The sequence below is a fragment of the Vibrio sp. R12-SG2-ISO1 genome (assembly GCF_059834045.1).
Genome location: NZ_JCBDGO010000026.1, coordinates 1 through 57671, shown reverse-complemented (window position 1 = coordinate 57671; position 57671 = coordinate 1). Strand labels below are relative to the sequence as shown.

Genomic DNA, 57671 nt, shown 5'->3' with positions numbered 1-57671 from the left:
GAGGATAAGCTGCGTGTCTTTGTCTCGTTGGCGGTGGCGTCATACATCTCGACCAACAAACCCGCAGAGCTGTATAACTTGTCGTTGCAGCGCGCGCAATTCTGCTTACTGATGTCGTATGACAACCCGTTCCAGCCTTATCGCGATCAAGCCTTCTTAATTGGTTTATTCTCAGTTTTGGATGCGCTGCTGGACTTACCGCTTGAGGATCTGGTGAGTCAGTTGCCACTCAATCGGGCGATTAAATTGGCCCTATTGGAGCGCCAAGGCCCTTACGGCGACTTATTGCAGCTCGAAGAGTGCTACGAACGCTGCGATTGGCACGGTATGCAGCAAGTGTGTAAAAAACTCAACCTCAGCGTGGATGACGTCATGCCGCGTATCAACGAAGCGCAGCGCTGGAGCCAAGACGTTAACCGTCTAGTGTAAAGCGCCTAATGTCAGGCGCCTAGTGCCAGGCGCGTCCATTGACAGCGCGCGACCTTGTTTGAAACTTTTATGACATCGCCACTCTCCCTCTTGATCTTCCTCTCCTGATAGATAAATATATTCGCATATCCATATATGAGAATGTAGACAATGTTACCTCACCAATTCTTCAAGTTGTTGTCGGACGAGACTCGCGTTCGTTGCTTAATGCTGATCGTGCGCGAAGAGTGTTTGTGTGTCGGTGAGTTAACCGAGGCGCTGCAAGAGAGCCAACCGAAAATTTCTCGTCATCTTGCGTTGCTACGCTCAAACGGCATTTTGGTCGATGTACGTCAGGGCCAGTGGGTCTTTTATCGACTGGCCGCCGATTTGCCGGGATGGATGAACAAATTGATCGATGATCTGGTGGCTTCAAACTGCTTAAAGACGCAGTACCAACAAGATCAGCAAAGGTTACACGCGATTCAGGCTCGCCCTGTGTGCTGTGTGTAGCGGTCTAAATGAATGATGAAACAGATTGCCAATTGAGAGAGAGTGCAACATGACAATTAAAGTAGGGATTAACGGATTTGGTCGTATCGGCCGTTTGGCGCTGCGCGCTGCGTTTGATTGGGATGAGTTAGAATTTGTTCAAATCAACGATGTGGCGGGCGATACTGCGACGTTAGCGCACTTGCTAGAGTTCGACTCCGTGCAAGGCCGTTGGCACCATGAAGTGGGCGTTGAGGGCGATAGCATGATCATCAAGGGTCAGCGTATCAAGACCACTCAATCGCGCGACATCGATGCCGTTGATTGGTCAGGATGTGATGTCGTGATTGAATCAACGGGCGTGCATCGCAAAACGTCATTTTTGAACCAATACCTTGCGCAAGGCGTGAAGCGTGTTGTGGTCTCTGCGCCTGTCAAAGAAGAGGGTGTGGCGAACATCGTGGTGGGCGTGAACGATCATATTTTCGACCCTGAGGTCCATCAAATAGTGACGGCAGCGTCATGTACCACCAACTGTATTGCCCCAGTGGTGAAAGTCATTCATGAAAAACTGGGTATTGAGCAATCTTCGTTCACGACCATTCATGATTTGACCAACACGCAAACCATTTTGGATGCGCCGCATAAAGATTTACGCCGCGCGCGCGCGTGTGGGATGAGCCTAATCCCAACCACTACCGGATCGGCGAAAGCGATCGTCGAAATCTTCCCAGAGTTAGAAGGCAAGATTAACGGTCACGCCGTACGTGTGCCACTGGCCAACGCCTCGCTCACCGACATTATTTTCGATGTCAGCCGAGAGACCACCGCTGAAGAAGTGAATGCGCTACTTAAAGAAGCGTCACAAGGCGAATTACAAGGCATTTTGGGCTTTGAAGAGCGTCCACTGGTGTCAATCGACTACAAGGGTGACCAACGCTCAACCATCGTAGATGCACTCTCGACTATGGTCGTTGGTGGCCGCATGGTCAAAATCTACGCTTGGTATGACAATGAAATGGGTTACGCCACTCGCACTGCTGAGTTGGTACGCAAAGTCGGTTTGGCATAAGGAGGATTGATCATGACACACCCAACATGGCAACTGGATTTAGAACAAGGTGCGTTGGTGCTGACGCCGTGTCCAGGTACAAAAGACGCAGACCTTGATGCCTCGCTTGAACAGCTCAAAGCACAAGGTGTTGAAGCGATCGTCACTGCGCTCGACGATGCGGAATTAGCCAGTAAAGATGTCGCGGCGTTGGGCGAAAAAACCCAAGCGCTCGGTATGCAGTGGTTTCAAATTGAAATAGAAGACGACTGCGCCCCTGGCAGTGAATTTGCGGCTAAGTGGCAACTCGCCAGCCCAACGCTGCACCGTATTGTCGATAATGGCGGCAAAGTAGCGATGCACTGCATGGGCGGTTCGGGTCGTACCGGTCTATTCGCTGCCCATCTGTTGCTGGAAAAAAACTGGCCACTAGAGACCATCATTAAAGAAGTGCAGGCGCTGCGCCCGGGCGCATTCACTAAGCCTGTGCAAGTGGATTACATTCAATCCGTAGCTGGCTAACAGTCGCTGGCTAACAACCGAAGAGCGCTTTTGGACTATGGCAACTCAAAAGCGCTCAAGCATCGCGATAGGTGAATTATGTTCGCTAACCTGAGCAAAAGCGTCCGCCAATACATGTTGGTCACGTTTAATTACTGGAATTTCACCATCACCGATGGCGCACTGCGTATGTTGGTGGTGCTTTACTTTCATGATCTGGGCTACAGCACGCTCGAAATTGCCTCATTATTCTTGTTTTACGAGTTCTTTGGCGTTGTCACCAACTTGGTCGGCGGCTGGCTCGGTGCGCGTTTGGGCCTCAACAAGACCATGAATCTAGGGCTGGCGCTGCAAATCGGCGCGTTATTAATGTTGGCAGTGCCGAACGTTTGGCTGACCATCCCTTGGGTGATGGCGGCGCAGGCGTTATCGGGTATTGCTAAAGATCTGAACAAGATGAGCGCGAAAAGTTCGATCAAAACGTTAGTGCCGGATGAGCAGCAAGGTGCGCTGTATAAATGGGTCGCGATTTTAACCGGCTCCAAAAATGCCCTTAAAGGGGCGGGCTTTTTTATCGGTGGTTTACTGCTTTCGCTGGTGGGCTTTAAGTCTGCAGTATTGCTGATGGCAGGCGTGCTGACCTTGGTCTTTATTGGTAGTGTGCTGAGCTTAGACAGTGGTATGGGCAAAGCCAAAAACAAACCCAAGTTTACGCAGATTTTCTCTAAATCTGAGTCCATCAACATCCTCTCGGCAGCGCGCCTATTCTTGTTTGGCGCTCGTGATGTGTGGTTTGTGGTCGCCTTACCTATCTACCTAGGTTCTGTTTTTGGTTGGCAGCATTTGTGGGTGGGGGGATTTCTCGCTGCCTGGACCATCGCTTACGGCATAGTGCAAGGCTTGGCGCCGAAGATCACCGGCAAAGCTCAGGGCCGCGTGCCTGATGGTCATGCGGCGTTAGTCTGGGCGGGAGCATTAGCCGTCGTGACGGCGGCTATCGCCTATGCCGTCCAGATCGGTTGGCAACCGGAATGGGTGATTGTTGGTGGCTTAATGGTGTTTGGCGCGATATTCGCGGTCAACTCGTCACTGCACTCTTACCTGATTGTCAGTTATGCCAAGGGCGATGGTGTTTCACTGGATGTGGGCTTCTACTATATGGCCAATGCGATGGGGCGTTTGATCGGCACCATTCTTTCTGGCTGGGTATTTCAGGTGGCGGGCTTGGCGGCCTGCTTGTGGGTGTCGTTTGCGTTTTTGGCTCTAACGACGCTGATCTCATTGAAATTACCAAAAGTGAAACAGCCTGCCATTGCTTAATCGCTTGGTAGGAGTCTTCACAAAGCGCTGACGAAGTTTTCCCTTTTGTCAGCGCTTTTCTTGTTATAGTCGAGAGATCCCAGACAAGAGATCCATCCTATGCGCCAACGAGTCCTCTTTTTTGATTTGCTTCGCTGTGTTGCGGCTGTCGCTGTGATTGCCATTCATGTGCTCGCTCCTTACCGGCACGAATTGGGCGTTATCCCTTTTGAGCAATGGTGGACAGCGGTGACAGTCAACGGCGTGACGCGCTGGGCCGTTCCTGTGTTCATTTTGATCAGTGGCGCCTTGATGCTGAGCGATACTCGCCCGTTTGATTTGCGCTATTACGTTCAGCGCCGTTTGGGTAAGGTGCTGATTCCGTTTGTCGTATGGTCGATTTTTTATGCCTATCTTTCAGGGTGGAGCGCGCAAGGTTTTGATGCGCAGACGGTCAAAGCGGTCTTGCTAGGTAGCGCCCAGCATGAAACTTACTATCACCTTGGCTTCTTCTATTACTTTATTCCGCTCTATTTTGTCATTCCTGTTTTTCAGTATGTGGTGAAGCAGTATGGCGATGGCGCGTTGTGGGCGTATGTCGCCATCTGGCTGCTTACCACGACCTTATATCTATTTCGAATTGATGGGCCATGGAGCCACGAGCTTTGGCTCTATAGTGGGTACTTACCTCTTGGCTACTTGCTCTATCAAAGAGTACCGCTCAACCGAACCTTGTTAGGGGTGAGCATGCTGCTTGGTGGTGTGGCCTTGTGGGTGACGGTGCACATGGTGGTGACGTACAGTGTTGCGTCGGGCGAATACACGGTCGGTCGCTGGCTCTCCTATAAAACCCTCAATGTGGTGTTGGCTGCCAGTATGGTGTTCATGCTGTGTCGAGGGCTGGGAGAACGCTTATCACCGCAGGTGGCAAAAGGGGTAGGCGTGGTGAGCAAGCACAGTTTGGGGATCTACTTGTTGCATCCTATTTTTTTGTGGCCAATGAAAGAGTACGGTTGGTATCAAGGCCATCCTGCCTGGGTGATCCCATTGTGGATATTGCTTAGCGGCGCGGGCGCACTGCTCATGAGTCATTGCCTTTCTCTATCGAGTAAAACGCGCTGGCTACTCCCCTAACGCTGGCGTGCGAAGTGAAGAAAGGTGTCGCCCTGATAGGTCAGGGTGCCTTTGTCCCCTGGGTTTAGTGCGTGGTAGTAGTGGACGCCGACTTGAAATTCTCGCTTAGGCCCAAGCCGACCTTTTTGCACATAAATCCAGTATTCCAAATCATCTTCGCCGGGGGCGGCATGCTCAACCGGCACACTCTGTTTATCGAGTATCGTGACCTGCGCGCTCTGCTCCTGCGAGCCTTCGCCTTGCATGTGTTGGCGATAAAAGCGAACAAACAGTGCGCCGCTGATCAGCACAAACAGCACAATCGCGACAAATAGAGTAATAGGCATACTACGGGCTCCTCAGAAGTACCGCGTTAGTGTAATCCGCTTCAGGCGGGGATGTCAGATCCAGCCCACATATCTTAGTGACGTTTCAGTGGATTTCTCACATTTCTCGAGCGATATCACAGGCGGTGATGCCGTGTCCGTTCATGTTAGTTACTTGTTGATTCCTTTACACAAATTTACTCGAAACTGTGAAAAATTTGCCAAAACTGGATAGCGCATTGATTGAATTCTCCCTAAACTAACGGAGACGGAGGGAAATTATGTCTGATATTGAGAGTGTCATTACGAGAACTCGTAAAATCGAGAAGCTCCTTCGGACACAATATCACGCAGAGGGGAAAGGCTTGCATCAGCTTGTTACAAGTTGCGAAGAGCGTTTACCTCATGATGTGATTGGCAAGCTGCGTTATATCGCGACGATTCGGAACAAAGTGGTACACGAATACGATTACCAGCTTGAAGACCCAGCGAGTTTTCTCAACACGTGTGATGAGTGTGAAAAAGAACTGATCCCGCGAAGCAGTCGGTTTATTTGGCGAACGGCGATTGTGCTGATGACCATGGCGACCTTAGCGGCGCTGTTCTTCTATTATGCACATTGGGATGTTTTAACTAAGCACCTTGGTTAAAAGGCCATTAATCGATGTTTTGTGATTTGCGGATAAACAGCGCAGGTGTCGATAAGGTCGCCATAGATAGGTGGTAAAACAGGCAAAAACAAAAAAGGGACGCTACGGCGTCCCTTTTTTGTTTTTTACAATTCAGACTAGTACAACATCGGCAGTGTCATTAGGCCAACAACAACCGCGATCATTACAAGTCCTTGTTTTTGTGAAGAAGTAATCATAACACTGCTCCTTAATAGTGATGCTTAACTCTATGCCTTTTAGAATAGCAATAGTTTTGGGGGTTTATCAAGCTATTTCATCCCTATAGAGAAAAATCGCCGTTAATTTTCTGTTAAAACTGCTGATTTTTGCCTGTTTTTATCCGTTGAATGTTTGTTTTTTGTGTTGGTTTTTATTTGTTCTCGTGTGTGACTTTTTATTTTAACTTGTTGTATTTTAATCCTTTTATTCTTGTGTATTTGTTCTGTTTTTCTGGTTTTTGTGTTTTATGGGGCTTATTTTTGGCTGGTGGAATTATTTTGGTTAAAGTCGTAGTTTTGTCGTTATGATTATCATTTTTTGTCGTGAATGAGAGGGTGAAGGGTGGCAGCGCACAGTCTAGAAAAGAGATAATTTGTAAAGACGGTTTTTTGTATTCCAAGATTTTCGTTTAAGTTATTAATATAGTTGGATTTATTTCTGTTTTTCTTCTCTGTTCTCTTGGTTTTTGCTTGGAAATGATCGTTTCATTGTTACATCACTCAATAGGGGCTGAGTTCGTCTATTTTTCAGATTGTTCCTACAAGCTGGCGTTTGGCATTGCTTGGTTGCGTTAAGCTTGAGCGCCTTGCAGAGAAAATCGTTGAGAAGCCTAATCAAGATCGAAGTTTTGATGGCGCGATCTGGACATCCGCTATCCCCCGCCTACACTGGCACCTCAGTTTAAAAGAGGTGAACACATGTGGAGCTGGCTGTCGGTCGCATTATCGAGCTTTATTAGTATCTCTGCCGATGAAAGCAATAACCCTAGACAAGCGGCATTGTTTAAAACAATGTCGTTGTTGATGTTGGTCGTCTTATTATGGAGTGATGGCGGCGCTACGCCAGTCATTGCTGGATGGATTACGTTGGGCCTTCTGGTTTCCGTCGCGGCAGATAGTCTCTATTTGCTCGGCCGGTGGCCAAAGTGGTGTTTTGCTGCGTTTATTGCCGCCCAACTTTGCTATAGCACATCATTTTGGTTACAGCTCTCGGGAGAGATGGTGTGGTGGTTACCGGCCATGCTGCTTGCTATCGGGATTGTTTCCTTCTTCCTTTTGTTACCGAAATTGGACCAACTGATTTTCCCGGTTGTTGTCATGGGCAGCGTGTTATTGCAGCTCAACTGGGCGGCGGGTGAAGTGTGGTTGTCTCAGCACTCGCTCTCCTCAGCGCTGGGTTTTGTTGGGACGCTCGTGCTGACGGTCTCCGCGGCGCTGCTTGCCCTGCATGATTATCGTCATCCAGTGAAAGGGGGGCGTTACCTGATTTCGGGCAGTTATATTTTGGCTCACTCTCTGATTACTGCGGCGATGATCCTCTAGCGTCAACGGGCTGTAACATTGAGGTTACCGCTTTACTGCCAATTTGATCGCGACATTGTTATACTTCGCCGACTTTTTATTTGGAGGTGAGTCATGGACATTTTATCTGCCGCGACCATGCTGTTTTTGATCATGGATCCGCTGGGCAATTTGCCGATTGTATTGTCGATTCTTAAGCACTTAGAGCCGAAACGTCGTCGTCGCGTCCTGATTCGTGAATTGCTGTTCGCGTTAGCGATTTTGCTGCTGTTCCTGTTTGCCGGTAAGGGCATCATGAACTTCCTTCACGTGCAGCCAGAAACCTTGAGTATCTCCGGCGGTATTATCCTCTTTATCATCGCAATCAAGATGATCTTCCCTAGTGCGGGTAGCATTACTGGCTTGGCGGCAGGGGAAGAGCCGTTTATTGTTCCGATGGCCATCCCTATGATTGCTGGCCCATCGGTGATCGCGGCGATTTTGCTGCTCTCTAGCCAACACCCTGACAAACTGCTGCAACTGTCGGGAGCGGTGATGCTCGCTTGGGGCGCGACCTTCTTTATCTTGATGTTCTATAACTTCTTCCACCGAATTTTGGGTGAGCGCGGTTTGAAAGCCGTTGAACGCCTGATGGGGCTGTTGCTGATCATGATTTCAACTCAGATGTTCTTAGATGGTGTTAAAGGCTATCTGGGGTAACTCGCGCAACATTAAGACGACTTCGCTGTAACGACACACGCCGCCCATTGGGCGGCGTGTGTCGTTAAAGAAGATGATATCTGAAAACGCTATCAGGAGTTTTGCATGTATTTTTGACGAATATGCAGTAAGGCAAACACGCCAAAAAAGAGAAAAGACCACTTCTCCCAAGCGCTGAGGTTGTAGGGCTTAGCGAACGCGCGAATAAAAATCGCAGATTGGATCCCGTGCATGATCAGCATAAAGGCAAACATCGCGTACAGGGCATAAGCGGTGTTGCCTGGGAAGGGGGCGATGAGGTTCCACACCAGCACCAACCACACTAGGCTAAATAGGGCTTTTCCGGCCAGAATAAATAGCGGCATCGATCTCGTCCTTTTGTTCTCTGCTTGTTAGTTCTCGGTGTGCTGTCGCTCATACAGACGGTAACACACTTGACCGGCCACCTTTTCGCGGTGCAGGTGCCAATGAGCTGGAATGCAATCGAGCACCAACTCCTTCTCTGTTTCAATATAGATCATCGCATCGTCGGCCAACCAACCGTTTTGTTCAAGCAGGGTCACCACTTCATTCAACAAACCTTGGCGAAACGGCGGATCGATGAAGACAACATGGTGCGGTGTGCCGGGTTGGCGAAGGTACGCCAAGCTGTCGCCGTTGTGCACTTTGAGAGTGTCAGCCTTTAGCGCTTCAGCGTTCGCTTTCAGCTGCTTGAAAGCGGTAGGGTTGAGTTCAATCAGTGTCACCTCATCCGCCTGACGAGAAGCCGCCTCAAACCCTAAGCTGCCAGAGCCTGCGAACAGATCCAGACATTTGGCTCTTGGCACGTCGCGCGCGATCCAGTTAAACAAGGTTTCCTTGACGCGATCGGTGGTGGGGCGCAACCCTTGGGCATCGTGGACAGGCAGCTTTCGCCCGCGCCAAATACCGCCAATGATACGAACAAAGCCTGTGGATGGCTTATTTTGTGATGTGTTTTGCTGGCGACGTCTTACCATAGATTTTTTGACCGCTAATAAAGTGATACTATATCCAGTCGCTCAAGCAATGAGCGCGGTAATATAGCCCAATTTTCAGTAAGGACAGAGTGTAACGCATCATCTGAATGCAGGGAAAGCGTCACTCGGTCGTTAGCGTGCATTTATACAGGGTATGCAGCCTGTAATGCACGCGAAGTTAATAGTTACTATCTAGGAATGCTCCAGATGTCGGAAAAAAAGAAGCGCGGTTTACTCTCTTGGTTAGGTTTTGGTGACGAAGAGCAGACACAAGCCGAGAGCCGTGAATCAGCACAACAACAAGAAGCGCAGCCTGTCGAGTCGCCCGCCCAAGAGACACAACCTGATGCCGAGGTGTCGCCAGAGCCTCGTGAGTCAGCCAATGAGCCAGTCAGTGAGGCAGATGTCGCCCCTGAGGTTGACGTTACACCTGAGGTGGTGGCCCCTCGTGTGGTTGAACAAGAGAAACCGACCGAGAGCTTTTTCGCACGTTTAAAGCGTAGCCTTGCACGCACCAAAGCCAACATCGGTGCGGGCTTTTTTGGTTTGTTCAAAGGTAAGCAGATTGATGACGAGCTATTTGAAGAGCTTGAAGAGCAGCTCTTGATTGCTGATGTCGGCATGGATACCACAGTCAAAATCATTGATTCATTGACAGAAAAAGCCACTCGTCAGCAATTAAAAGATGGCGAAGCGTTGTACGATCTGCTGAAAGACGAAATGGCGGATATCTTGGCCAAAGTCGAGCAGCCATTGGTGGTGGACAGCAGTAAAACGCCGTACGTGATTTTGATGGTCGGCGTGAATGGCGTTGGTAAAACCACGACGATCGGCAAATTGGCCAAGCAGTTCCAAGCACAAGGCAAGAGTGTCATGCTGGCCGCTGGGGATACCTTCCGTGCTGCAGCCGTTGAGCAGCTGCAAGTATGGGGGGAGCGCAATAGCGTGCCCGTGGTCGCGCAGCACACCGGCGCAGACAGCGCCTCGGTCATCTATGATGCGATTGAATCTGCCAAAGCGAAAGGCGTGGATGTCGTCATTGCCGACACCGCAGGTCGCTTGCAAAACAAAGCCAACTTGATGGAAGAGCTGCGCAAAATTGTGCGTGTCATGAAGAAAATCGATGATTCAGCGCCGCATGAAATTATGCTCACCCTAGATGCCGGTACTGGGCAAAACGCGATCAGCCAAGCCAAGCTATTTAGCGATGTGGCGCCATTAACCGGCATCACGCTGACTAAGTTGGATGGCACGGCCAAAGGTGGCGTTATTTTTGCGCTTGCGGATCAGTTCCAAATCCCGATTCGTTACATCGGTGTCGGGGAAGGCATTGACGATTTGCGCCCATTTGAAACACAAGAATTTATCAACGCACTGTTTAGCCGCGAAGATTAAGCTGACTGAGACCTGTGAGAGGACGTTCGGGTGATAAAATTTCAGCAAGTGAGTAAGGCGTACCGAGGCGGTCGTCAAGCGCTGCAAAAAGTAGACTTTCATTTGCGCCGAGGGGAGATGGCCTTTTTAGGTGGCCACTCCGGTGCAGGGAAAAGCACACTGTTAAAATTGATTTGTGCCATTGAACGTCCAACGGATGGAAAAATCAGTTTCAATGAGCATGACATCACTCGAATTCCAAGCAAAGACATTCCATTTTTACGCCGCAACATTGGCATTGTGTTTCAAGATCATCGTTTATTGATGGATCGCAGTGTCTTCGACAATGTGGCCTTGCCGATGCGTATTGAATCCATCTCGGAAAACGAAATTAAGCGCCGCGTCTCGGCGGCCTTAGACAAAACGGGATTACTGGATAAAGCCAAGTGCCTGCCGAGTCAACTCTCTGGTGGTGAGCAGCAGCGCGTCGGGATTGCTCGAGCCGTGGTCAATCGTCCGACGTTATTACTGGCGGATGAGCCGACCGGCAACCTCGACCCTGATCTCTCCAACCGAGTGGTGCGACTTTTTGAAGAGTTCAATCGTGCAGGCGTCACCATATTGCTTGCCACTCACGACGTCGGGCTGGTCAACACTCGGCCGCAATATCGCCATTTGGAACTGAATCAAGGTTTTTTGAGTGAGGTCGAAGATTATGGCCGCGAATAAGCGAGTGAAGACAAAGCAAGGCCGCGCGAGCCAGAATCGAGTCCAGCGTGATGGCTTTTTGTCGGTGCACTTTAAGCAGGCGCGGTTAGCGTTTGCGGCGCTCTGGTTTCGACCACTGGCCAACTTTTTGACCCTAGCGGTGATCTCCATGGCGCTTACCATGCCCTCCGCGCTCTATTTGCTCGGTAAAAACATTGCCGCAGCCTCTAGTGACGTGACCAGCCCTTCGCAAGTGAGTGCTTACATTAAGCAGCAGACGCCAGAGCCGAAGGTGATGGTGCTGAAAGATCAGTTAGAGAGCCGAACTGAAGTCGCCAAAGTCGATTACATCTCGCCGCAGCAAGGCCTAGAAGACTTTAGCCAGTACTCTGGCTTTGAACAGGCGATCTCATTGCTCGATAACTACGCGCTGCCGGGCGTGCTTATTATTACCCCAAGCAGTGACGACCAAGCGATGATCAAACGCCTTGCGGCTGAGGTTGCAGAGCAAGAAGACATCGCCGATGTGCGTTTGGACGAAGATTGGCTGACAAAGCTCGATGCGATTAAGACACTGGTCACCGGGATCATCATTACGCTGTCTGTACTGATGCTCTGCTCCGTGTTTTTGATTGTTGGTAACACGCTGCGTTTCAATGTGTTGGCAAATAAAGAAGAGATCCAAACCATGAAGTTGATTGGTGCGACAGACAGCTTTATTTTGCGTCCTTATCTCTACTCGGGGATGTGGTTTGGTTTACTCGGCGCATTGAGCGCATGGATCCTGACGGCCATCATTACCATCGTCCTTAATCACAGCGTAGAGCAATTAGCGCTGCTCTATGACAGCCGTTTTCGTCTTATCGGGCTCAGTTGGGATGAGTCGCTTTTACTGATCATGCTTGGCATCTTTCTAGGCTGCTTGGCGGCGAAAGTGTCGGCGCGGCGCCACTTAAAAGAAATTGAACCTGTTTAACAGGGCGTGGTCATAATAATGAAAAAAGTATACGGTAGCGTATACTTTCTATTGTGCCTGAGCGTGCTTTATGCATAATGGCAAATCCCAGCTTGAAACTTGTTCATTTTGAGTTCAAGATTGTTGGGTTAAATTACACTCCAGATCAGAGATTGATGAGGATTTGAATGACTAACCAAGCGTATCCAATGGCGGTAGTAACTCAAGATAGCTTAGACAGCTACATCCGCTCCGTAAACAGCTACCCAATGCTGACCGCGGACGAAGAGCGTGAACTTGCCGAACGACTACACTATGACGGTGAAATTGAAGCCGCTAAAGGATTGATCCTTTCGCACCTTCGTTTCGTTGTGCATGTGGCTCGTGGTTATTCTGGTTACGGCCTACCTATGGCCGACTTAGTTCAAGAAGGCAACATCGGTTTGATGAAAGCGGTCAAACGCTTCAATCCCGAAGTCGGTGTACGTCTTGTCTCGTTCGCCGTGCACTGGATCAAAGCGGAGATCCATGAATACGTACTTCGCAACTGGCGTATCGTCAAGATCGCCACGACCAAAGCGCAGCGCAAACTCTTTTTCAACCTGCGTAAGTCGAAGAAACGCTTAGGCTGGTTCAACAACGGCGAGGTGGAAACCGTCGCAAGAGAGTTGGGTGTTGAGCCTTCAGAAGTGCGTGAGATGGAATCTCGTCTCGCTGCGCAAGACGCGACATTTGAGTTGTCTAGTGATGACGATGACACCGGTACATCTTACTCGGCTCCGATGCTTTACCTTGAAGATAAAGCCTCTGACGTTGCAGAAAATATCGAAGCGGCCAACTGGGAAGCTCATACCAACAATCGCTTGAGCCTAGCGCTTTCAAGTCTTGATGAGCGTAGCCAACATATCGTTCGCTCTCGCTGGTTAGATGACAACAAAGCGACGTTGCAAGAGTTAGCTGATACCTACAGCGTATCTGCTGAGCGTATTCGCCAGCTTGAGAAAAACGCGATGAAGAAGCTCAAAGCCGCAGTCGGCGAGTTTTAATCCGCTAACGCAAAGCGCGAAACACAAACATGAAGAAGCCGAGGTCTTGTGACCTCGGCTTTTTGTTTGGATCGTATAAAGCATTTTATATTAACCAGTTGGCGATCATTTCAACGCTCGCCCCTGTGTATAACTCTGTGGGGAATTTCTTTGCTAGATGTCAGAAAGCAGGGTGAATAAAGGCTTAATGGCGGGTTTTTCTATGGGGATATGTTTTGAATCACTCACAGAATAGTTATGATCATCACTACATATTGTGGATCTTTTTTAATTCAAACACTTTATCAACGCAATCCACAACTTTATCCACAGATGATGTCATTTTGATCGCTGGTGGATAACCTTATTAACCGACAGTACTTGTCCTCCGTTGGATAGGTTACAATGAGCGCAGACAATAAAAGCATAAAGAGAAAGTAAATGGACCAGTTTCAGCACATCGATGTTGCCTCTGCGCAGCAAATGATTGAGCAGCAAGGCGCCCGCCTAGTGGATATTCGTGATCCACAATCCTTTGCCGTCGCGCATGCTACGCATGCGTATCATCTGACCAACGACACCATGGTGGCCTTTATGGACGAGGTGGAGTTTGACCAGCCGGTTTTGGTGATGTGTTATCACGGGATCAGCAGCCAAGGTGCGGCGCAATATTTAGTGAACCAAGGGTTTGAGCAGGTATACAGTGTGGATGGTGGTTTTGAAGCCTGGCATCGCGCTGGGCTACCTACCGTGCAGACGGCTTAACCCCAATCTTTCAGGATAACCTAATGGTAAGAGTGACCACCATCAAGAACCCCAGAATGGGCCAAGCTTTTGTTGATTACATGGCGGCTCGTAGAGTCACCGTTGGCATGATGCGCGATGAGGAGAGTGACGATTTTGTCTTATTCCTCAAAGAAAGTGAGCATTATGATCTGGTGATGCAGGAGCTTGAGCAATTTCTGGCTAACCCGAATGCAGATAAGTACCACGCTGCGTCGTGGGAGGTGGCGGATACCCGAGTCAATCCTTTCCAGTACCGTTCACCCAGTTTCATCGCGATGATCAAAGCGAAAGCCGGGCCGATCACTTTAGCCGTCATGCTGCTATGTGTGGTGATTTTTGTGCTTCAGCAGATAGGTCAAGGGCGAGCGATTTTCCTCGCGCTTCACTTCCCTGCGGACGCTAGCCAGCAATGGCAGCTCTGGCGCTGGCTCAGTCATGCGGTGTTGCATTTTTCGGCGTTGCACATCGTGTTCAATTTACTTTGGTGGTGGCAACTTGGCGGTGATATAGAGCAGCGACTGGGTCAAGGGAAGCTGTTGCAACTGTTTGTCCTGTCGGCGGCACTCTCAGGCGCTGGGCAGTATTGGGTTGAAGGCGCCAACTTTGGCGGCCTCTCTGGTGTGGTGTACGCGTTGGTTGGATACATCTGGATGATGGGCTACAAGGCGCCCGCGCTCGGTTTGATGATGCCAAAACAGGTGATTGGGTTTATGTTGGTTTGGTTGGTGCTTGGCTTTATGCAGCCCTTTATGGCCATTGCCAATACCGCTCACTTGGTGGGGCTGTTGTCTGGGGTTGGCTTAGGGTTACTCGATGCGAGTAAAGCCAAATACCAAGGGTAGGTAGGCTAAAAAATAGAAAACGCCGCGTTAGCGGCGTTGACAGACCTATCGAGATTGACGGGTGCACGTTTACTGGTAGAGATATTTAGTAAACAGCAGATCCGCGATGACGGTTTTTCCGGTTTCCGGCAGTAAAATCGAGTTGAGCTCCTCGACTAGGCTTTTACGCAAGTCTTCGCGTCCTGCCAGCGAGGTGATGGTGTCTTTTGACTGCTGCCCGAGCAACTCGATCACGGCATCACGAATCAAAGGCTGATGCAGCTCAATCACCGCCAAATCGGCTTGATTAGCAACCATGATGTCAATGCGCACCTGAACGTAGCCCAAATCTTTACCCTTGGTATAAAAATTCGTGGTGAGATCCGGTTCCAGCGTGAAATACGCCAGTTGAGGCCCGCCTTCCTTTTCTGCCAAGGAGGGGAGGCTAACGAGCAGACTCGCAGCAACAAAAAGCTGCGCTAGGTAACGTTTCATCATAGTGGGCGATTTTCTTTCTTCTTTTCACGATATTCGAAAGGTCAGAGTCTTGTTACAATGTTGCCTCTGTCTGTGATTAAAAGAGGCGTTGAACACTCGATACCGTGGTTAACGTTGTTATTTAAGCTTTATTTTACGATATAAAGCTGACTATTGAATACTAGTATGAATCCATCAACTTCGCATTGTTTGTCTGCCCTACGAGAGGTCGAATGGCATGATCCCGACCAGTTTAGCTTTCCAACGCCGATCGCCAAAGATTGGTTGTTAGAACAGGGCTCATTGTCACGTTTATTGGAATCGTATTGCCAAACCTTAAGTGTCGATTTGCTGCACAACCGCATTGTGTCCTCGGAACGTTTGAATGCCCAAGAGATCGCCTTGTTGAGCCACGAAGCGTGTTTGTTACGTAAAGTGGTATTGAAAGGCGATGAGACCGCTTGGGTGCTAGGGCGGACCTTAATTCCTCAATCCTCACTGCAAGAGCAGCATGTTGATTTGACCGCGCAAGGCGAGATCCCACTTGGACTGACCGTCTTTAGCGCCGACAACGTCAAACGTGATGCACTGCAAGTTGGCTGGGCACAGGTCGAGGGAGGCCGTTTATTGGCGCGCCGCTCCCGATTGTGGATGAACCATAAACCCATGCTGGTTGCCGAGCTGTTTCTGCCTACCGCCCCGATTTACACTAAGGAGAGTGTGCAATGAGCGCTTCAAAAGCCATCGCCTATTGGCAACTGATGCGAATGGACAAACCGATAGGGACGCTACTGCTGCTTTGGCCGACACTATGGGCATTGATCATTGCCGGGCAAGGGCGCCCTGATCCTATGGTGCTGATTGTCTTTGTTCTGGGCGTCATCTTTATGCGCGCCGCAGGGTGCGTGATTAATGACTTTGCCGACCGTCGTGTTGATGGTCATGTTAAGCGCACGCAGCAGCGTCCGTTACCGTCTGGGCGCGTGTCGGCGAAAGAAGCGGTCGGTCTGTTTCTTATCTTGGCCGTGGCCTCATTTCTATTAGTGTTGACCATGAATCCGCTCACCATCCAACTGTCGTTTGTTGGGCTGTTTTTGGCGTTCATCTATCCATTTATGAAGCGCTATACCCATCTACCTCAGCTGTTTCTTGGCTTAGCGTTCAGTTGGTCCATTCCAATGGCTTGGGCTGCGCAGGCGAATACCTTGCCGATGATGGCGTGGTTTATTTTTGCCATTAACGCGCTGTGGACGATTGCTTATGACACGCAATACGCCATGGTTGATCGCGACGATGATTTGAAGATAGGCATTAAGTCGACTGCGATTCTCTTTGGTCGCCGTGATAAAACCATCATTGGCGCGCTGCAACTGATCACGCTAGCGATGCTGATTTATGTGGGTGTCTACTATGCGCTTGGTGCGAGTTACTACTGGAGCTTACTGGTGGTTGGGGCGCTGTTTGTTTTTCAGCAGCATTTGATTCGTCATCGTGAGCGAGACTTGTGCTTTCGCGCCTTCCTCAATAACAACTATGTGGGGTTGAGTGTCGCGATAGGACTGGCGATCGCGTTTTGGTAACCGTTTCGTCACTCTCCTATTTCGAGAGCTAAGGGTCTCTAGATACGAGAGGAGAGATAAGACAAAGGGCACGATCATCGTGCCCTTTGTGGTTTATCGCGTCGCATCCACCGATTGATAAATGCTTTCTTGAATGGTCAAGCGCACTTCAGGGTAGAGCATCGAGTAGAGCAGTGATGCGTAGGCTTGGCTCTTGTCTAAATCGCAGTTGCCTTCGACATCGAGGTAGCCTTGCTGCTTGAGCGTCGTGAATAACGCCGCAAACACCCCTTTATCGAAGAACTCAGGTGCGTTAATGCCATGCAGTCGACCAAGGCGCTGTGCAATGTCTTGGCTCTGCTGCTCCAAATCGCTCTTGCCAAGTTCTGGGTTGGCCACCAACAAGTTGAGCGCAATTGCGTAGCGCTGCAATGTCTCGCTGATGGTGCGACCAAGCAGGACCAGCACTTGGCTGTTGGCTTGGTTGATGGAGACCTGCTCTTTGTGGTCAATGTTCACCAGGCCTTGGCGCGCAATCTCTTCGATGTAGGACTCGGTGAGTTCATCGAGTCGAGACTCCTCAATACTCAAAAACAGCTCTTGCTTTAAGAATGGGTACACCAAGGCAACGTTTTGTTTTATCTGCTCTAGGCTCATCGCTTGGTGACGCACCAACATTTGGGCAATCAATGAAGGTAAGGCAAGCAGATGGATGATGTTGTTGCGATAGTAGGTCATCAAAATCGATTGGTTGCGATCGAGTGACACAATCTCGCCCATCGAGTCGGTTTCTAGCACAAACTTATCCAGTGTTTCGGCGTGTTGTACTAACGCTTCTGCGCTCTCTGTCGGTACCGTGTAGGTCGATGAGTAAGGCACATTGCGCAAAAGCGAGAGATAACAATCGATTTGGCTGACGAGATTATCGCGCGATAACGCTCGCTGCCTTGATGCGAGCAGCGCCGTGGCACACAAGGTCAGCGCATTGGTCGCGGCCGCATCGTTAATGTGGGTCATCATTTTGGTTGCTAGTGTATTGACCACTGGGTTGAGCCACTGTGGCCTAGAAGCGCCCATCGGATCGATATCTTTCGTCCACTCCGGTGCCTGCTCATTGAGGAACTGGTTGAGTGGGATCGGCTCACCAAAGTTGACGTAGCCTTGGCCGAAGTTACGCAGTTTACGGATGGTGCGCAGCACTAAGCTCGCGTTTTCCTTCTCTTTGCGCTTGCCGCGCAGCTCTTTAGCGTACGTCCCCACTTCCATCACATGCTCGTAGCCGATGTAGACAGGCACGAGTGTCACCGGACGATTGAGTCCACGTAGCATCGCTTGGATGGTCATCGCAAGCATACCGGTTTTGGCTTGCAGCAAACGTCCGGTGCGCGAACGCCCGCCCTCAGAGAAGTACTCAACCGAGTAGCCTTTGGCAAACAGTTCAGCAAGGTACTCGCGGAAAATCGTCGAGTAAAGTTTGTTGCCTTTAAAACTGCGGCGAATAAAGAAGGCGCCGCCGCGACGGAAAATCGGTCCGGCGGGGAAAAAGTTCAGGTTGATACCAGCCGCGATGTGCGGCGGTACCATGCCCTCGTGATACAACACGTAAGAGAGCAATAGGTAATCCATATGGCTACGATGGCATGGCACGTAGACGATCTCGTGGCCATCTTGAGCGAGCTTGCGCACCGCTGCGGCATTGTTGATGTTTAAGCCTTGATAGATACGGTTCCACAGCCAGCCCAAAATGCGATCGCCGCTTTTGACCAAGGAGTACGAAAAGTCAGCTGCGATTTCATCCATAATGTCATGTGCCGCTTTGCGCGCTTTTTCAATGGAAATGTCTTTGGCTTTCGCTTCATCCTCAATCGCTTTCTCAATCGCTTTGGATTTGAGTAAGCGTTGAAATAGTGCTTGGCGACTCGGTAAGTTTGGCCCAGAGGCGGCCAGTTTCTGACGCGAGAAATGAATGCGCGCCACACGAGCGAGTTTGTGTGCAATCGATGAATCGGTCCCATGCGCATCCGCCATATAGCGTAGAGAGACCACAGGGCTGATGCGTACTAAACAATCTCGACCAGAAAATAGCACTGCTTTGGCTTTTTGTGGGCCATTTAGCGACTGCAAATAAGGCTTGTGTGAAGACTCTCGTCCTGGTTTTCGTCCCCACAGCACGGTGGCAGGGATCATCTGAACGTCAAGTTCGCTATCGAATTTGTGCAGTTCGAGCAGCTCAGAAAATAGAGCCACGGATTCGCGAGGCACATCATCGTCTCGGCTCACCACTGTATTGCGCGCCGAGGTGAATACGTAGCGATGGAAACATTTGCCGTTGATTTCGAGCGGCGTTAACGGATCCGGCAAGCCAAGTCTTTGCGTCTGCTTTTGCAGGGCGAGCAAGTCAACACTTGAGCGGTATGGCAATGCGTAGATAATCGGTTTGTCGACATCGATATTGTGATCAGCAATCGGATCGGAAGGAATCGCCGTCCCTTTGACTAAGACTGACAGTGGCAGCTTTAACAAAGATCGCGAGAAAGAGTGTCCAGAAGACATAAAGGTTCTTAGCCTCAAAAATCAAAAGTATGCCAAAGCGCATTTCCACTTCTGTCACGGCCGTTGGGTGTGAGCGTTTAACGTCTCTCACCGAGCCTCCTGAGAAGTGGAAATAAGCCCAAGCGGGTTTTCAGCTGGCAAGGATAGCAGAAACTGGTCAAACCTTTTAACGATAATTGAGCATGAAAGCATCAATGTGAGGTAAATAGCTTAAGCCTGACCAGAAAATAAAATCCGTTATTAGTCCTTTCCTTTTTCTCAATACTGGATATACTCACAGTTAACTGTATAAAAAGACAGGTGACTTATGAAGCCCTTAACGCCGCGCCAACAACAAGTTTTTGACCTCATCAAAAGTAAAATTGATGAGACCGGAATGCCACCAACCCGCGCTGAAATTGCCCGTGAGCTCGGTTTTCGCTCTGCCAATGCAGCGGAAGAGCACTTGAAAGCGCTCGCACGTAAGCAAGTGATTGAAATCATTCCCGGTGCCTCAAGAGGTATTCGTGTGTTGTTGAACGATGCCGCTAATGACGACGAAGGGCTGCCACTGATTGGTCAAGTCGCTGCGGGTGAGCCTATCTTGGCTCAGGAACATGTTGAGGCACACTACCAAGTGGACCCGAGTATGTTTAAGCCACAGGCTGACTTCCTACTGCGCGTTCACGGTGAGAGTATGAAAGACATCGGCATTATGGATGGCGATCTACTGGCGGTGCATAAGACACAAGACGTTCGTGATGGCCAAGTGATTGTCGCGCGTGTCGATGATGACGTGACGGTAAAGCGTTTGGAACGTAAAGGGTCAACGGTACTGCTTCACGCTGAAAATGAAGAATTTTCGCCAATCAAGGTCGATTTAACTAGCCAAAGCCTGGCAATTGAAGGCCTAGCGGTTGGCATCATTCGCAATACTGACTGGATGTAATTCGACGTCGAGTCCGCTGAGTCAGTCTTGCCTTTGAGAGCAACATCAAGATGCGTTCGCTCGCGCTTGATGTTGCAATTGATATTCATTATCATATTTTCATTCGCGATAGAGAGATAATGAACATGGCTTCCCGGCACCACAACGCGCATTCGCGCTATCAAATCCCCGCCAATCTTTTGCAGCCCTTGTGGCTTCGTAGTCGTGAAAGCCTTGTCGATAATGGCTTGGTTTACGATCCTATCGCTGCTAACGCGTGCCGACATTGTGAGTTAGCGCCAGAGTGTCTATCGGGCGATATTCCTCAAAAACAGCTGCTCCATGCGACCATTACACAGCTGTGTGATCAGCAAGTGAAACACTTTATCCAACATAACCCAGACGGCTGGATCATCAATGTCGGCGCTGGGCTGGATACTCGGTTCTACCGAGTGGACAATGGCCGTTGCCATTGGCTTGAACTGGATGTCACCGAAAATCTGTTGTGGCGGCAAAAGCTGTTTCATCGCAGTGAGCGCTACCACCATTTATGCGGCAGTGTCACTGATTTGAGTTGGATGTCGTCTCTACCTATCGAGGAAAAATCGCCAGTGATGATTGTGTGCGAATGTGCACTGCTTGATGGCACTGAACGACAAATTGCCCGCTTCATTCAAGCCATGGGGTGTCACTTTGACAGTGCCAGAGCGTGCTTGGTGTTGGCCGGAGACCTAACCCCCACTGCATTGGGGCAGAAAATGGGTTCATCACATTACGCGCATGGTTATAAGTCGGCCGATGAGACGGTTAGACGCATACTGCCTTGGGCAAGTTCAGTGAAACTCTTTTCGCCTTTAGATCAGCACTGTCATCGTTGGAAGCTGTGGCAGCGATGGCTGAGAAAAATTCATCGCCTCAAGCATCGTTTAACGCCCGTGGTGGTTCAGCTGCGCTGGTGATAGGGGTACACTGGACACATCGTCCTTAAGTGAATTCCACCCGTGCAGATCCTTGATACTCTTTCCAATCTCTCTCTTCACAAAAAAGTCTTGTGGCTCGCCATTCCTATGGTGCTGTCCAACATCACTGTGCCTCTGTTGGGGCTGGTAGATGCCGCGGTTATTGGTCATTTAGAACATGCGTGGTATTTAGGCGGTGTCGCGCTAGGTACCACCATGATCAGTGTGACTTTCTGGTTGCTCGGGTTTCTGCGCATGGCCACCACAGGTTTAGCGGCCCAAGCGTATGGCGGGAAGTCAGGGCATGGGTTGGCGCTTGTGTTGACGCAAGGGCTCGCGATGGCGTGGCTTTTTGCGCTGCTGTTTCTCATCGTGCATGCTTCAGTGGCCGATATCGTCTTTCAGTTCAGTGAGGCCAGCGAGCAAGTCAAATTTTATGGTGAACAATACTTTTCCATCCGTGTTTGGAGCGCGCCTGCGGCGTTAGCCAATTTTGTGCTGCTTGGCTGGCTGCTGGGTACACAAAACGCAAAAGCGCCCATGTGGATGGTGGTGATCACCAACGCGACCAATATTGCACTCGATCTGCTGTTTGTGATCGGGTTGGAGTGGCAAGTCGAAGGGGCGGCTTGGGCGTCGGTATTGGCCGATTACACCGGTATGAGTTTTGGTTTTTTCTGCGTATGGCGAACATGGCACCAGCAGAACCTACCGCCTATTGGTGATGTGTTGCGTGCCACCACCCGTGGGCTAAGCCGTTTTATCAGACTGAATCGAGATATCTTCCTTCGCTCGCTCTGCCTACAAGCGGTGTTTACCTTTATGACCTTTCAAGGCGCAAACTATGGCGATGAGATTGTCGCGGCCAATGCCGTCTTGATGAGTTTCTTGATGATGATCTCGTACGCAATGGATGGCTTTGCCTATGCAATGGAGGCAATGGTCGGTAAGGCCATCGGCGCAAAAGATCGTCATCAACTGACGCAGTCATTGCTGGGCACCTTTTTCTGGAGTCTGATCATTTGCTCCGTACTGACGTTGGTGTTTGCCCAACTGGGATCGCCCTTGATCGCAATGATCACGGATATTGAGTCCGTCCAGCAGCAAGCGCTGCACTTTCTTCCTTGGCTGGTAGCCATGCCGTTGGTTTCTATGTGGTGTTTTCTACTCGACGGTATTTTTGTCGGCGCGACGAAAGGAAGAGAAATGAGAAACAGCATGTTTGTCGCCACCTGTGGGTTCTTCATTCTATTCTGGCTGTTTGAGGCGTTGCAAAACCACGCGCTTTGGTTATCGATGCTCTGTTTTATGGCCGCGCGAGGCATGGCATTAGGGTGGATTTTGTATCGCCAGTGGCGAGCGGGCGCGTTCTTTCCTGAGTCGATTTGAGGGCATGGCTGCGAAGAAAAAACACGGCGCCAATCAGAGCCTGATGCCGTGTCGAATGAGATGAAAGTCGCGAGTAAGGGTTAAAACAAGCGATTCAAACCATTGAGGGCGGCGACGCGGTAGGCCTCCGCCATGGTTGGGTAGTTAAAGGTGGTATTGACGAAATACTCGATGGTATTCGCTTCGCCTTTTTGTTCCATGATGGCTTGCCCGATATGGATGATCTCAGCCGCTCGCTCACCAAAACAGTGAATGCCTAAAATCTCTTTAGTTTCACGGTGGAAAAGGATCTTCAAACTGCCAATATCTTTGCCTGCAATCTGGGCGCGAGCCAAATGTTTGAACGACGAGCGTCCAACCTCATAAGGGACTTTCGCCGCTGTCAGTTCTTGTTCAGTTTTCCCCACAGAGCTGATTTCAGGGATGGTGTAAATGCCGGTTGGGATATCATCAATCAAGTAGCCATCCGCTTGACCTTTGGTAATGGCCTGCGCCACAAATCGGCCTTGGTCATACGCCGCACTGGCCAAACTTGGATAGCCAATCACATCACCGACCGCATAGATGTGCTCAACTGGCGTGCGGTAGTTGGTGTCCACTTTCAACTGACCGCGCGAGTCGGCTTCAAGCCCTACCGCGCTTAAGTTGAGCTTGTCGGTATTGCCGGTGCGGCCGTTGGCGTAGAGCAAACAGTCGGCGCGCATTTTCTTACCCGATTGGAGGTGGACGATCACGCCGTCTTCAGTGCCCTCGATCTTCTCGTAGGTTTCATCGTTGCGAATCACCACGCCGCTATTCCAGAAGTGGTAGGAGAGTGCGTCAGACACTTCGTTGTCCAAAAAGGACAGCAAGCGATCACGTGTATTGATGAGATCGGTTTTCACCCCAAGGCCACGGAAGATAGAGGCGTATTCACAGCCGATCACGCCTGCGCCGTAAATGATGATGTGGCGCGGGTCGTGTTTCAGGCTCAAAATAGAATCGCTGTCGTAAATACGCTCGTGGAGGAAATCGACATCCGCCGGTTGATAGGGGCGTGAGCCAGTCGCAATCACAAATCTGTCGGCGCTGTAGGTCTCTTCGGTGCCATCGCTTTGCATCACCGCGATGGTGTATTTATCCACAAATCGCGCCGTACCAAAAATCAACGAGCATTGGTTGCGATCATAAAATCCCTGGCGCAATCGAGTTTGTTTGTCGATGACTGACTTAGCATGACCAAGAATGTTGGAAAAGGTCGAGTGTAAGCTGCTGTTATTGTGGCAAAACAGCGGGTTGTTGTTGAATTCAATGATTCGGCTCACCGCGTGACGCAGCGCTTTGGAGGGGATGGTGCCCCAGTGTGTACACCCGCCACCGACACTGCTCTCTTTCTCTACTATCGCGACGTTGAGCCCCGCTTTGGTCAATCCCATAGCCGCCCCTTCACCACCAGGGCCACTACCTATTACGATCACATCAAAGTGGTTGCTCTGAGCCATAGTTTTATCCTTGTTATAGAGTGTTAACATTGCTGTAGCGAGATTTTAACTGATTCCAAGAAGCAAAGAAAAAAAAGCGACTGAGAGAGTCGATGAGATCACGAGAATAAGTGCGTGAAGTGAATCTTCGGCCTGGCGCACAGGATAGACGAGCAAGTGAGAGGGAATTTTGCCTTCAATTAAGCGGGCGTGTTTTAATAGCGATTCTTCACTAAACAACGAATTGAGGTTATCTCCGTAAGCCAATCGTTGTATATTGACTGGCATTGAGGTTAAACACAGATACCAACGATGAAATCCATGGGAATACGCGCACAACAAAAAGAGAAAACTCGTCGCTCATTGATTGATGCGGCCTTCAGTCAATTAAGTGCTGATCGCAGTTTCTCGAACCTGAGCTTGCGAGAAGTGGCACGAGAGGCCGGGATTGCACCGACGTCTTTTTATCGCCACTTCAAAGACATGGATGAGTTGGGATTGACCATGGTCGATGAAGGCGGCTTGTTGCTGCGTCAATTGATGCGCCAAGCGCGGCAGAGAATCGTCAAAGAAGGCAGTGTGATTCGCACCTCGGTCGAGACGTTTATGGAGTTTATCGCAAGTAGCCCCAACGTGTTTCGTTTGCTACTGCGTGAGCGCTCCGGAACGTCTTTTGAGTTTCGTACTGCGGTTGCCCGTGAGATGCAACACTTCTGCGCCGAATTGACCGAGTATTTAATCAGCTCAGGCATGTCTCGTGAAGAGGCGTTTACCCAGGCACAAGCGTCCGTGACGCTGGTATTTAGCTCTGGGGCCGAAGCGTTAGATCTAGACAGACGTGAACGCGATGAACTGGCCGAGCGTCTGATAATGCAGTTGCGAATGATAGCCAAAGGGGCTTATTGGTATCGCAAAGAACGTGAACGTAACCGATTAAAAGGTGGGATAAACTAATGTCGAACGAAACAAACCCAGTCGATCGTGGTTCTGAAAAGAAAACCCTCATTTTGGCATTAATCGCAGGTATGTGCGGTGATGCCATGTTGTCTTGGTTGACGATGAGTGAGGTCGCTTTCTCTATCTTTCCATTGATCGCTTTGGTGCTCTCCTTACAGGCCTTATACCAAGAGTATCTCCGTCATCCGGTATCTGAGGATATTCCTCTTGTCGGGCTCGCGTGCTTTTTCGTCGGTGCGTTTGGTCACTCCGCATTTGTGAAAGCGCAATACCCAGAGGCCGGTTCAAACTTCTTTTCGATCATCGTCTCACTCTTGTTGCTGCTGTGGATCGGTAAAAAGCTCGGCTACATTGGCGCCGAGCGATAAGTACGCGACCACACATTCCTAAACAACAAACGAGCCCTAAGGCTCGTTTGTTCATTTAAGGGGCTAGTCTTTTTTCTCAAGCATCACACCCGCTTCCATATGGTGGGTAAATCGAACCTTTAATCCGCCAAAGTCTATAGAGTTATATTTTTTAAAGTTAAATACCTGATTTTATTTGTTTTTTGTAATCGTATTGTCCGGTGAAGTCCAAAGCTGTACAATAGAAACTCGACGCTTGCCGTACCCCACGCCGTACCCAGAGCCGTACCCAGAAATGCAGAGGTTTTCCAACGATGACGAAACGAATCAGTACCAATGCAACGTTGCAAGCATTGAAGCCACAGGATAAGGAATACTCGATCCCCGATAAGAAGGTCGAAGGATTGAACATTCGAGTTCGTCCAACAGGCACAATGACTTGGATCTTTCGTTTTCAAGTAGGGAAGAAACACGAAAAAATCTCTATGGGTCGATACATTAAGATCAAACCAGAGCGCGGGATGACATTGGATCAGGCGCGAAAGGAAGCGGGTCGTTATCGTAGTTGGCTGGAGAATGGTAAGAACCCAAAGGTTGAGTTGGATATCGAGAAACGAGCACAAGATGAGGCGAAGAGCTTTGACGATGCGTTTATTAGTTTCGATGAAAAACGTCTTTCAAAACAGCTTCGTGGTGACCAGTCGAGGACCATTTACTATCGAGATATCAAGCCGATTCTCGGTAGCATCAAATTGGCTGATTTGAGCATATATGACCTCAACCGGGTCTTTGATGCGAAGGTCGATAAAGACGGTAAGCGTATGGCGGGGGCTATCGGGGTTTGCCATAAAATCATCAATCAAGTGATTAACCATGCCCTAGCGCTAAATATGCTTGATACTCATCCTGCACCACAGCTGAAAGCAAAAGACGTTGGCGGCGGCTCAAAAGTGACAAAACGTAATTTAAGCTTTTCAGAGTTAAAGGTTCTGTTAACGAGTATGCCGTCATGGCGTACAGATCCCTCTAACATTCGTTTAATGCAGTTCTTACTTGGCTGTGGACAGCGAATTAGTGCTGTACTAGAAATGCGTTGGAGTGAGTTAGATTTTGAAGAGGGAACTTGGCTGTTACCAGCCAGCTCAGAAGAACGACACACTAAAAGCCAAGATGCTCGTAAAGTGCCTTTAAGTGGCTATCTGCTGACCCTTCTAAAAGAGCAGCGTGACAGCGTGCCAAGTAAGTGGAAGTTGGTATGGCCTCAGCTAACTGTCGATAAAGTGCAAGAACCTGCGGCAGTACGGGCATTGATCAAACGTAATCTACCTATCGATTTTGAGCGCTTTTCACCTCACGACTTGCGCCGTACCTTTATCAGTCGTTGTAGTGAAATGGGGTTAGATATCGTAGCGATTGAAAAGACAGTCGGCCACCAGCTCCCAGGTATGCTCAGAGTCTATAACCATCATGATTATATCGATGAGCAATTGAAGGTTCTGGAAGCATGGGGTAACAAGTTGCAATCGCTAATGGAAGCGAACGTCCACCCGTTACCTTCAGCTAAGATGGCCTAGCTTTTGCCCTAAAGTAGAGTAATGCATAGAGCAAGGGAAGAGTCTGTGAGAAGTGCGTATCACCTGGTTAATATTTAGCTGATGCGCGCCGAGCCTTTTCTCTATACTGTTTTTGCTTCCATGCCTTCATCATTTTGTGCATGACATCTGTATGACTGAGCCATTCTTTGTATTCTGTCTTCTTTTTCTCGTCTCTTTCACTTGGGTTTCTGACTTGGCCTTTGTTAAAGGTAAATAAGGTATCCAAGTTCGCGATGTTGATGTTGTAATTTTGAGAGGTTGTTAGAGGTGGTGGTAGGTGTGGTAACCACTCTAGTTGGGAGGAAATATAGTTAGAGGTCCAATTATTTTGTTGCTTATTCTTTGGGTCGATCCAGGAGTAATCAGGGCGAAGATCTGATGCAATATACAACCACTTTTCTTTGAGAGTAAGCATTAGTTCTTCTTTGGAACGAGCTGTGACATTCCATTGATCAAAGAAATCTTTAATGAGCGGTAAAGCCTCTGAGCGATGCATCGGTAGTGGATTTAACTTTAAGCTTTTGTAATAGTTTGATCTCTTTGAATCAATATAATAAAGACAGTCATCAAGTCTACGCGCGTACCTCAGCCCTGACTCTCTTCCATCGATCTTCAATGCTCTAGGTGTAGCCAATCTAAGCATTGACCAAACGAAATAGACTACCCTATCGTCATTTTTATCTATCCAGTCAAACGACTTTTCAGGTACTAAGCTGTCCAACGCTGCTGTATTTAATCTGTTTACCAAGCCTATAACATCTAGATCTTTACGCATAAAAACCATCGATATTTTATGTTGTAGCTCTCTCTTGTCCTGACAATCTAACCCCATAATCCTGTCGAAATTTTTACCAAGATAGCCCCAGTAAAACTTTAAGTACCTTTCATCGTTAGCCCTGAAAAGGCCAATTTTAGTAAGTGCTTGTTCGCTTGTTATCATCCCTATTCTTCTCTAATAAGTAGTTTTAATGATTGTTTTTCGTATTTTAAATACATTTTAACTGTATTCATAAATTATCAAATATCGTAGTAAAAAAGTTCCAAGATAAAAAGTAATTTGTGATTTTAACTAATCTTTGAGGGCTTATACTGCTATTTTCCAAGGTAATAGCCAACTTTCTATGGTTTTTTGTTAATGTATAAATTCTTTTTCTATTCTTGAAAAAGGTATTCATTTGATTTGATTTTTATAAACTTGTGACAGTGTGATGGTGGTAGTGCAGCTGATTATGAATGAAGGCTATCAACTCAAATGAACATGAGTATGTTGTTCTAGAAGCAGTAAGACAGACAATGTTGGAGAGAATGATTGAACTATGCAGCTTGTCGTTGGGAGAGAAGGCACGATGGATTGTGGTTATGTTGTACTCACTATGGAGGATGCAAAGTTCATTACCGTGCTCTCAATGGTTTGTCATTTAACTTGTGAGTGAATCGGATTCTATAGAGGCGGTCTTGTATAGATGTTTTACAGTTTAGCGCCCCTGCTTTGATGATTACCTAGCATTTTTTCTCCCCGGTTGGGCTAGAACCATATACGTGGCGATTTTTTGTGTTGTCTGTTTGGTTAGTATTATTAGGCATCTGATATAGCATCATCCAACCCTACACGCTCACTCAACTCGCATAACTAAAAATAACGGTATCGACCTATCTATGAACCTAAACACAGGAGTAGATAGAAATGAAGGTACGTTCTAGAAAAAACAAAAATCTGAGACTAACCGATAAAAAAACCTTTAGAGGTCATCCTATTCAAACAGCTCATGGTGCACTCTGTATTCCGTATCTAGATAGAATCTATGACACTATCGAGCAGGCTCTGGATGCCTACCCGCGTACAATGGCGTTACGAGTTGATCTTCGATTTCCTAAGCTTAGAAATGGACAAGAGAAATGCGGAGCAATCACTGATTTTATCCGCTCGCTGCAATCTCAGATTGAATATGATGGTCGAAGAAAAGAAAGACATGGACAACGAGTCCATTCTTGTACCGTGAGGTATGTATGGGTAAGAGAGTGTTGCTCTTCACTGAATGACCATTACCACTTATTGCTGCTCTTCAACAAAGATCGTTTTAACTGGTTAGGTAAAGCGAGAAAACAGCGAGAGAACTTACTTTCTATGATCATAGATGCTTGGGCGAAAGTCACAGGGGTGGAGTATGATGAAGCCAATGGTTTGGTTTACGTATCCAAAGATCGCTCAGGGGCTCCAGTAGTTCATCGTCTAGATTCCAACTCAAAGTACTTCAATCAACAGTTTGATGATCTATTTGAGCATGGAAGCTATCTTGCAAAAGAAAAAACCAAGCACTTCGGCAACCACCAACGAAACTTTGGCACGAGCCGGAAGTAAATTTAAAGTGACGTTACGGGCAGTTCCAGTGGTTTATCGTTATTTCCACTGGAACTAGTTGCGATAGGTCATCATTAGTTTGGTTACAGTCACAACTCACCTTAAAAAATACAGCGCGAGTAATGCCTATGTCATTCACACACAAAAGGCATTACTCATGGCGAATAGAACCCACCTCCCAAGTATTACCCTTGATAGAACTTTTGAAGATTACCCTCTGTATTACAGCGACAAGGGGTTGTACGAGTCAGCACTGACTTCGATGGTTGATGTCTTTGAATTGGCTCTCAGTCAGTTTGAAGTCGCTCTCGTTACACGTTTTGACTTATATCTGCCTAAAGATCATCAAGATGCAAAGTTTTGCATCCTGAACGATTACTTTGAAATCCTGAAAGAGAAGCTGAACGCCGATTCGTTGCACTACGTGTGGCGTAAGCGAGAGGATAACCGTTCGCACCAATATCGAGTGGTTTTGTTTACTGATTATAAGCAGAATTTTGGTGATGCCATTTACATGGAGAAAAGTAATGAAATTGTGGGGCATCTGAAAACAGCTTGGGGAGAAGCGATTAAAAAGCACTACCAAGGTAATGAGCGCTCCATGGTCCAACTGAATGACCGAGGGAACTATAGCCTGGGTACACGCTGTAAGAGCACTGACACTAACATAAAGAACAGTGTCTTTAAACGGATGAGCAACCTTGCTGAAGCATGGAAAGAAGAGCGTTACTTCTTTGGCTCTAGTGCAGATTAGACACGACTGCATTTTTTTACAGTAGCGGCTTATCTCATGGGTATATACAAAGCAGGAGACGATTCCCAATGAGATTTCTAAGACTTAAAGACGTAATGGCGATTACAGGGCTAGGCCGATCCACTATCTACAAGTTCATGGCAGATGAAACCGAATTTCCGAAGAGTGTACCACTCGGTGGACGTGCCGTGGCTTGGGTAGAAAGTGAAATCGAGGAATGGATGGAGCAACGTCTAGCACTGCGAGATAGCCAAGAATCCTTTCAGTAACACAAGCATCAAATCACATCATCAACAGGGCGCTGACTAAGCAAAGTCATGCGCCCTTTTTCAATTAGAGAGAGATAAAAAATGAGTTATTCAATTTACGTAGACGGCGCAGCCCCAAACAATCAACAAGTATGTATGCGAGGTGGCATCGGGCTGGTGGTCATGGATGAAGACAATGAGATTGTTCATGAAGAAGGTATCACTATTGACCGAGAGACGGACTGTGCGGAGCTGGAGTTACTGGCGTTTATCGAAGGGCTGGAGTATGCCGAAGATGGTGATGTTATCTATTCAGATAATGATTATTGCGTGAAAGGTTTCAACATCTGGATGGATGATTGGAAGGACCGAGGTTGGCGTAAAGCGAATAAAAAGCCAGTTAAGCATCGTCAGCTCTGGAAGCAAGTCGATGAACTGCGTTCTAGAAAGTATGTCGAGGTACTTAAAGTCAAAGCACACTCTGGTATCGAAGGGAATGAGAGAGCTGATTTGTTAGCGGTTGAAGCCGCGGCGTTATAAGGTCAGTGGCACGCAGCTTGTGGGATGTACACCACAAGCTGTCATTCTTATTTATCATTAATATTGCTGGCTTCGACAGTTTCTCTTAACGTTTCGGTATTGCCCGAGGAACGAGCTATCTCTAATGCTCAACGAAAAGTTTAGAATGCCCATTATCAAGTTGGGTAACCCATTTCTACCTTCGCCTGATGAAGTCTCAGAGTTTTTGGGACTCCCTGTTTCTCCCAGAGAGAAAATAAAGTGGTTAAATGCGTCAGTGGTAAAGAGTAATCTGCCGACAGACCGCACGTTGGATAATATTAGTAAGGAGGGAATACGATGGAAATCGATACGTCAGTTTGCTTGGCAACTGGCGAGAGTGTTTGTTCGTAAAGGGTGGAGCTTTAACGTTTCTCTCCCCGATGGTGGTCTTCATAAAGCAGACTTATCTTTTTGGTGGTCTCACACTCTTAGAGGCGTTCAGCAAGGGTTGTCTTCGACTTCTGGTGAGTTGAATGTAGAGCTCTTGGTTAGCTATATCGATAGGCGCTGCGTCGCTTATCAAAGACAGTTGGCTTTTATGCAGAATGCTCCCGGTATCAATGAAAACAACCAAAATGAGTTAATTTCAGGTTATTACCTACCAGTCCTCGACTTTACGTTGCTTAGTGAGCAAGAAAAAGCGCTAGTAAAAAACTGGCTCAAATCCCCCAGTGAGCTTGCCTCAAAAGAAACTGAGCAGGCGATGCTTTGTTTCTGTCATGATTTTTGGTTGTCCTTAATGTCGGTCATTGATGCCATGTTTCTTGAAGATTGGGATAAACACTATGCAGAATACACTCCGAGTGTTCATGCGCAGCAGTACGGGGTGTTCGGACAGGTTTTTAATAGAGAAGAAAGAACATTTCTTGGCAAGTTTTTTGGCCTAATAAAAGCGCAAACTAATCAAACTTACGCGCAGTTGTCAGAGTATGTTGTCTTACCCGTTAGTGAGTATGAACGAAATGGTCTGTTGAAGCGCGATGTCCAACAAGCACGCTTTAAAGAGTGGCGTAGCGGAAAAAGTCTCCCCTCTGTAGAAGCCTTAAGTACGTTTTTTGCCAATATGGACGCAGGGCGTCAAGGTGCGGACTTACTGATATATGCATTGTTCATGAGAGCGCTCGATAAGGTGGGTAGTAGTTCTCTACCTGACATCTACACGACAAGTCGTTACCAGCGTTACTTCCAACATTACGCTCCCTAGGCTGCGCTATGGCAGCCTAGGTTTGCTTCTATTTTTTGCTTGGCGGGTTGTTGGTGCGCCCACCACCTGAAGGATTCGATGTGCCATTTTTGGTCGGCCATAGTGGACTATTGTTTCCTGATAGCTGTTTATTTCCCATGAGTAGCTCCTTTTATTGAGGTTGTCGACGAACTTTCGTCGACAACCATCATGCATGAATACAGGGATTCACAGGGAGGTGGGAAAGAGCGAAAGTTATTAGGAGTGACTAAGTGCTTTTTCGTTGGTGTCCAATATGGATATGTGTGTTATCAGCTTCAGTAAGCCCTTATGTAATGCTTGGTACTCCGATAGAGTTAACTCGCTTTTTTACAGATAACATATACCTTCAAACAGATGCGTTAAGGCAAAAAAAGAATGGGGAGCAATCACGCTCCCCGATTTCGTTTGTAATCGTTGCGGGTGGTCTTACTTCTCTTTGATAGCTTCACAGCCTTTAGGCACTGTGATGGTCGATGCCTCCTTACCTGCCTCTTGCGCCGCTTTCACATCCATTTTGTATTGAGTGCACTTACCCGCACTGACATTGACGGCTCCCGAATCTGTGGATGGGTTACCACCCAGTGTTCCACCAGCAAATGCGGAAGAGGTCGAGAAAACTAACGCTGTCGCGATGAGTAGAGTTGACTTGTTCATAGTTGATCCTTACGAGTTGATTTAGTGTGTTACTGAGGGATAGAGAGTTAGAAGGTGTACACAAAGGTGCCAACGCTGGAGGTGACTTCGATCTCTTTCACGCTGTCCACGGTGCAGTTGTTGCTGTATCCGGTATAGGTTTCACCGAACTTCAATTGAACGTTTCTAGATAGTTCAGAGGTCGTGCCTGCGGGTAGGAGGCAGTTGCCTCGATTGATGACCACGCCGGTTATTACCGTGCTGTCGGTGATAGCTTGAATATCAAAGACCAGTGTTCCCCAGTGAGGGTTGGTGGATATCGATACTTCAACATCGGCGGTAACGGTTTGCGCTGCATCTTGCTCGCTGCAAGCCGTAATACTGAATAGCAATAGGGTCATCATGATGGTTCGAATTAGAGTGTTCATGGGTATCTCTCCGTATTGGTGAGTTAAATTTGGGATGCACGGATTTCAGCATGTTCACGCATGAACTGCTCAAGATTGAAATCAGTGGGATAGGTAAAAGAAAACGTCGACACACTGGCCTCATCAATTAGAGGTAGGGCTAGGGTGCGTATCGTAGGTTGACCGGATAATCGAAAAAGCAGCAAGAGCGCGTCACACTGAACCGAGAGTCCCAGTGGTTCAATGAACGCTTTCTCTTGCTGCAAAACTTGACTTGATATCTTGAGCATGCGGTTGTGCAGTAATGCCGTATGTACCGCATTCAACACTTGCCGCTGCTCATTACTCCATTCACAAATGTTGGGCAATGCCACATGGACTTTAGCTAACCATGCTTGCTCTTTTGAATTCTCGGAACCCTTGTGGAGTAAGGGTTTGTCTCTCTCCGAAGAGCGACCTTGCCCATAATTCAGCTCATCAGGAACCAGCGGTAGTAAGTACTTGTTGGTCAGTTGCCAATGGAGCATTTCCTGTTTGTTGAGCTTCAGTAATTGCTCTGAGGTTTTCCGATAAACATGGGGCATGCTCGTCGAATCACACTCCACGTTAAATACGTCCACAATGATGTCATCGAGGTAGCGTTTAATGCTGCGCGTGGTGCGGTGGATATCGAGTAGGGCTAACTGCTGCTGCAACTCCCTAACGGTGACCCATCGATGTTGAGGAATAAGCATCAGCGTGTGCAGCAAAGCGGATAACCCTTCAATGCTGGTTTTATTGCTCATGACTACGCTCTCAATACATCAAAGCTCCACACCGGAGTCGGACATTTAATGTCGGGAGAATAGATGTGGGTCAGACACATAATGTCCAACGGTGAAAACAGCATCAATCGGCTTCACCAAAGCGTGAGCCGATTAACATTAACGCGGCTTATGCTTGTCACTGAGCTCGGCAATCGCTGCCAATAATCCAATCAGTAGTACCACCAGAAAACCTAACATCGTTAGAGATCCGATTGCCCCAAAGAAAGGAGAGAGGGTAAACAGGGTGATAAGAGCGGTGACAAGTTTGATGGTTTGTAGAAGAAGGGAAGTCATGAGTTATTGCGGGGTGACGGCTATCTCGTTGTAGGCGTCCGTATCGACATAGGCAAGAAAGTTATTCTCCCATAGGCGATACAGCTCTTTGGCATCACGGCTACCTTGTATTGGTAGCCAGCCACGATAGGCCACAAAGAACTGTCCAACGCGAAAATCAAAATCCAAGTTGCGCTCTAGCTCTGGATAGTAGTTCCCCATGTAAGCAAAGTCGGTGATGTATTCGATGCTCCATTCTCCTGTTGAGGTATGGCAAATTGCAATCTCAACTGGATGGAAGCCGCCTTCCTCCGCGCTGTAACTTTTATCGCGGAAGTTAAACACCAGGTAACGGCTGGTGGTTAGTGCTTCATTACTCAGCAAATGAGCGGTGAGCTGTACATTTAACAGCTTATGCAGTTTCTTTGACACAGGTAGTGTGGAGGCAATGAAGGTTAATTGGGACATAGTGAGTCCTCCTTGTTTCAGGATTCAAATAAGAAATAACAGAGTAGGAATTAGTGGAACGTACCGACCATTGTCAGTTGCACGTCATCAAAAACGTTTCTGGATAGATGGCGAGCAAAGGCTTTCATCCATACTGAGAGCAGCTCTTGTACTTCTGGGTGGGATAAATCCGTGCTCCCTACATCGGGCTGATAGCACCAGCGATTAGCCAGGTGAAAGTACAGCTCAGGTTCAACGGTTGTACTGTTGTCATCGGGGTAAGAGAAGCTGGCAAAGAACACCACCAGCCAAGGGCTTGATACAGATTCTCGTTTTAGCTGCACTTCAATGGGGTGCAAGCCTTGTCGATGTCGGTAGTAACTCATTTGGCGGCAGTTCAATACGAGTCGTTCAGCGTTCTCTGGGAGAGTGTATCGATTCATAAGTGCTTCCAGTGACGCATGTAATGCATCGTCAATGCACAGCTCTCCGTAATGTTGTTCAATCATAACCACCCCCTTTCAGCAAATGAGGTACAGGTATCGCCTGTCACGATATGGTCTAATACACGTACATCCACCAGCGCTAAAGCGTCCTTGAGTCTTTCGGTTATGCGTCTATCGGCTTGAGACGGCGTTGAGTCTCCAGATGGATGGTTGTGCGCGAATATTACCGCCGCGGCGTTCACTTCTAACACCGCTTTCACCACTTCTCGCGGGTAGACGCTGGCCGCATCCACCGTTCCTTGAAACAGCTCTTTAAACTCAATCAGTCGGTTTTGGCTATCCAGCAACAATAAGGCAAACATTTCACGCTCATGGCTACCTAGCTTATAGCGGACATACTCTTTGGTGGCATCTGGGTTGGTTAGGGCATCACCACGCACGTAGCGTGTTGCCAGTATCTCAGCTGCATGCTCTAGGATTTCATTTTCCTGATAGCGTTGCTGCTTTTGGTAATCGGAAGTTTTGGGATTCATTTCAGGCTCCTGTCGGAATCAGTGATGGGTATTCACATTGATGACATATGCCTGAAAATTTTTAGATTGAGGATGAGATGTAAGTGGAACTTAGGTTGTGAGCAGTTTTGTGAGGTGTTGGCCACAACCGATCACTCCCCTAACTCTTTACATAACCGATTACCGAAAAGTTTGCGACTTTAAGCAAATCAAAGTCTCTTAAATAATATGCAATTAAGCTCAAGAATATCTAATCAAAACCGCCACATCGCTATCCTTTACGATACAATACCTCGCAACAAATCTTGGTTCTGACTCTAGAGCCAAGTTCATCTATTGAGAAGTATTTATCATCATGGCCAGTTCCCCAACAAAGAAACCATCTCCAGCAAAGAAAAAAGCCCCAGCGAAAAAGAAAGGCTTTGAAGAAACCCTTTGGGATACCGCAAACCAACTGCGTGGCAGTGTCGAATCATCAGAGTACAAGCACGTCGTATTGAGCCTTGTGTTCCTAAAATTCATCAGCGATAAGTTCGAAACTCGCCGCAAAAAGATGATCGATGATGGCCAAGACGCCTTTGTTGAAATGAAAGAGTTCTACCAGCAAGACAATATCTTCTACCTAGAAGAGACCTCTCGTTGGTCGTTCGTGAAAAAACACGCCAAGCAAGACAACATCGCGGTTGTGATCGATACCGCTCTAGCGAACATTGAAAAAGTTAACCCAAGCTTGAAAGGTGCACTCCCAGACAACTATTTCTCTCGCCAAGACCTTGAAGTGAAAAAACTTGCTTCACTGATTGATACCATTGAAAACATCGACACGCTCGCCAACGAATGCGACATGAGCGAAGAAGATCTCGTCGGCCGTGTGTATGAGTATTTCCTTGGTAAGTTCGCTGCTACTGAAGGTAAAGGCGGTGGTGAGTTCTATACGCCCAAGTCAGTAGTAACCTTACTTACCGAAATGCTAGAGCCGTTCCAAGGAAAAATTTATGACCCTGCCTGTGGCTCGGGCGGTATGTTTGTTCAGTCTTTGAAGTTTGTAAAACAGCATGAAGGTCGCACCAAAGACATTGCGATTTATGGTCAAGAGCTGACCTCAACTACCTACAAACTGGCGAAGATGAACTTAGCGATTCGCGGCTTATCGGGTAACTTGGGTGAGCGCCCAGCCGATACCTTTTTTGCTGATCAGCATCCAGACCTAAAAGCCGATTACATTATGGCTAACCCGCCATTTAACATCAGCAAATGGCGTGATGAAAACGAACTCACCAAAGATCCGCGTTTTTCTGGCTACCGCACTCCGCCAACGGGCAATGCCAACTACGGCTGGATTTTGCACATGCTTTCTAAGCTGAGCGAAACGGGCACCGCAGGTTTTGTGTTAGCTAATGGTTCGATGAGCTCGAACACTTCTGGAGAAGGCGAGATTCGCCAGCAGCTTATCGAGAACGATGCGGTGGAATGTATGATTGCGTTGCCAGGCCAGCTGTTTTACTCCACCCAAATTCCGGTGTGTGTGTGGTTTATCACTAAGAATAAACGCACCAATGTCGCAAAAGGCTACCGCAACCGCGAACAAGAAACGCTATTTATCGATGCGCGCAACATGGGCAGCATGACCAGTCGTGTGCACAAAGAGCTGACCCAAGAGGATATTGCCCTCATTGCCGACACTTACCACGCATGGCGCAGTGATGACGCTGAACTGAAAGCACGGGTAGAACGCGGTGAATGCAAGGTAGATAAGTACCAAGATGTGGCGGGTTTTTGTAAGCAAGCTAGCATTGACGACATCAAGGCGCATGATTTTGTGTTGACGCCGGGTAGATATGTGGGCGCTGAGGAAGAAGAGGATGATGGTGTTCCGTTTGCTGAAAAGATGGCAACCCTGACTTCTATACTGGGTGAACAGTTTGCAGAGTCGGCAACGCTAGAGGCCGAGATCAAAAAGAACCTAGCGGGGTTGGGTTATGAGCTCTGAGTGGACAGAAGAAACGCTTGGTGACCTAATATCCCGAGATGAGGCACATTTACAAACAGGGCCTTTTGGTACTGCCTTAAAAGCATCTGAGTATTCAGAAAATGGTGTTCCTCTAATTTCGGTAAGGGAAATTAGAGAAGGCTTTCTACAGATTGTAAAAGACACACCTCGTGTATGTGAGGCAACTACACAAAGACTTCCTAAATTTTTATTGAAACAAGGTGATATCGTCTTTGGGAGGAAAGGAGCTGTTGACCGCAATGCTGTAATCCGCTTTGAACAGGAAGGATGGTTCCTTGGCTCAGATGGTATTCGACTCAGATTATCACACAAGTACGATAGTCTTTTTTTTAGTTATCTAATGCGCTCTTCAGTAACTCGAGCTTGGCTTATGAAAAATAGTGAAGGTACAACAATGCTTTCGCTGAACCAGAAGACACTTGCGAGAGTACCTGTTAAATATCCGCCTATCGAAATACAAAAGCGAGTATCTACTCAGTTGCGAACACTCGACGATAAGATAACGCTAAACATCAAAACCAACCAAACCCTAGAACAAATGGCACAAGCCATCTTCAAGTCATGGTTTGTCGATTTCGATCCAGTCAAAGCCAAAATGAATGGCGAACAGCCAGAGGGAATGGATGCGGCGACTGCCTCGCTATTCCCAGAAAAGCTAGATAGCGAAACGGGTATTCCTGAAGGTTGGAAGCTATCGGAGATTGGTGATGAAGTTGCTGTTGTTGGTGGTGGCACACCATCTAAGAAGAACGAGGATTTCTGGGTTGATGGTCACATCCATTGGACTTCTCCTAAAGATCTCTCAGGTGTCCAAGATAAGGTTCTACTAGATACGGCCAGTAAGTTAACCGAGGCTGGCTTGAAGAAAGTGAGTTCTGGTTTATTGCCTGTTGATACCGTTCTTTTGTCCTCACGTGCTCCTGTTGGCTATCTTGCACTGGCTAAGGTTCCACTTGCTATAAACCAAGGCTATATCGCAATGAAGTGCGAAAAAACGCTCCCGCCAGAATTTGTGCTTCAGTGGTGTGTTCATCGAATGGATGAAATCAAGCAACGTGCAAGTGGCAGTACCTTTGCTGAGATTAGTAAGAAAAACTTCAAGCCAATTTCTGTTGTGGTTCCAAGTGAAGATGTGCTCAGTGCTTATCAAAAATTGGTGAAGCCGCTTTATGATGTAATCACCTCTAATGTTCGTCAAAGTGAGCAGCTTTCGAACCTCCGTGACACGTTGCTCCCTAAATTGTTAGCAGGTGAAGTTGATCTAACCGTTGATGAGGAAAGCCAGTAATGAGTGCGCATCCTGATTATTCAAAATTGGAAGAACGTCTAAAAGAGGTTTTCCAATCTGTTAGCAAGTACAAGTCTGCTGAAGGTGGTATTTTGGATTCTAAGTTTGAGTCCCAAGCTAAAAGTATGCCTTGGCAATCTCTTCTAGAGTTGGAACTCGCTGCGTACTTGATTGACTTGAAACTAGATGTCTACTCCGCAGATGAAGGCCCAGACTTTCAGCTTAAGAAATTATCAGGAAACGATAGCATCTGGTTAGAAGCGGTGGGTCCAACAAATGGTAATGACGCACCAAATAAAGATGTACAGGTTGAGCGAAAAAGCAGAACCTGCATGATTTCGGCTTCTTTGAGAGATCCAGACTACGAAAGACGGTTGACTGGTGTGTTGGCTGAAAAAGCTCGGAAATATAGTGGCTATTTAGAGCGTGGGGTTGTTGCGCCTAACGACGATTGCTTAATCGTAGTGTCTACGGATCAAATTAATACTCATTATTTGCCCTTCGAACATCAGCGTTTTTTATCAGTGTTATTTAACGAATCACCAGTTATTGAAATCAATCGACATGGTCATAGTCGTAGACAGGCTATGTCGTTAGCGACCAAAAAAGGAGAGCCTATCAGTTGTAGTTTCTTCGAAGATAACTCCTTTATATCCGGAGTGGTCTACAAAGATCGAGGTGACTTCATTTTCTTCTCCCCTGAATGTCGAGCTGGTGTATCACTCAAAGACTGGATTGCAGATCTTGGGGTCAAAAGCACTTCTTCTAAATTGCTTTCCGGCGAAATCGAGTTAGGCCAATCGGTTGAGGTGCCAGAGTGAGTTCGTATTTACCCCACAAATTGGCGCTCAAATAAAGCGGTGGATAAACAATACATCGGGTGAAGTGGGCCAGCAGTAATGGACACTTAGCAGCAACCAAACATTAAGCACAGTAATAGAGATCACGGATGAGCATGACATTCACAGAAGCCAAACTTGAACAAGCCATTATTGAATTATTGGGTGAGCAGGGCTACCCGCATAGTGTCGGTGAAGACATTGCCCGTGATGACCAAGAGCAAGTGCTGATTCTTGATGACTTGCGAGCGTACCTTGCCAAACAATATCAAGCCGATGAGATAACTGACGGTGAGATTGAGCAAATCATCCACCAGCTTGCTCGCCTACCCGCGAGTGATCTCTATCAGAGTAACAAAACCTTCTGTAACTGGCTGGCGAACGGCTTTTTGTTTAAGCGTGAAGATCGCTCAAAGAAAGATCTCTATATTGAACTGATCAACACGCAACATTTGGCGCAAGCGTTGCGGCTGATGTTTGTCCCGCTTCTTGAGGATAAAAGACCATCGGCAGAACAAAAGGTCGCAGAAGGGGAGATTAACTACTTTCCACCTCAAGATACCAATATCTACAAAATCGTGAATCAGCTTGAAATCTTGGGCATTTCGCCAGAGAACGGCGAACAATTGCGTATTCCCGATGGCCTGCTGTATGTGAACGGTTTGCCGTTGGTGCTGTTTGAGTTCAAAAGTGCGGTTCGCGAGGAGGAGGCTAACCTCTTTGACGCTTGGAAGCAGATCCATATTCGTTACAAGCGTGATATTCCCAAGCTGTTTGTGTTTAACGCCCTGACGATCATCAGCGATGGTGTGAACAACAAAATGGGTAACGCCTTTGCCCCCTATGAGTTCTACTACGCTTGGCGTAAGGTGACGGGCAACGAATCGACCGAGAAACAGGGTATTAACTCACTCTACACCATGATTACGGGCCTGTTTAACAAGGTGCGCTTACTCGATGTGGTGAAGAATTTTGTCTTCTTTCCTGATACCTCGAAGAAAGAAATCAAAGTGTGTTGCCGTTACCCGCAATACTATGCGGCGCGCAAGCTTTACTACAACATCGACAAAGAACGTAAGCCATACGGTAGCGGTAAAGGCGGGACATACTTTGGTGCGACAGGCTGTGGTAAGAGTTTTACTATGCAGTTTTTGTCGCGCCTATTGATGAAAAGTGTCGACTTTGAAAGCCCGACCATCGTCCTGATTACCGACCGAACCGACCTTGATAATCAATTATCAGAACAGTTTTGTAATGCTAGTGATTATATTGGTGATGAAAAGGTGGTGTCTGTCACTAGCCGCAATGACCTGCGTGAACAACTGCAAGGCATAAAGAGTGGCGGTGTATTCCTAACCACCATCCATAAGTTTACCGAAGACATCGAGCTGCTGTCTGAGCGTACCAACATCATCTGTATTTCGGACGAGGCCCACCGCTCGCAAGTTAACCTCGATAAAAAGGTCACCCTGCAATACAAAGATGGCATTGCAGTGGATGTCAAAGAGAGCTATGGCTTTGCCAAATACCTGCATGACTCGCTACCCAGTGCCACTTATGTTGGTTTCACAGGTACACCGATTGACGCCACCTTAGATGTGTTTGGTAACCCAGTAGACAGTTACACCATGACCGAAGCGGTGAACGATGAAATCACCGTGCGCATCGTATATGAAGGTCGAGCCGCCAAAGTTATTCTGGATAACAGCAAGCTAGAAGAGGTTGAAAAATACTACCAAGCGTGTGCCGAGCAGGGGGCCAGCGAGCATCAAATTGAAGAGAGCAAAAAAGCGTCAGCCAATATGAATGCCATCTTGGGCGATCCCGACCGCCTAGAGGCGTTAGCCAAAGACTTTGTGGACCATTATGAGCAGCGTGTCTCTGAGGGCTCAACAGTAAAAGGCAAGGCGATGTTTGTGTGTGCCAGTCGTGACATTGCCTACGACTTCTACAAGCAAGTAAAACTGCTGCGCTCAGAGTGGTTTGAAGTGAAGAAATGCCTAGAGGGAGAGAGCCTAACCGAGCAAGAAGCGAAAGAGTTAATGCCGCTGGCTATGGTGCAAATGGTGATGACCCGAGGCAGCAATGATGAAGACGAACTCTACACTCTTTTGGGTACCAAAGATTATCGTAAGTCGCTTGATGAGCAGTTTAAGAACCCGAAATCCAACTTTAAAATCGCTATCGTCGTCGATATGTGGCTGACGGGTTTTGATGTCCCTGAGCTCGATACTATCTACATCGATAAGCCGCTACAAAAACACAATCTGATTCAAACCATTTCACGAGTAAACCGCAAGTTTGAAGGTAAAGACAAAGGCTTGGTAGTCGACTACATCGGGATTAAATCGCGCATGAACCAAGCGCTGGCCATGTATTCCAAAGCCGATGAAAGCAACTTTGAAGATGTGGCGCTGTCGGTCATCGAAGTGAAAAACCACCTCGACCTTTTGGGGCAGATGTTCCACAGCTTTGACAGCTCAGGGTACTTTACTGGCGAGCCTCGCTTACAGCTAGAGTGCTTAAATAATGCCGCTGAGTTTGTCTTGGTCAACAAAAAGAACGAGCAACGTTTTATGGGCTTAGTGAAACGCCTAAAAGCGGCTTACGATGTCTGTTGTGGCAGTGAGTCTCTGTCCAAGCGAGAGCGTGATTTTATCCACTTCTACATCGCTGTGCGCTCTATCATCTATAAGCTGACCAAAGGGGACGCGCCAGACACGGCACAAATGAATAAGCATGTACGTGAGCTGGTGGCCGAAGCGCTGCGAGCGGAAGGCGTAGAAGAAATCTTCACGATTGGGGAGGAACAAGCCGAAGCCATCGACATTTTCGATGATGACTACATGAACCGTGTGCTAAAGCTCAAACTGCCTCATACCAAGATTCAGCTACTGCAAAAGCTGCTTGGTAAAGCGATTGGTGATTTCAAAAAAGTGAACCAGCTAAAGGGTGTCGATTTTTCAAAGCGCTTACAGTCTTTAGTTGAGCAGTACAACGAACGCCGAGAGAGTAGTGAGTTCCCCGGAGAAGAGTTTGAACCCTTTGTTGATGACTTACACGATGAACTTATTCAGAAGATGAAAGATCTGATGGATGAGATGACCTCGGAGCTAACCTCTTTTGAAGATCTCGGTATCGATCTGGAAGAAAAAGCCTTCCTCGATATCTTAGAGCACATGCGCACTAAGTATGACTTCGACTATGAAGATGACAAGATGCTTGAACTCGCCAAAGAGATGAAAGTCATTGTCGATAATGTCGCCCAATATCCCGACTGGGCAGGTCGCGATGATATTAAAGCCAAACTAAAAGTGGATTTGATTCTCCTGCTGCACAAGTACGGTTTTCCACCCATCGCAAATGATGATGTGTACAAAGGCGTGCTAGAGCAGGCAGAGAATTATAAGAGAGGGAGAGAGTAAGCGGTGTTGTCATCGAACGAAGTTCACAAAATACTCGTTTCAATTGGGTGTCGTATTGAAGAAGGAAAGAAGGAACCGAGCTACGCATATGAGCACTACTTAGGTGAGAATAAGTACTTGTATGTAAAGCGCAAAAAAGATCACGACGTCAAAGCTAGCCCATTGGTTGTTTCCCCAGATTGTAAAAACTTGCGGCACTTAATCGATAAGGTGGATGGCGTTAACGCCGACTGGTCAAAACCCACCAAAAGTACCAGCTATCGGCGCTTTCCTAAGTTCAATGACAATGAGTCTCCTTACGGGTACGCGCTGAATGTCAGGGACCAAGAAGCGATTGAAAGACTCTTGGAAATTCTTGGTGCTGAGATAAACGATGAGCGTAATGTTGGGGAAGTGAAAATGTCAGAGTATTTACTAACTTGGAACCCGAAGCATTTCAATGCAGGTGGTGACGGGAGTGCAAGCGGCCAATTGGATTATAAAGTTGGGCAAGTGGTTCAATGGTCTTGTCACAGCAAGAAGCCCCAGGTTGGTGACACCGTCTACTTAATTCGCTTGGGTACAGAACCCAGAGGAATTATTGCTAAAGGTAGAGTGACCAAAGAAAACTACGCGGACTCTGACTGGAAGGACTCTGAAAAGCAGAAAGCATATATCGAATTTCAGGTAGAAGACATTAGGCACTCTTGCGAAGAAGGCTTGTTGCCAATGTTGCTTCTTAAGTCAGCAATGTCAGATCAACAATGGAGCCCGCAAGTCTCCGGTATTCAGGTCAAGTCTGAGAATGCAAAGCTATTGGCTGAGCTATGGGAGGCAGGCAAGAACAGGCATGCATTGACGCAGTTTCTATCTTGGGATAAGCAAAATCATTTTAACCCCAATGGTTGGTATAAAGACTATCAAGATACTTGTGATCTAGCTAAGCAGATTAAAGAAGGAAAAGCCATATCGGAAGAGGATGTGCACAAGCTGTGGTATGAGAAAGCCAATGGCATTGCGAGTGTTGGTCAAGGTTTTATGTACCAACGAGAGCTAAGTGAAAACACTCATTACTTGAAAGGCTTAACCGAAGAAATCATTAAGTCTCCCTCGAAAGCAACTTATGACAGCATTATTCAAAATTGGCGTACAGACGGTAAATTTGACCGTGTGTTGTGGACGGTGATTCATAGGCTATTTGGTGCGGCATCTCCAGAGAAATACACTAGCATCGCGGGTAGAGAATACTTGGGCACTGTTATTGATTGTCTGAAGAAGCATTTTCAAATATCTATCGAACCAACAGGAAATTGGGTAGCTGATAATCACAAGCTGATTGAAGCCGTCGAAGCTATGATTCCGGGTGGTTGGGATGTTCATACGCGAAACATCCATTTGTGGAATTTGTACGAATGGGCAACCCAAAGTAGCAACAAGGCTGTAGACGAAGATCAGGTCAAAGAAGAAGGGGAGGTATACAGCATGGACAAGGAGCCAACCTCAACCGAAGAGCCTAAAAACGTTATTTTTTTTGGTCCCCCAGGTACGGGTAAAACCTACAACCTTCAGCAACTTCAAGCTGAGTATACGAGCCAGACAGAAAGTGTGGATGCTTCTCTTTGGCTACAAGAAAAAATAGCGCCACTGAACTGGATGCAAGTGTTAGTCCTGTCACTTCTTAGCTTAGGCAACCAGGCGAAAGTGGCTGATATCGTAGCTAGCAAATATTTCCAGACCAAAGCGAAGGTGAACAACCGAGACGGGAACTTAAGCCAAACGGCTTGGAGTTACTTACAAAAGTTTACTGTACCTGAGTCAACAACCGTTAATTACAAAGGCCGTGGTGAACCTGCTGTATTTGATAAAACCAGCGATTCTGTTTGGCAGCTTCTTGATGACAAGGTAGAACTGGTGGATGAACTAGTGGCTCTGCATAAAGAGTTAGAAAATGGACCACCACCAGGATCGATTGTGAAGCGGTATTCAACGACAACGTTCCACCAATCCTACGGCTACGAAGAGTTTATCGAAGGGCTTAAAGCCACAACGGATGAAGAGGGCAATGTTCACTACTCAGTTGAACCAGGAGAGTTTTTAAAGCTCTGTCGCCGAGCCGAGCAGGATCCTGACTCTCGATATGCCATGTTTATCGATGAAATAAATCGTGGCAACATCTCGAAGATCTTCGGTGAACTGATCTCGCTAGTAGAGACTGATAAGCGTGCACAGGGGGCCAACCCTATGTCAGTCAACCTTGCCTATAGCGGTAAACCCTTTAGCGTACCCTCGAATGTCGACATCATCGGTGCAATGAACACCGCAGATCGCTCTATTGCTCTAATGGATACGGCATTACGTAGACGTTTCGAGTTTATCGAAATGATGCCTGAGCCCCGCTTGTTTGAGTCTGATGGTTTAATTGATATTGGCAATGGCCAACAAATTGATCTGGGTGAGCTATTACAGACTCTCAATGATCGTATTGAAGCTTTGTATGACAGGGAGCATACGCTAGGTCATGCGTTCTTCTTTTCTGCTTATAACGCCGCTAAAACTGGGGACTATGATAAGGCATTGGCAAACCTCACTAAGGCATTTGTGGGTAAAATTGTCCCTTTGCTCCAAGAATACTTTCATGATGATTGGAGTAAGATTTGTCTCGTATTGGGGGACAATCAAAAGTTAGGTAGTGACGGAAAAGAACTAGAGGTGTTGCAATTTGTACGCCGAAACAAAATTGAATATCAAGATCTGTTTGGCAACCAATATGAGCCCGATGGATATACGTCAGATGAGTACCGCTATTCATTATCTGGTCAAAATGACGCGGTTTGGACCAATGGTGAAAGTTACCTTGCGATCTACAAGCCACAGTGGAGCGAGAAGCTTGCAGCACAGGTGAAGGATGAGAGCTAACAAAGAGATCTCTCTATTCGAGTTTTCTTATCTGGTCAGTGAGTCTAGTGATGTATGCAGAGAGGAGAGTTATGTAGAACCTATTTCTCCAGCTGCCTTTGTCTTTCTCAAGCAGATAGCGCTAGGCTCGCAAGAAGATAATAAGCTGTTTCGGCTTTGTAGAAAGTCGGGAGTGGAAGCTTTGCAAGTGCGTAACCATGCGGGCGTTATTTTAACTCCTGATGGCACACATATTGAAGTATTGCCGAAAATTGGTCGAACCTTGCCTAGCGCGACAGCAGCTAGAAAGTCATTGCTGGTTATGCTCCGTGCTCTTAACGGCTTTTCACACATTCAAACATCAAGCGCTCTAATTCATGAAGAGAAAATGCCGCTGCTTGAGGTGTTCATTGGTCAGTTTATCGAATCAGTGTTAAACCTCGTCAAGAAGGGGGTGAAAAGCGACTACGTGCAAACACTGGATAACCTCAAGTATCAGAAAGGCAAGCTCGTTGCAGCAGGGCAGCTGCGCAAGAACCTAGTGACAAAACACAAATTTTATTGCGAGTACCAAGATTATTTGGTCGATAGGCCAGCCAATAGGCTTATCCATTCTGCATTGAATACTGTTGCCAGGTTTTCTCGCAGTACTAAACACAAGAAGCAATTACACGAGCTCTTTTTTATATTCGAAGACGTTCCGTTAAGCCGCGATTATAAAAGCGATCTATCGAGGTTAAGACTCGATAGAGGAATGAGTCACTACCATGTACCAATTGCCTGGGCCACATTGATACTGAATGGCTTTTCTCCACAAACAATGAAAGGCAGCAACCAGGCTATCTCTCTTCTCTTCCCTATGGAGAGAGTTTTCGAAGATTACGTTGCTAAGGTATTGAAGCAGCAGGTACCTGCTAATTTGGTTGTTAGAAGCCAGGTGAAACGTAAAAGCTTGGTTGAACATAAACAAGCCAGTTGGTTTAAGTTGCAACCAGATTTGCTGCTTGAAAAGGAAGGGAGTGTTGTCAGTATATTGGATACCAAGTGGAAGCTTCTGGACCAAACAAAAGACAACGGTTCTGATAAGTACGGCCTATCGCAAAACGACTTTTACCAGATGTTTGCCTATGGGCAGCACTATTTCGATGGTAAAACCGATACAAGGGATATGTTTCTAATCTACCCTGCACACGATGGCTTTGAGGCCCCAATAGAACAGAGCTTCAACTTTGTTGCGTGTGGTGGCAATAAGCTCAAATTATGGATCGTACCGTTTGTAATTGCGGAGGGAGAAAAAGGTGGAGTGAACTGGCCTAAGGAATGCCGAATTTTGTCGAACTAAACACACTTATCGCTCCGCCGAGCAGGTCTCAAAAAGCTTCCAATATGATTATGAACTGGACTTTCAAGATTTTCTTGAGAGAACGGTTGATGAAGGTGCCACCGAAAACTTCTCATACTCCAATAATGGGGTGAGAAAAGCAGGGCGACGACTACGTAAGAAAGAGGGCGACTTTAAAGCCAAAATGTTGAATGATGAAAGAAGAAGGATAGCTAATCTCTTATGAGCAACAACGATCTTATTCTCTACAGCACCGATGACGGGCAAGCTCAGTTTGTATTACGCGAACTGGGTGGTCAGGTATGGCTAACTCAACTTGAGCTCGCTGAGTTATATCAAACGTCAAAGCAGAATATTAGCAAACATATTAAAGCAGTGATCGCAGATGGGGAGCTGGCTGAAGGGGCAGTTGTCAACTCTAAGTTTACAACTGCGACAGATGGCAAACGCTATCTAACACAGCTTTATGCATTACCCATGATTATCGCGGTAGGTTACCGAGTTCGCTCATCACGAGGCACTCAGTTCCGTCAGTGGGCTACACGAACTTTGGGTGAATATATGACCAAAGGCTTTGTGATGGATGATGAACGTCTGAAAGAGCCTGGACTGGATTATTTTGATGAGTTGCTTGAACGTATCCGCGATATCCGCTCATCAGAAAAGCGTTTCTATCAGAAAGTAAGGGATTTGTTTACTCTAGCTGAAGACTATAATGCCAACGAGCAAGCAACTCGAGACCTGTTTGCCCAGGTCCAGAATAAACTTTTTTATGCCGTCTGCGGAAAAACAGCAGCAGAGATTGTTGTTGAGCGTGCAGATCCGCAATTACCCAATATGGGACTGACCAGCTTTAAAGGGGAACGAGTACGCAAAGCGGATGTAGTAATCGCAAAGAATTACTTACAGCAGGATGAGCTGAATAAGCTGAACCGACTTGTCACTATGTTCCTCGATTTTGCCGAGTTTCGTGCTCAAGACAAACAACATACCTACCTGGTCGATTGGCAGGAATTTATGACCAAGTTTCTGACCTTTAACGATCAGTCTGTTTTGACTAATGCAGGTAGCATTAGCCACAAAGCAATGGAGCAATTGGTACATCAACGTTATGGGGAGTTTGATGGTGCACGTAAAAAACAAGAAGCCATTAGTACCGATGACGAAGAGCTTAAAGCACTAGAGACATTAGAAAAGAAACTATCGAGTACGAAGAAATAGATTAGCCTTTTCTGTCGAGTAGGCAGAGTATAAAAATGCTGTAATGTGCAGCTTTTCGTTGACTATTTAGATAAAGCTGTATGTTGGCATTTGGATTGTTCCTGAAGCTTTATGGTGATATTGACCGTTTGGATAGAAGTCGATTTTGGCTTCAGTCGTTTGCAGTAGGTATAAGAAGCTTTAATGCAGATAGGCTCAACCCTTCGTTATGACTGGCTCGAGTTTTAGAGCGTTTTACTTGTCCCCGTACCCCGAGCCGTACCCAGTGCTTGTTTTTATATTCCTAAAAATAAACAAACCCTTTATTTAATGCGCTCTAGCATCACGCCCGCTTCCATATGGTGGGTGTAAGGGAATTGGTCAAACAGGGCGAATCGAGTGATTTTGTGCGTTTGCGATAACACGTCCAAATTCTCTTTGAGCGTATCAGGGTTGCATGAGATGTAGACGATGCGTTGATAGTTTTGCACCATCTTACAGGTATCGATATCCATGCCTGAGCGAGGCGGATCGACAAAAATGGTGTTGCAGTTATAGCTGCTTAAATCCACATTGGCGTCTTTTAAGCGGCGGAATTCTCGTTTGCCTTCGATCGCTTGAGTAAACTCCTCGGCTGACAATCTGAGGATCTGTACGTTGTCTATGTTGTTGGCGGCGATGTTGTACTGCGCAGACTCAACGGAAGGTTTGGCGAGTTCGGTCGCTAACACACGGTCGAAGTTTTTTGCCAGTGCCAGTGAAAAGTTGCCGTTACCGCAGTAGAGCTCAAGCAGATCGCCTTGGCTCTCTTGGGTGCAGTCGACGGCCCATTCCAGCATTTTTTCTGCCACTTTGCCGTTAGGCTGCGTAAAGCTGTTTTCGACCTGCTGATAAACGTAAGGCTGGCCGTTCACATCCAGTTTCTCTACCACGTAATCTCTATCGAGCACGATTTTCATTTTACGCGCACGGCCAATCAGGTTGAGGTTGAACCCTTCGTCATTTAAGCGTTGTTTCAGCGCTTTTGCTTCCACTGTCCAGACATCATCGAGCTGACGATGGTATAGCAGCGAGACCAAGATTTCGCCGCTCAGTGTTGAGAGAAAATCGACTTGAAAGAGCTTGCGGCGCAGTGTGTCGTTATCTTTCATTGCTTCGAGAAGCAGCGGCATTAAGTCATTGATAAGACGACTGGCCGCCGGAAACTGATCGACGCGGTACTTTTCACGAGTCTCTTGGTTAAACATGATGTAATAGAGATCATCCCCTTCGTGCCACACGCGAAATTCGGCGCGCATGCGATAGTGCTGCTCTGGAGATTTGAACACTTCCAACTCCGGCGCCTCGTAACAGGAAAACATCTCGGTCAAACGAGAGATTTTGTCATCGAGTTGCTGCTGGTAGTGCTGCGGGTTTACATCAAGAGTCGCCATGAATAGTACCTTTGGGGTGATTACCTGGGTGGTGTTTGCCATTTAAGAGCGCAGATTTTATTCAATCCCCGTCTGATGTCCAGTCTTGGTCGCGAAACGGGCGCAATGCGCACTGTAAAACTATAGCTTATAGCCATCTATCACTAGACAAATACCGTCAGGCTCAATACTATGCCTTCAAGCTGGTGCTATCTAGATGTATAGATGGCTGAAAAGGGAATCTGGTGCAAATCCAGAACTGACGCGCAGCGGTAAAAGAGAACGACCCCTCAACACGACACTGCACCACGGGAGGTGTGGGAAGTCGAGGCAGTAGGCCAACAGCTCTTAAGTCCGAATACCTGCCAGCAGCTGAGTTCCATCAACGGCATCCGCCAGAACTCAGTAGGATTTACGCGATTTAGGAACAATATAATGAACAAATCTATTCTAGCGATAGCAGTGGCATCGCTACTTCCTGCTACCTCGAGTTTGGCCCAAGAAGTCGCCGCTGATGAAACCATGGTGGTGACGGCGAATCGTTTTGAGCAAGTTGATGGTGCCGTATTAGCCCAAACGGTAGTCGTCACCAAAGAAGACATTTCCAAACTTCAGGCAAATAGCTTAGTGGATGTTTTTCGAACTCTACCCAGTGTTGAGGTTGCCCAGTATGGTGGACGTGGTCAAAACGCGTCATTCTTCGTTCGTGGAGGCAGCTCATCTCAAGTTTTAGTGCTAATGGATGGTACTCGAATGCCGAGAGCTATGATGGGAGGTGTGGATTTCAACTCTTTACCTGTCAATTCCATTGAAAGAATTGAGTTTATACGTGGTGCCCGTGCCTCAATCTACGGTTCAGAGGCAATCTCGGGTGTCATCAACATCATTACCAAAGCTGACGTAAATGAAAACGCAGTGAAATTATATGGCGGCTTTGGAACAAATAATCACTATGTCACTTCTTTAGCAGCTCTGCATAAAATCGATGAAAACCAACATATAAAAGCCGTGGTTGGATATGAGAAAAATGACGGCTTTAATGTTAAACCTGTAGCCGGGGTTAACGATGGCGATGAGCATGGTTTTGAGTCATATAATGTCAATGTTGGCTATCAAAACAAATTGACTGACACCGTCCGTGCTTTCGTCAATGTCGTTGCTTATGACAACGAAGGAGAGTATGACAATAGTTATGCCGCGTCTCAATGGGGTCCTGCTACCCATGAAAAGAAAATGGGTCGAGTTGAGTTTCGTTCAGTTAATACAAATCTTGCTTATGATAAGGGTAATCTAAGCTCCTCTCTGGATCTGACATATGCAGAGCAGGATAACTACGATTATGTTGTGGGTGAGAGTAAGAAAAGCGGCGCAATTGTTTCAATTAACCAAGTTAATGCTGCATGGCTAAACTCTTATCGTGTTAATGAACAATTTTCTGTGGGTGGCGGCTTAGATTATCGCCGTGAAAAGTTGGACGAGGGTTACACTGGATTTGGCTATTATCAGCCAGAAGAAAACCCGCGTGAGAACTATGGTATCAGCATCATTGGTCAATACACATTAGACAGTTGGACTTTGGAAGCGAGTGCTAGAAATGACGACAATAGTCAGTATGGCAATAACACGACTTGGCAAGCGGCGGTGGGTAAGGTTTTTCTTGAAAATTACGAAATCAAAGCAAGTCATGGGACTGCTTTTAGAGCGCCGACCTTTCTAGATTTGTATTACCCAGGTTATGAAGCGCCTAACCTAAAGGCAGAAGACTCTGAAAATACAGAACTAACGTTGGAAGGTTCTCACTCTTACTTAGATTGGTCTGTGACAGGTTACATCAATAAAATTAACAACATGTTGATGTGGCAAGGATCGGGCATGACCAACATCGGTGAAGCAGAAATTAAAGGTATTGAACTGGGGTTAGGCTTTGACACCTCAATCGTTACGCACCAGTTTTACTTAGATTGGAAAGATCCAGTAGATAAGTCAAATGGTAAAGAACAACAGTTAGCGTACCGTTCTAAACAGGGCGCGAAGTGGAACGCTTTTGCTGAATTTGGTGATTGGATCTTTGGTTCTCAGTACCTGTATCAAGGTGAGCGTTTTAATGGCGATACACGATTAGCTAGCTACAGCCTCTGGAACTTTACGGCTGAATATGCAGTTTCGCCAGATCTCAAGTTAAAAGGTAAGCTGAGCAACGCATTTGATAAAGAGTATGAAATGTACAGTGGTTACGCGACACCAGGGCGTGAATACTTCGTGTCCGCCTCTTACCAATTCTAATTAACCCCCTAAACCGCCCTCGGGCGGTTTTTTCTTATTGGGCATATCAATGAAAAAGAAAGTCGTTATAAGTTGGTCGTCAGGCAAAGACTCTACTCTAGTCCTAGAGCGTTTGATTGACAGTTCCGAGTATGAAGTTGTAGCTCTCTATACGACCTATGTCAAAGACGAAGTCCCTTTTCAAGCGACGCCGCTGTCTGTCGTCCGGATGCAAGCACAATTGCTCGGTTTACCGCTGATTGAGATTGCTTTGCCAGAGGTGTTCCCAAGTAACGAGATCTATCAGCAAAGCATCGTTGACGGCTTACGCAAGAGTGGGTTAGCAATAGACGCTGTCGCATTCGGCGATATGTTTTGCAATGGTATCGCAGACTATCGGCGAAGCTATATTGAACCTGCTGGATGGGAGTGTGTCTTCCCTCTCCTTGGAGAGAGCAGTCAAGCGTTGGCCAACGAGATCATCGACAGAGGGATACAAACCTTAGTGGTCACAACGGATGCCGAGCAACTTATCCCGGACTACTGCGGCCTTTGGTACAACTCAGCATTCCTACAATCACTACCCGCAACGGTGGATCCGTGTGGAGAAAATGGTGAATTTCATACATTGGTGACACAAACAAGAAGCTATCAAGGTGAGATAGCGCTGGCGTTGACGCACCAAGAGCACGGAGAGCGCTTCTCACATCAACGTTATCAAGCCTCGATATTGCCAATCGATGCAGAGCGAGTATGATCAGCGCATCTTATTGTGTGGAAGTCGCTTGTGTTCTCTCAGCCAAATGTTCTAATTTTTGATTCCGGTGTTGGTGGGCTTTCTGTCTATCAAGAAATCGAGGCGATCCTTCCCCAATTCAACTACTACTACGTTTTTGATAACGAAGCGTACCCTTACGGTGAGCTAGAACACAGTGTGTTGATCGATCGCGTAAAGCAAATTGTGTCGCAATGCGTCGAGCGGTTTCGCATCGATCTAGTGGTGATTGCATGCAATACGGCGAGCACCATTGTGCTCCCTACACTTCGTGCCCAGCATACTATTCCTATCGTTGGCGTTGTGCCGGCGATTAAGCCGGCGTCAAACATGGCCAATAAAGCCGTCGGGTTGATTGCGACGCCAGCGACGGTGACGCGAGAATATACCCATGACCTCATTCGCAACTTTTCTCAGAGTAAACCTGTCGAAATGCTAGGCTCGACAAGGCTGGTGGATATGGCTGAAGAAAAGCTACGTGGGCAAACGGTAGTACTGGAAGAGTTAGAGGAAGTGCTGCTGCCAATCAAAGGTCACATTGATGTTGCTGTACTAGGCTGTACCCACTTTCCGCTCATCAAAGATGAGATCCAACAGGTGCTCGGTGATGGGGTTATCCTAGTGGACTCCGGTCAAGCCATTGCGAGACGCGTAAAACAGCTGCTGGGTAATGAATTAGAAGCGAGTGAGAAGGGCAAGCGGGAGATTTACTCCAGCGCTCCCCCTTGGCAGGAAGAAGCGCTGAACAGAAAACTGCAGAACTTAGGGTTTACTCCTGTTCAGAGTTCTCCGATTGAGATTTTGGATCGTTAGCAATCCTCACCTTTAAGGTACGCTGAAGATAGTCTTTATCATTCAGCGCATCGATTGCGGTTTGCGCGTCGTTGGTGGCCATTACCACAAAACCGAAGCCACGGCGCTTTCCTGTCCTTTTATCCTTCATTAATCGAACGGCAAATACCTCACCATGTTGAGCAAACAACTCTTTGACGTGAGATTCGTTTGCTTTGTATGGAAGGTTACCAACATATAAGGTCTTGGTGGATGGATCGCTGACTGGTTCTGGCTCTGAATCGGTATTCGAAAATTTAAAAACAAAAGCGCAAGCAAAAACACCGATAACAAAAGTCAACGCAGAAGATAGCTCTTTTCCTTGTGATTCAATAAAGAGAAAGAGCATGCCACCCAATACCGCCAAGGCTACCATCAGAATGGTTGATTTATTTGAACTCATATTGGAATACAACTTTTTGGTTGAGAATAAGAAAATCTATTATTAACAAAATAGATACAGGCATATTACGTATAAGGTTATTGTTTTTCCAACCTATTGATGTGACGTGTCTCAAATGTTGAAATTTTATTCTATTTTCATCGGTTTGATTTAAATTTGAGCAAACAGAAAATAAATTGAAAATAGTGCTTGTCTTCCTTTCAGACCTCCCTATAATGCCGCCTCACCGACACGGAGTGAGACGAAAGTCACAAACCAAATCGGATTCAGAAAAATTAAGCGAATAAAAAAGCTTGACTCTGAAAACGGGAAGCGTAAGATACGCACCCCTAGCAGCGAGACGCAAAAGCGACATCGCACTAGACGCTCTTTAACAATATAAACCTATCAATCTGTGTGGGCACTCGTTGATGATAATCCAATTAGATACCTTCAGTATCAAATTAGGTTTCAATGAACTGAGTGACCATTTGAATGACTTTCCTTTGTTAAAGGATCGGCATTCAAACACAGTCAATTCAAGTTTTCTAGGAACTAGCTTCTAGTCACTAGGAACTTATCAGTATTCATTGAGCCGACAAAATCTTAAATTGAAGAGTTTGATCATGGCTCAGATTGAACGCTGGCGGCAGGCCTAACACATGCAAGTCGAGCGGAAACGACTTAACTGAACCTTCGGGGAACGTTAAGGGCGTCGAGCGGCGGACGGGTGAGTAATGCCTGGGAAATTGCCCTGATGTGGGGGATAACCATTGGAAACGATGGCTAATACCGCATAATAGCTTCGGCTCAAAGAGGGGGACCTTCGGGCCTCTCGCGTCAGGATATGCCCAGGTGGGATTAGCTAGTTGGTGAGGTAAGGGCTCACCAAGGCGACGATCCCTAGCTGGTCTGAGAGGATGATCAGCCACACTGGAACTGAGACACGGTCCAGACTCCTACGGGAGGCAGCAGTGGGGAATATTGCACAATGGGCGCAAGCCTGATGCAGCCATGCCGCGTGTATGAAGAAGGCCTTCGGGTTGTAAAGTACTTTCAGCAGTGAGGAAGGCAGGTACGTTAATAGCGTGCTTGTTTGACGTTAGCTGCAGAAGAAGCACCGGCTAACTCCGTGCCAGCAGCCGCGGTAATACGGAGGGTGCGAGCGTTAATCGGAATTACTGGGCGTAAAGCGCATGCAGGTGGTTTGTTAAGTCAGATGTGAAAGCCCGGGGCTCAACCTCGGAATTGCATTTGAAACTGGCAGACTAGAGTACTGTAGAGGGGGGTAGAATTTCAGGTGTAGCGGTGAAATGCGTAGAGATCTGAAGGAATACCGGTGGCGAAGGCGGCCCCCTGGACAGATACTGACACTCAGATGCGAAAGCGTGGGGAGCAAACAGGATTAGATACCCTGGTAGTCCACGCCGTAAACGATGTCTACTTGGAGGTTGTGGCCTTGAGCCGTGGCTTTCGGAGCTAACGCGTTAAGTAGACCGCCTGGGGAGTACGGTCGCAAGATTAAAACTCAAATGAATTGACGGGGGCCCGCACAAGCGGTGGAGCATGTGGTTTAATTCGATGCAACGCGAAGAACCTTACCTACTCTTGACATCTACAGAACTTAGCAGAGATGCTTTGGTGCCTTCGGGAACTGTAAGACAGGTGCTGCATGGCTGTCGTCAGCTCGTGTTGTGAAATGTTGGGTTAAGTCCCGCAACGAGCGCAACCCTTATCCTTGTTTGCCAGCACTTCGGGTGGGAACTCCAGGGAGACTGCCGGTGATAAACCGGAGGAAGGTGGGGACGACGTCAAGTCATCATGGCCCTTACGAGTAGGGCTACACACGTGCTACAATGGCGCATACAGAGGGCGGCGAACTTGCGAGAGTAAGCGAATCCCAAAAAGTGCGTCGTAGTCCGGATTGGAGTCTGCAACTCGACTCCATGAAGTCGGAATCGCTAGTAATCGTGGATCAGAATGCCACGGTGAATACGTTCCCGGGCCTTGTACACACCGCCCGTCACACCATGGGAGTGGGCTGCAAAAGAAGTGGGTAGTTTAACCTTCGGGAGGACGCTCACCACTTTGTGGTTCATGACTGGGGTGAAGTCGTAACAAGGTAGCGCTAGGGGAACCTGGCGCTGGATCACCTCCTTATACGATATGATAGTTTGTTCGCTTTATGGCAATAAGTATTATGAGTGTCCACACAGATTGATAGGTTTATAACGAGATCGTGGGGCTATAGCCAGATAGAAGAGTATTGCCTGGCAGGCAAGGTCATCGTTCAATCCCGGTTAGCTCCACACTGTCCCGTTCGTCTAGAGGCCTAGGACACCGCCCTTTCACGGCGGTAACAGGGGTTCGACTCCCCTACGGGATACCATCTTTAAGCGCACTTCTTTTAATAAGAAAGACGATAGTGCTTTTAAAAATGGTTACTTCTTTGAAGTGATTTGCTCTTTAACAATTTGGAAAGCTGACAAAACAACAATTTATTGTTGTTTGTAAAGTTCTCAAAGTATTCATATCTATGAATACACAAAAACACATTCAAGTGTTCTTGGGAATAAGTTATCTAGGAACTAGACACTAGTCTCTAGGCACTTATTCATATTTGAGTCCGGCAAAATCGAGTCTGCATCATGTTTAAATAATTGCAGACAACTTTGGTTGCTTAGTTTGTTTTCACTTTTCAAAGTGAAAGTAAATGAGCCAATAAGACCCTTTGGGGTTGTATGGTTAAGTGACTAAGCGTACACGGTGGATGCCTTGGCAGTCAGAGGCGATGAAGGACGTATTAACTTGCGATAAGCCCAGATTAGGTAGTAAAAACCACTTGAGTCTGGGATTTCCGAATGGGGAAACCCACCTGCATAAGCAGGTATCGTTATGTGAATACATAGCATAACGAGGCGAACCGGGGGAACTGAAACATCTAAGTACCCCGAGGAAAAGAAATCAACCGAGATTCCGAAAGTAGCGGCGAGCGAAATTGGACTAGCCCTTAAGCTTTATATGCGTTAGACGAACGGTCTGGAAAGTCCGGCAATAAAGGGTGATAGCCCCGTAGTTGACAACGCACATTCAGTGAAATCGAGTAGGGCGGGACACGTGATATCCTGTCTGAATATGGGGGGACCATCCTCCAAGGCTAAATACTACTGACTGACCGATAGTGAACCAGTACCGTGAGGGAAAGGCGAAAAGAACCCCTGTGAGGGGAGTGAAATAGAACCTGAAACCGTGTACGTACAAGCAGTAGGAGCACCTTCGTGGTGTGACTGCGTACCTTTTGTATAATGGGTCAGCGACTTATATTCAGTGGCAAGGTTAACCATCTAGGGGAGCCGTAGGGAAACCGAGTCTTAACTGGGCGCTCAGTCTCTGGATATAGACCCGAAAC

54 protein-coding genes, 1 tRNA gene, 2 rRNA genes and 1 riboswitch (1 of these 58 running past the window's edge) are annotated in these 57671 nt (G+C 47.3%); of the genes, 41 read left to right on the top strand and 16 right to left on the bottom strand.

The features are described 5' to 3' along the window. The 6 genes from AC6R10_RS17485 to AC6R10_RS17460 all read left to right on the top strand — a co-directional run. Positions 1-429 carry the final stretch of an EAL and HDOD domain-containing protein gene (locus tag AC6R10_RS17485; RefSeq protein ID WP_500673062.1) on the top strand. Its footprint begins 798 nt before the window's first position, so the window shows 429 of its 1227 coding nt (coding positions 799-1227); its start codon lies off the left edge, out of view; its stop codon occupies positions 427-429. Positions 430-579: 150 nt separating this feature from the next. Next, positions 580-921: a metalloregulator ArsR/SmtB family transcription factor gene (locus AC6R10_RS17480; RefSeq protein ID WP_487902831.1), complete on the top strand. Its 342-nt coding sequence runs from the start codon at positions 580-582 to the stop codon at positions 919-921. 49 nt (positions 922-970) lie between these two features. Next, positions 971-1972 carry an ArsJ-associated glyceraldehyde-3-phosphate dehydrogenase gene (locus AC6R10_RS17475; protein ID WP_500628068.1) on the top strand — a complete coding sequence of 334 codons (1002 nt, stop codon included), beginning with the start codon at positions 971-973 and terminating at the stop codon, positions 1970-1972. A 12-nt stretch (positions 1973-1984) separates the two neighbouring features. Beyond that, complete coding sequence (locus AC6R10_RS17470; RefSeq protein ID WP_487902833.1) at positions 1985-2473, top strand: cyclin-dependent kinase inhibitor 3 family protein; 489 nt, start codon at positions 1985-1987, stop codon at positions 2471-2473. 78 nt (positions 2474-2551) lie between these two features. Beyond that, positions 2552-3772, top strand: coding sequence for an organoarsenical effux MFS transporter ArsJ (gene arsJ / locus AC6R10_RS17465; protein WP_334555601.1), 1221 nt, complete (start codon positions 2552-2554; stop codon positions 3770-3772). A 99-nt stretch (positions 3773-3871) separates the two neighbouring features. After that, positions 3872-4885, top strand: a complete 1014-nt coding sequence (locus tag AC6R10_RS17460; protein ID WP_500673061.1) for an acyltransferase — start codon at positions 3872-3874, stop codon at positions 4883-4885. Here AC6R10_RS17460 and AC6R10_RS17455 read toward each other — a convergent pair. Continuing rightward, on the bottom strand, positions 4882-5211 hold the full coding sequence (locus AC6R10_RS17455; RefSeq protein WP_334555599.1) for a DUF2500 domain-containing protein: 330 nt from the start codon (positions 5209-5211) through the stop codon (positions 4882-4884). The genes AC6R10_RS17460 and AC6R10_RS17455 overlap by 4 nt on opposite strands. 260 nt (positions 5212-5471) lie before the next feature. Here AC6R10_RS17455 and AC6R10_RS17450 point away from each other — a divergent pair, with 260 nt between their 5' ends. From AC6R10_RS17450 to AC6R10_RS17440, 3 genes are all read left to right on the top strand, one after another. Beyond that, a complete protein-coding gene (locus tag AC6R10_RS17450) occupies positions 5472-5840 on the top strand; it encodes a DUF4145 domain-containing protein (RefSeq protein WP_487902836.1) in 369 nt (122 codons plus the stop codon). Between the two features lie 938 nt (positions 5841-6778). Next, positions 6779-7402 carry a lysoplasmalogenase gene (locus AC6R10_RS17445; RefSeq protein ID WP_500628072.1) on the top strand — a complete coding sequence of 208 codons (624 nt, stop codon included), beginning with the start codon at positions 6779-6781 and terminating at the stop codon, positions 7400-7402. A gap of 93 nt (positions 7403-7495) precedes the next feature. Continuing rightward, positions 7496-8080: a YhgN family NAAT transporter gene (locus AC6R10_RS17440; RefSeq protein WP_334555596.1), complete on the top strand. Its 585-nt coding sequence runs from the start codon at positions 7496-7498 to the stop codon at positions 8078-8080. Positions 8081-8172: 92 nt separating this feature from the next. Here the strand turns inward: AC6R10_RS17440 and AC6R10_RS17435 are convergent, their stop codons facing one another. Together AC6R10_RS17435 and rsmD are read right to left on the bottom strand one after the other, a co-directional pair. Next, the gene (locus AC6R10_RS17435; RefSeq protein WP_334555595.1) at positions 8173-8445 is read right to left on the bottom strand and encodes a DUF1145 domain-containing protein; all 273 of its coding nucleotides are present in this window, start codon (positions 8443-8445) and stop codon (positions 8173-8175) included. A gap of 27 nt (positions 8446-8472) precedes the next feature. Then, positions 8473-9078: a 16S rRNA (guanine(966)-N(2))-methyltransferase RsmD gene (gene rsmD, locus AC6R10_RS17430; protein WP_487902837.1), complete on the bottom strand. Its 606-nt coding sequence runs from the start codon at positions 9076-9078 to the stop codon at positions 8473-8475. A gap of 207 nt (positions 9079-9285) precedes the next feature. Between rsmD and ftsY the strand changes: the two genes are divergently transcribed. The 6 genes from ftsY to glpG all read left to right on the top strand — a co-directional run bounded on the left by ftsY (position 9286) and on the right by glpG (position 14768). Beyond that, positions 9286-10473: a signal recognition particle-docking protein FtsY gene (gene ftsY, locus AC6R10_RS17425; RefSeq protein WP_500673060.1), complete on the top strand. Its 1188-nt coding sequence runs from the start codon at positions 9286-9288 to the stop codon at positions 10471-10473. A gap of 30 nt (positions 10474-10503) precedes the next feature. After that, positions 10504-11181, top strand: coding sequence for a cell division ATP-binding protein FtsE (ftsE, locus tag AC6R10_RS17420; protein ID WP_500637046.1), 678 nt, complete (start codon positions 10504-10506; stop codon positions 11179-11181). Beyond that, positions 11168-12136, top strand: coding sequence for a permease-like cell division protein FtsX (gene ftsX, locus AC6R10_RS17415; protein WP_500673059.1), 969 nt, complete (start codon positions 11168-11170; stop codon positions 12134-12136). The genes ftsE and ftsX overlap by 14 nt, the downstream gene beginning before the upstream one ends. Positions 12137-12303: 167 nt before the next feature. Further along, entirely contained in the window at positions 12304-13161 is an 858-nt protein-coding gene (gene rpoH / locus AC6R10_RS17410) for an RNA polymerase sigma factor RpoH (RefSeq protein ID WP_334555590.1), read from the top strand. A 420-nt stretch (positions 13162-13581) separates the two neighbouring features. After that, positions 13582-13905, top strand: coding sequence for a thiosulfate sulfurtransferase GlpE (gene glpE / locus AC6R10_RS17405; RefSeq protein WP_334555589.1), 324 nt, complete (start codon positions 13582-13584; stop codon positions 13903-13905). A gap of 23 nt (positions 13906-13928) precedes the next feature. Beyond that, positions 13929-14768 carry a rhomboid family intramembrane serine protease GlpG gene (gene glpG, locus AC6R10_RS17400; protein WP_500673058.1) on the top strand — a complete coding sequence of 280 codons (840 nt, stop codon included), beginning with the start codon at positions 13929-13931 and terminating at the stop codon, positions 14766-14768. A 69-nt stretch (positions 14769-14837) separates the two neighbouring features. Here glpG and AC6R10_RS17395 read toward each other — a convergent pair whose 3' ends face one another. After that, positions 14838-15245, bottom strand: a complete 408-nt coding sequence (locus AC6R10_RS17395; protein WP_500632156.1) for a flagellar basal body-associated protein FliL — start codon at positions 15243-15245, stop codon at positions 14838-14840. 165 nt (positions 15246-15410) lie between these two features. Between AC6R10_RS17395 and AC6R10_RS17390 the strand changes: the two genes are divergently transcribed. Together AC6R10_RS17390 and ubiA are read left to right on the top strand one after the other, a co-directional pair. Next, on the top strand, positions 15411-15953 hold the full coding sequence (locus AC6R10_RS17390) for a chorismate lyase (RefSeq protein ID WP_334555586.1): 543 nt from the start codon (positions 15411-15413) through the stop codon (positions 15951-15953). After that, positions 15950-16804 (top strand): 4-hydroxybenzoate octaprenyltransferase, encoded by an 855-nt coding sequence (gene ubiA / locus AC6R10_RS17385; protein ID WP_500673057.1) that lies wholly within the window; start codon positions 15950-15952, stop codon positions 16802-16804. The genes AC6R10_RS17390 and ubiA overlap by 4 nt, the downstream gene beginning before the upstream one ends. Positions 16805-16897: 93 nt before the next feature. Here ubiA and plsB read toward each other — a convergent pair whose 3' ends face one another. After that, positions 16898-19336 carry a glycerol-3-phosphate 1-O-acyltransferase PlsB gene (gene plsB, locus AC6R10_RS17380; protein ID WP_500673056.1) on the bottom strand — a complete coding sequence of 813 codons (2439 nt, stop codon included), beginning with the start codon at positions 19334-19336 and terminating at the stop codon, positions 16898-16900. A gap of 307 nt (positions 19337-19643) precedes the next feature. On the opposite strand from plsB, the gene lexA reads away from it, so the two are divergent. The 3 genes from lexA to dinF all read left to right on the top strand — a co-directional run bounded on the left by lexA (position 19644) and on the right by dinF (position 22591). Continuing rightward, positions 19644-20264, top strand: coding sequence for a transcriptional repressor LexA (lexA, locus tag AC6R10_RS17375; RefSeq protein WP_334555583.1), 621 nt, complete (start codon positions 19644-19646; stop codon positions 20262-20264). 125 nt (positions 20265-20389) lie between these two features. Beyond that, positions 20390-21202, top strand: coding sequence for a class I SAM-dependent methyltransferase (locus AC6R10_RS17370; RefSeq protein ID WP_500673074.1), 813 nt, complete (start codon positions 20390-20392; stop codon positions 21200-21202). A gap of 42 nt (positions 21203-21244) precedes the next feature. After that, complete coding sequence (gene dinF / locus AC6R10_RS17365; RefSeq protein WP_500673055.1) at positions 21245-22591, top strand: MATE family efflux transporter DinF; 1347 nt, start codon at positions 21245-21247, stop codon at positions 22589-22591. Between the two features lie 80 nt (positions 22592-22671). Here the strand turns inward: dinF and sthA are convergent, their stop codons facing one another. Then, positions 22672-24072, bottom strand: coding sequence for a Si-specific NAD(P)(+) transhydrogenase (sthA, locus tag AC6R10_RS17360; RefSeq protein WP_334555581.1), 1401 nt, complete (start codon positions 24070-24072; stop codon positions 22672-22674). A gap of 291 nt (positions 24073-24363) precedes the next feature. On the opposite strand from sthA, the gene fabR reads away from it, so the two are divergent. The 3 genes from fabR (at position 24364) to AC6R10_RS17345 (ending at position 26929) form a co-directional block, all read left to right on the top strand. After that, positions 24364-25005 (top strand): HTH-type transcriptional repressor FabR, encoded by a 642-nt coding sequence (gene fabR / locus AC6R10_RS17355; RefSeq protein WP_334555580.1) that lies wholly within the window; start codon positions 24364-24366, stop codon positions 25003-25005. Further along, the gene (locus AC6R10_RS17350; protein WP_334555579.1) at positions 25005-25376 is read left to right on the top strand and encodes a YijD family membrane protein; all 372 of its coding nucleotides are present in this window, start codon (positions 25005-25007) and stop codon (positions 25374-25376) included. Before fabR ends, AC6R10_RS17350 begins: the two co-directional genes overlap by 1 nt. Before the next feature lie 293 nt (positions 25377-25669). Next, positions 25670-26929, top strand: a complete 1260-nt coding sequence (locus AC6R10_RS17345; RefSeq protein WP_500673054.1) for a tyrosine-type recombinase/integrase — start codon at positions 25670-25672, stop codon at positions 26927-26929. 67 nt (positions 26930-26996) lie between these two features. Here AC6R10_RS17345 and AC6R10_RS17340 read toward each other — a convergent pair whose 3' ends face one another. Beyond that, positions 26997-27890, bottom strand: coding sequence for a hypothetical protein (locus AC6R10_RS17340; protein ID WP_500673053.1), 894 nt, complete (start codon positions 27888-27890; stop codon positions 26997-26999). 744 nt (positions 27891-28634) lie between these two features. On the opposite strand from AC6R10_RS17340, the gene AC6R10_RS17335 reads away from it, so the two are divergent. From AC6R10_RS17335 to AC6R10_RS17315, 5 genes are all read left to right on the top strand, one after another. Then, complete coding sequence (locus tag AC6R10_RS17335; RefSeq protein WP_500673052.1) at positions 28635-29309, top strand: inovirus Gp2 family protein; 675 nt, start codon at positions 28635-28637, stop codon at positions 29307-29309. Positions 29310-29466: 157 nt separating this feature from the next. Beyond that, positions 29467-30063, top strand: a complete 597-nt coding sequence (locus AC6R10_RS17330; protein WP_222133916.1) for a YagK/YfjJ domain-containing protein — start codon at positions 29467-29469, stop codon at positions 30061-30063. A 68-nt stretch (positions 30064-30131) separates the two neighbouring features. After that, entirely contained in the window at positions 30132-30332 is a 201-nt protein-coding gene (locus AC6R10_RS17325) for an AlpA family transcriptional regulator (RefSeq protein ID WP_130201312.1), read from the top strand. A gap of 81 nt (positions 30333-30413) precedes the next feature. Then, complete coding sequence (locus tag AC6R10_RS17320) at positions 30414-30851, top strand: ribonuclease HI (RefSeq protein ID WP_064489992.1); 438 nt, start codon at positions 30414-30416, stop codon at positions 30849-30851. Positions 30852-30975: 124 nt separating this feature from the next. After that, on the top strand, positions 30976-32076 hold the full coding sequence (locus AC6R10_RS17315; protein WP_372068748.1) for a hypothetical protein: 1101 nt from the start codon (positions 30976-30978) through the stop codon (positions 32074-32076). A 447-nt stretch (positions 32077-32523) separates the two neighbouring features. Here the strand turns inward: AC6R10_RS17315 and AC6R10_RS17310 are convergent, their stop codons facing one another. The 7 genes from AC6R10_RS17310 to radC all read right to left on the bottom strand — a co-directional run bounded on the left by AC6R10_RS17310 (position 32524) and on the right by radC (position 35642). Next, complete coding sequence (locus tag AC6R10_RS17310) at positions 32524-32751, bottom strand: hypothetical protein (RefSeq protein ID WP_500673051.1); 228 nt, start codon at positions 32749-32751, stop codon at positions 32524-32526. Between the two features lie 47 nt (positions 32752-32798). After that, positions 32799-33158, bottom strand: a complete 360-nt coding sequence (locus tag AC6R10_RS17305) for a hypothetical protein (protein ID WP_500673050.1) — start codon at positions 33156-33158, stop codon at positions 32799-32801. Positions 33159-33181: 23 nt separating this feature from the next. Then, a complete protein-coding gene (locus tag AC6R10_RS17300) occupies positions 33182-33922 on the bottom strand; it encodes a transcriptional regulator (RefSeq protein ID WP_500673049.1) in 741 nt (246 codons plus the stop codon). Between the two features lie 138 nt (positions 33923-34060). Continuing rightward, on the bottom strand, positions 34061-34237 hold the full coding sequence (locus AC6R10_RS17295; protein ID WP_334555571.1) for a hypothetical protein: 177 nt from the start codon (positions 34235-34237) through the stop codon (positions 34061-34063). A gap of 3 nt (positions 34238-34240) precedes the next feature. Continuing rightward, on the bottom strand, positions 34241-34684 hold the full coding sequence (locus AC6R10_RS17290) for a DUF2787 domain-containing protein (protein WP_500673048.1): 444 nt from the start codon (positions 34682-34684) through the stop codon (positions 34241-34243). Positions 34685-34734: 50 nt separating this feature from the next. Then, entirely contained in the window at positions 34735-35172 is a 438-nt protein-coding gene (locus tag AC6R10_RS17285) for a DUF2787 domain-containing protein (RefSeq protein ID WP_500673047.1), read from the bottom strand. Further along, positions 35169-35642: a RadC family protein gene (radC, locus tag AC6R10_RS17280; RefSeq protein WP_500673046.1), complete on the bottom strand. Its 474-nt coding sequence runs from the start codon at positions 35640-35642 to the stop codon at positions 35169-35171. Before radC ends, AC6R10_RS17285 begins: the two co-directional genes overlap by 4 nt. A gap of 334 nt (positions 35643-35976) precedes the next feature. On the opposite strand from radC, the gene AC6R10_RS17275 reads away from it, so the two are divergent. From AC6R10_RS17275 to AC6R10_RS17245, 7 genes are all read left to right on the top strand, one after another. Then, complete coding sequence (locus AC6R10_RS17275; protein ID WP_500673045.1) at positions 35977-37611, top strand: type I restriction-modification system subunit M; 1635 nt, start codon at positions 35977-35979, stop codon at positions 37609-37611. Then, positions 37601-38920: a restriction endonuclease subunit S gene (locus AC6R10_RS17270; RefSeq protein WP_500673044.1), complete on the top strand. Its 1320-nt coding sequence runs from the start codon at positions 37601-37603 to the stop codon at positions 38918-38920. Before AC6R10_RS17275 ends, AC6R10_RS17270 begins: the two co-directional genes overlap by 11 nt. Beyond that, the gene (locus tag AC6R10_RS17265; RefSeq protein WP_500673043.1) at positions 38920-39741 is read left to right on the top strand and encodes a hypothetical protein; all 822 of its coding nucleotides are present in this window, start codon (positions 38920-38922) and stop codon (positions 39739-39741) included. Before AC6R10_RS17270 ends, AC6R10_RS17265 begins: the two co-directional genes overlap by 1 nt. A 128-nt stretch (positions 39742-39869) precedes the next feature. Beyond that, positions 39870-43184, top strand: a complete 3315-nt coding sequence (locus tag AC6R10_RS17260) for a type I restriction endonuclease subunit R (protein ID WP_500673042.1) — start codon at positions 39870-39872, stop codon at positions 43182-43184. A 3-nt stretch (positions 43185-43187) separates the two neighbouring features. Next, positions 43188-46079, top strand: coding sequence for an McrB family protein (locus AC6R10_RS17255; RefSeq protein WP_500673041.1), 2892 nt, complete (start codon positions 43188-43190; stop codon positions 46077-46079). Next, positions 46069-47400, top strand: a complete 1332-nt coding sequence (locus AC6R10_RS17250; RefSeq protein ID WP_500673040.1) for an McrC family protein — start codon at positions 46069-46071, stop codon at positions 47398-47400. Before AC6R10_RS17255 ends, AC6R10_RS17250 begins: the two co-directional genes overlap by 11 nt. Before the next feature lie 222 nt (positions 47401-47622). Next, entirely contained in the window at positions 47623-48621 is a 999-nt protein-coding gene (locus AC6R10_RS17245) for a virulence RhuM family protein (protein WP_500673039.1), read from the top strand. A 302-nt stretch (positions 48622-48923) separates the two neighbouring features. Here AC6R10_RS17245 and trmA read toward each other — a convergent pair whose 3' ends face one another. Continuing rightward, entirely contained in the window at positions 48924-50033 is a 1110-nt protein-coding gene (gene trmA / locus AC6R10_RS17240; protein ID WP_500673038.1) for a tRNA (uridine(54)-C5)-methyltransferase TrmA, read from the bottom strand. 166 nt (positions 50034-50199) lie between these two features. After that, a riboswitch (cobalamin riboswitch) is annotated at positions 50200-50396 on the top strand. A 51-nt stretch (positions 50397-50447) separates the two neighbouring features. On the opposite strand from trmA, the gene AC6R10_RS17235 reads away from it, so the two are divergent. From AC6R10_RS17235 to murI, 3 genes are read left to right on the top strand one after another with little or no spacing between them, the layout of a single operon-like run. Continuing rightward, positions 50448-52295: a TonB-dependent receptor domain-containing protein gene (locus tag AC6R10_RS17235; RefSeq protein ID WP_500673037.1), complete on the top strand. Its 1848-nt coding sequence runs from the start codon at positions 50448-50450 to the stop codon at positions 52293-52295. Positions 52296-52344: 49 nt separating this feature from the next. Beyond that, positions 52345-53031, top strand: a complete 687-nt coding sequence (locus tag AC6R10_RS17230) for a Dph6-related ATP pyrophosphatase (RefSeq protein ID WP_500673036.1) — start codon at positions 52345-52347, stop codon at positions 53029-53031. Positions 53032-53061: 30 nt separating this feature from the next. After that, positions 53062-53862 carry a glutamate racemase gene (gene murI, locus AC6R10_RS17225; protein WP_500673035.1) on the top strand — a complete coding sequence of 267 codons (801 nt, stop codon included), beginning with the start codon at positions 53062-53064 and terminating at the stop codon, positions 53860-53862. On the opposite strand, the gene AC6R10_RS17220 is transcribed toward murI, so the two are convergent. Then, entirely contained in the window at positions 53819-54283 is a 465-nt protein-coding gene (locus AC6R10_RS17220; protein ID WP_334555558.1) for an RNA recognition motif domain-containing protein, read from the bottom strand. The genes murI and AC6R10_RS17220 overlap by 44 nt on opposite strands. A gap of 587 nt (positions 54284-54870) precedes the next feature. On the opposite strand from AC6R10_RS17220, the gene AC6R10_RS17215 reads away from it, so the two are divergent. The 3 genes from AC6R10_RS17215 to AC6R10_RS17205 all read left to right on the top strand — a co-directional run. After that, positions 54871-56422 (top strand): 16S ribosomal RNA (locus AC6R10_RS17215). A 153-nt stretch (positions 56423-56575) separates the two neighbouring features. After that, positions 56576-56651: transfer RNA gene (locus tag AC6R10_RS17210), tRNA-Glu, on the top strand. 354 nt (positions 56652-57005) lie between these two features. Beyond that, a 23S ribosomal RNA gene (locus tag AC6R10_RS17205) occupies positions 57006-57671 on the top strand; the annotation flags it as partial.

Bases quoted from the DNA above. Each gene is read 5' to 3' on its own strand.
- AC6R10_RS17460 (WP_500673061.1), top strand. From the start codon at position 3,872: ATGCGCCAACGAGTCCTCTTTTTTGATTTGCTTCGCTGTGTTGCGGCT.
- AC6R10_RS17345 (WP_500673054.1), top strand. From the start codon at position 25,670: ATGACGAAACGAATCAGTACCAATGCAACGTTGCAAGCATTGAAGCCA.
- AC6R10_RS17340 (WP_500673053.1), bottom strand. From the start codon at position 27,890: ATGATAACAAGCGAACAAGCACTTACTAAAATTGGCCTTTTCAGGGCT.
- AC6R10_RS17335 (WP_500673052.1), top strand. From the start codon at position 28,635: ATGAAGGTACGTTCTAGAAAAAACAAAAATCTGAGACTAACCGATAAA.
- AC6R10_RS17450 (WP_487902836.1), top strand. From the start codon at position 5,472: ATGTCTGATATTGAGAGTGTCATTACGAGAACTCGTAAAATCGAGAAG.
- AC6R10_RS17310 (WP_500673051.1), bottom strand. From the start codon at position 32,751: ATGAACAAGTCAACTCTACTCATCGCGACAGCGTTAGTTTTCTCGACC.
- ubiA (WP_500673057.1), top strand. From the start codon at position 15,950: ATGAGCGCTTCAAAAGCCATCGCCTATTGGCAACTGATGCGAATGGAC.
- AC6R10_RS17350 (WP_334555579.1), top strand. From the start codon at position 25,005: ATGTCGAACGAAACAAACCCAGTCGATCGTGGTTCTGAAAAGAAAACC.
- AC6R10_RS17250 (WP_500673040.1), top strand. From the start codon at position 46,069: ATGAGAGCTAACAAAGAGATCTCTCTATTCGAGTTTTCTTATCTGGTC.
- AC6R10_RS17245 (WP_500673039.1), top strand. From the start codon at position 47,623: ATGAGCAACAACGATCTTATTCTCTACAGCACCGATGACGGGCAAGCT.
- AC6R10_RS17295 (WP_334555571.1), bottom strand. From the start codon at position 34,237: ATGACTTCCCTTCTTCTACAAACCATCAAACTTGTCACCGCTCTTATC.
- AC6R10_RS17455 (WP_334555599.1), bottom strand. From the start codon at position 5,211: ATGCCTATTACTCTATTTGTCGCGATTGTGCTGTTTGTGCTGATCAGC.
- AC6R10_RS17315 (WP_372068748.1), top strand. From the start codon at position 30,976: ATGCTCAACGAAAAGTTTAGAATGCCCATTATCAAGTTGGGTAACCCA.
- glpE (WP_334555589.1), top strand. From the start codon at position 13,582: ATGGACCAGTTTCAGCACATCGATGTTGCCTCTGCGCAGCAAATGATT.
- ftsY (WP_500673060.1), top strand. From the start codon at position 9,286: ATGTCGGAAAAAAAGAAGCGCGGTTTACTCTCTTGGTTAGGTTTTGGT.
- AC6R10_RS17220 (WP_334555558.1), bottom strand. From the start codon at position 54,283: ATGAGTTCAAATAAATCAACCATTCTGATGGTAGCCTTGGCGGTATTG.
- AC6R10_RS17230 (WP_500673036.1), top strand. From the start codon at position 52,345: ATGAAAAAGAAAGTCGTTATAAGTTGGTCGTCAGGCAAAGACTCTACT.
- AC6R10_RS17330 (WP_222133916.1), top strand. From the start codon at position 29,467: ATGGCGAATAGAACCCACCTCCCAAGTATTACCCTTGATAGAACTTTT.
- AC6R10_RS17300 (WP_500673049.1), bottom strand. From the start codon at position 33,922: ATGAGCAATAAAACCAGCATTGAAGGGTTATCCGCTTTGCTGCACACG.
- AC6R10_RS17445 (WP_500628072.1), top strand. From the start codon at position 6,779: ATGTGGAGCTGGCTGTCGGTCGCATTATCGAGCTTTATTAGTATCTCT.
- AC6R10_RS17480 (WP_487902831.1), top strand. From the start codon at position 580: ATGTTACCTCACCAATTCTTCAAGTTGTTGTCGGACGAGACTCGCGTT.
- AC6R10_RS17475 (WP_500628068.1), top strand. From the start codon at position 971: ATGACAATTAAAGTAGGGATTAACGGATTTGGTCGTATCGGCCGTTTG.
- fabR (WP_334555580.1), top strand. From the start codon at position 24,364: ATGAAATCCATGGGAATACGCGCACAACAAAAAGAGAAAACTCGTCGC.
- AC6R10_RS17435 (WP_334555595.1), bottom strand. From the start codon at position 8,445: ATGCCGCTATTTATTCTGGCCGGAAAAGCCCTATTTAGCCTAGTGTGG.
- AC6R10_RS17320 (WP_064489992.1), top strand. From the start codon at position 30,414: ATGAGTTATTCAATTTACGTAGACGGCGCAGCCCCAAACAATCAACAA.
- AC6R10_RS17260 (WP_500673042.1), top strand. From the start codon at position 39,870: ATGAGCATGACATTCACAGAAGCCAAACTTGAACAAGCCATTATTGAA.
- AC6R10_RS17285 (WP_500673047.1), bottom strand. From the start codon at position 35,172: ATGATTGAACAACATTACGGAGAGCTGTGCATTGACGATGCATTACAT.
- AC6R10_RS17270 (WP_500673044.1), top strand. From the start codon at position 37,601: ATGAGCTCTGAGTGGACAGAAGAAACGCTTGGTGACCTAATATCCCGA.
- AC6R10_RS17305 (WP_500673050.1), bottom strand. From the start codon at position 33,158: ATGAACACTCTAATTCGAACCATCATGATGACCCTATTGCTATTCAGT.
- AC6R10_RS17395 (WP_500632156.1), bottom strand. From the start codon at position 15,245: ATGATGAAACGTTACCTAGCGCAGCTTTTTGTTGCTGCGAGTCTGCTC.
- glpG (WP_500673058.1), top strand. From the start codon at position 13,929: ATGGTAAGAGTGACCACCATCAAGAACCCCAGAATGGGCCAAGCTTTT.
- lexA (WP_334555583.1), top strand. From the start codon at position 19,644: ATGAAGCCCTTAACGCCGCGCCAACAACAAGTTTTTGACCTCATCAAA.
- rsmD (WP_487902837.1), bottom strand. From the start codon at position 9,078: ATGGTAAGACGTCGCCAGCAAAACACATCACAAAATAAGCCATCCACA.
- AC6R10_RS17325 (WP_130201312.1), top strand. From the start codon at position 30,132: ATGAGATTTCTAAGACTTAAAGACGTAATGGCGATTACAGGGCTAGGC.
- rpoH (WP_334555590.1), top strand. From the start codon at position 12,304: ATGACTAACCAAGCGTATCCAATGGCGGTAGTAACTCAAGATAGCTTA.
- AC6R10_RS17290 (WP_500673048.1), bottom strand. From the start codon at position 34,684: ATGTCCCAATTAACCTTCATTGCCTCCACACTACCTGTGTCAAAGAAA.
- AC6R10_RS17470 (WP_487902833.1), top strand. From the start codon at position 1,985: ATGACACACCCAACATGGCAACTGGATTTAGAACAAGGTGCGTTGGTG.
- AC6R10_RS17390 (WP_334555586.1), top strand. From the start codon at position 15,411: ATGAATCCATCAACTTCGCATTGTTTGTCTGCCCTACGAGAGGTCGAA.
- AC6R10_RS17235 (WP_500673037.1), top strand. From the start codon at position 50,448: ATGAACAAATCTATTCTAGCGATAGCAGTGGCATCGCTACTTCCTGCT.
- AC6R10_RS17265 (WP_500673043.1), top strand. From the start codon at position 38,920: ATGAGTGCGCATCCTGATTATTCAAAATTGGAAGAACGTCTAAAAGAG.
- AC6R10_RS17370 (WP_500673074.1), top strand. From the start codon at position 20,390: ATGGCTTCCCGGCACCACAACGCGCATTCGCGCTATCAAATCCCCGCC.
- sthA (WP_334555581.1), bottom strand. From the start codon at position 24,072: ATGGCTCAGAGCAACCACTTTGATGTGATCGTAATAGGTAGTGGCCCT.
- AC6R10_RS17275 (WP_500673045.1), top strand. From the start codon at position 35,977: ATGGCCAGTTCCCCAACAAAGAAACCATCTCCAGCAAAGAAAAAAGCC.
- trmA (WP_500673038.1), bottom strand. From the start codon at position 50,033: ATGGCGACTCTTGATGTAAACCCGCAGCACTACCAGCAGCAACTCGAT.
- plsB (WP_500673056.1), bottom strand. From the start codon at position 19,336: ATGTCTTCTGGACACTCTTTCTCGCGATCTTTGTTAAAGCTGCCACTG.
- arsJ (WP_334555601.1), top strand. From the start codon at position 2,552: ATGTTCGCTAACCTGAGCAAAAGCGTCCGCCAATACATGTTGGTCACG.
- AC6R10_RS17440 (WP_334555596.1), top strand. From the start codon at position 7,496: ATGGACATTTTATCTGCCGCGACCATGCTGTTTTTGATCATGGATCCG.
- radC (WP_500673046.1), bottom strand. From the start codon at position 35,642: ATGAATCCCAAAACTTCCGATTACCAAAAGCAGCAACGCTATCAGGAA.
- ftsX (WP_500673059.1), top strand. From the start codon at position 11,168: ATGGCCGCGAATAAGCGAGTGAAGACAAAGCAAGGCCGCGCGAGCCAG.